This is a genomic window from Pontibacter pamirensis (genome assembly GCF_010015475.1).
GTDB lineage: Bacteria > Bacteroidota > Bacteroidia > Cytophagales > Hymenobacteraceae > Pontibacter > Pontibacter pamirensis.
The window spans coordinates 57,672-115,342 of the sequence record NZ_SSNI01000018.1; the positions used below are offsets into that span (position 1 = coordinate 57,672).

Below are 57,671 nucleotides of genomic sequence, written 5' to 3' on the forward strand. Positions count from 1 at the left end.
TTATTAGCCAAACTGCAGTCCGCTTTCAACCACGGAGAGGCTGTACGTTAATGCTGTTCTGCTCCAGGAACAGCATGCATATACTTCTATTCAAAGTTTAACAATACTAATTCTAACGGCAAAGGCTTCGCTGTAAAAGCGGGGCCTTTGCCGTTATGAACAAGATGTTATGCTTACTTTGTTTTCTGGCCATGCAGCACTAACAGGGGCACTTCTGCCTGGTATGTGAGCCGCTCCGCCAGACTCTGCGTGAACAGCTCCCGCAGAAACCCCTTTTTTCGTCTTACAATAGCCAGTACTTCACCGCCTGCTTTTTTGAAGTAGGCCTTCAGCCCCTCATCGCGGTGCTTGTTCGTGATTTCCTGAAAATTAAGCGGCACATTCGGAAACAGTTTCTGAAGCTCAGCCCAAAAATGCTCCGCCTCTTCGCTATGGGTCGCCTCCTGCGACTTCACTACGTGCACCACATCTATCTGAGATCCGAAAAAGCTGCCAAGATTCACAACCTGCTTTAAGGCGTTTCTGTCTTCTTCGCTATAGTCAGAGGCATATACTATTTTCTCGAAGCTGGGTGTCGGCGCCGTGGCAGGTATAGAGAGCACCGGGCTTTTCACTTCCTCAATCACCGCTTCGGTGTTACTTCCAATCAACAACTCCTCCATCGTATTGTCTAAACCGGTTGTGCCCATCACAATCAGTTCATAGCCCCCGGAGGCTGTTAGTTCGTTTGCTATGTCTGTTAGCAGCGCCTCTTTAAGAATATAGTCGCACGTGAACCCCCCATCACGGTTTGCGCCATATTTATTTTCCACTTCAAGAACCAAGGCGTCCAACTTTACAGCAGCATCGCGCTTCTGCTCCCCCAGCAGTTCGCTCGCTACCAAAGCTGTTTCAGATGTATCCACAATTGGCAGGTGCAGCACGTGTAGCAGCGACAAGTGCGCCCCCGCATGCTGCGCTATGTAAACAGCATATTCAATTGCCCTCCCTGAGGTTTCCGAGAAGTCAACGGGGCATAGAATTCTTTCCATATTGTACGTTGTGTTGTTAGGTTTAGCTTGTGAATATATCACTATTTTACGATGTATACGAAAAGAACTACAAGAGATAGCAGTTTTAAAATCAATCCTTTATGTACTGCCTTTAAACCCACATTTTTAGCTGAGTCCATGCACTTAGCAGGGCTTACCTGATGTAAAAATGCCTTTTAACCGGAAGCATTCTGGCTTCCGGTTAAAAGGCATGGGAGCAGGAACTATGGCAACCATGTATCTAAAATGAATAGGTGCTTGAGATGGGGCAGCTACAGACTATGCCTGCTTGTTCAGGTCCTTTACTTCTTTCCAGGTCCAGTTATACCGGGGCTGGATACTTTTGTAGTTTTCCTGATAGTAGCTTACAACTTCGTTCTTTAGCTGCGCTACAGGTATGGATGAAGTATAGATTTCACGTTCTGTCGGATTATCGTAGGATTCCGCACGGGTTAGCTTATCGCTACCCAGGCGCAACAAGGGGCCGGTTTCTGTGATGGCGTCGTGGGTCCAGCGACGGCCGGAAGTTTCCAATTGGTTCAGGCGCTCTGCCAGTAGCGCCATGTTCAGGCGGGGCAGCGTAGGCCGGGAGGTGATGTCAACCCAGGTGGTATATTTGTACTCCAGTTCATATTTATTCTGATCGTAGCAAGCCAAAACCATGTCAAAGCCCTGTGTGCGGCTGAAGAGGGCGTAGTAATGCACGGGGTGCGGCGTTTGGATGATGATCAGACCAATCTCAGGATGGCGCGTTATTTTGGTGTCTGGTTTATACATGTCGCGGTAACCCAGCAATACACTTCCCACTTCATCTTCCCAGGCGCCTCTCTCCCAGTCCGGGTCCTGCAGCACGCTGCCGAATTCCCGTAGAAAGTACGTGAACTTTTGCACACACTGTGCCGCTTCCTTTTCTTCTGCTTCGTCGGCGGCAAAAGGTTTGTAAAACAGCTCCCGCTCTTTGGCATTGATCCAGCACACCAGTTTCAGGGCCTCTCCTGCCAGTGGGTGGTTCAAGTCAAATTCCCTAAAATCCCCGATTACAGCCATTTGCCGCAGCAGTTCCTCGTGCTCCAATGCTTGCTCCGGGTTAAGCAGCGCCCACACCCCCACAAAACCATCTATATCGAAATGATTCGCTGACACAAAGGGCAAATCCAATGCGGGCATGTTCTGCCGCAGGGCATGCAAAACAATGGCAGCGCTGGTATCGTCCTGTACAGCAGCAGGTGTTGGCGCACCCTTCCAGTGCGACAGCATCACGCCGTTGGCATGGGTGCTGTCTACCACGATGGCTTTTTTATTTTTAACCTTTGAAAAAGGAATGAATTGTTTTTTCTGCATGACCTAAAATTGCATCCGTCAGCATTCAGACGCAAATTGTTGATTTGTTTAATTGCTGAATCACTAAATTGCCGGTCTGTAGAACAGAAATAAGCACTAAACTAATTCAAGCTGCTAAAGTAATGGCAGCAACTGCTTCTTCATCACTAATTCCCCGACATGTCTTTAAAAGATATTTACGCAACCTCCCTCACCCTGCTCACTGACTTTTACCAGCTTACCATGGCGTACGGCTACTGGAAAAAAGGTATGGCAGAGCAGGAAGCAGTTTTCCATTTATACTTCCGGAAGAACCCGTTCAAAGGAGGATATACCATTGCCGCTGGTTTAGAGCATGCGGTGCAGTATTTACAGGAGCTACAGTTTCGGGAGGAGGATTTGAAGTATTTATCCGGCCTGAAGGGAAACCAGGGGCAGCCGCTTTTTGAGCAGGATTTTATACAGTACCTGCAGGATCTCAAGTTCACCTGTAGTGTAGATGCCATTCCGGAAGGCACTGCCGTGTTTCCGAATGAGCCCCTGGTGCGGGTAAGAGGGCCGTTGCTGCAGGCGCAGCTCATCGAAACACCGCTGCTCACCCTCATCAACTTCGAAACCCTGATAGCGACCAAGGCTGCCCGCATTGCCGATGCCGCCAAAGGAGACGCAGTCATTGAGTTCGGCATGCGCCGCGCGCAGGGCATCGACGGCTCCCTATCCGCCTCAAGAGCAGCTTATATAGGCGGCACCAGCGCCACCTCTAACTTGCTGGCGGGCCAGCTATACGGTATACCCGTAAGGGGTACACATGCCCACAGCTGGGTGCAGGCTTTCGACTCGGAGGAGGAGGCTTTTGCCGCTTACGGAGAAGCGTTTCCGCAGGATTCTGTTTTCCTGGTGGATACTTACAATACCCTGCAAGGTGTAAAGAATGCCATTGAAACAGCCAGGAAGCTTCAGCCGAAAGGCTTCAAGTTTGGCGGCATCCGCCTTGACTCCGGCGACCTGACTTACCTGAGTATAGAAGCCCGTAAACTGCTGGACAGAGCTGGCTTCACAGACACCAACATTGTGGCCAGCAACGACCTGGATGAGCACATCATCACGAGCCTGAAGCACGAGGGCTCCAAAGTGAATGTATGGGGCATAGGCACCAAAATGGTAACCGCTTACGACCAGCCTGCCCTTGGTGGTGTGTACAAACTGGCAGCCCTAAAGCAACCGGACGGCAACTGGGAATATAAAGTGAAGCTGTCGGAGCAGCGGGCGAAAACGTCAAACCCGGGTATACTGCAGGTGCGCCGGTTTTATGATAAAAGCGGCAATATGGCAGATATGATTTACAACGAACTGCAGCCGCTGCCGGAGCAACTCCAGATTGTGGACCCGCTGGACAGCACCCGCCGCAAAACCATTTCACCGGGAACAGCTTCTGAAGTATTGCTAATACCCGTATTTAAAGAAGGGCAACTGATTTATACGCTGCCAGACCTGGCCACCATCAAAGCCCGGACAAAAGCACAACTGGACAGGCTGCACGAAAGTATACGCCGTTACCTGAACCCGCACAACTACCCGGCTGGTTTAGAGGAAAGCCTGCACCAATACAAAACAGATCTCATTTTAAAGCTGAGAAGCTAACTCACCGCCGCTTCTTGCCTCTCCTGTTAGAGATGCGCTGGATGCGTTTTCCCCGCACCCACTTCAGGTATTTCTGCAGCGGCTCCGCCTTTTGCAGGGCAGGTATACTATTGTATGCAGTTGCTAAGTCGCGGTTGGTGAAGGTAAGGTGAATGGTGCTGTGGCAGGGCTGGCAAAGCTCAGCGGTGGCACCATAACGGCCTCCCTCTTCCCGCGGAACGAGGTGGTGCCGAGACAGGTTTTGCACCTCTCTCTCACAAAGTTCACAAACCGTCTCATCCTGCTTCTTCGCCATAGTTTTGATTACGTGTACCAGATGTTTCTCTTTCAGAAAACAATCAAGCCACGATGATAGTTTAAAGAGGTTCTTCCTAAAAGAGCAGGTTTATGCTTACTTTTACGCTCTTCTATTGACTGTCAGAAATATGAAAGCCTCTCCACAAGAGCCTGCAGGTACAGATATTGCCGAATCCGATGCCGTTGTTCCGAAGAAGGTCATCCGGGAGGGGCTGTTAATCTTTTTACTGGCTGCCATCCAGTTCACGCACATGATCGACTTCGTGATCATGATGCCGCTGGGCCCGCAGTTGATGCGCGTGTTTGGTATCTCACCTCAGGAATTTGGCCTGCTGGTATCATCCTATACCTTTAGTGCGGCAGTGGCTGGGTTTATTAGCGCTCTTATCATTGATCGCTTTGATAGGAAGCATGCGCTGCTTGGTTTGTACCTAGGCTTTACATTAGGTACACTGGCCTGTGCCATGGCGCCGACCTATGGGCTGCTGCTGGCGGCGAGAATACTATCCGGGGCTTTTGGCGGTGTGCTGGGTGCTGTGTTGTTAGCCATCATCGGGGATGCTATACCGGAGCAGCGACGTGGTGCTGCCACGGGTAAGGTCATGGCTGCCTTTTCGGTAGCCTCTATTGCCGGTATTCCGATAGGTCTGTACCTGGCAAGCCAGACAAGCTGGCACGCCCCTTTTTACCTCGTGGCGGCTCTAAGCTTAGTGATTCTTCTGGTAGGTTTTTTCTTTCTGCCAACTATGCGGGGCCACCTGACAAATGCCATTAAAGAAAGCCCCTTCCTGGTAATCCGGAACATTCTGGGCAAGCGAAACTTGCAGTGGTCTATGGCCTTGACGGTAGCGCTTACAATGGCTGGCTTTTTTGTAGTGCCCTTCATTAGTCCGTATATGGTGGCTAATGTTGGATTTGAAGAGGCTGAGCTGAGCTATATCTATTTATTTGGTGGCCTGGCAACCGTTTTCACCTCGCAATGGGCCGGCCGCCTGGCTGACAAACACGGCAAGAAGCGTGTTTTCGCTATTTCTGCGCTACTTTCCATCCTGCCTATCCTGGTGATTACGAATCTGCCACCAGTGCCACACTATATCGCCCTGATCATCACAACGTTTTTCTTTGTCTTCTTTGGCGCCCGCTTTGTGCCTGCCATGGCCCTAATTACTTCCACTGTAGAGCCGAAGCTGAGAGGAAGCTTTATGAGCATCAATTCCTCTGTGCAGCAGCTAAGCGCCGGTTTGGGTTCGTTTGCAGCTGGCTATATCGTAAAAGAATCTGCTACAGGTACTTTGCTCCACTATTCCTGGGTTGGTTTTATAGCCTGTGCTATTACGCTGGTGTCCGTTTGGATAGTGCGGCACCTGAAGCCAATCTCTTAAAGAATGATACCCTGCTGTATACAGCCTTAAATTGTGTCATAAAAGGAAGTGTGTCTTTAAGTATTCCACTTTTGGTGGCGTTCATTTTGATATCTGTGAACAAAATGCACAGACCTATGCCTTTTTGTATCAAAACCGGAATATATAATTCTTCTGCCAGATAAGCTGTAAGACTTACTCATAGAGAGTTCAATTTCTTTATTTCAGGAGAAAAAAAATGAAATAAGTATTTTAACATATAGCTAGCTGCGAGTTGTTATCGCACCAGTTAACCCATCTTTCATAGATTGCATCATCTGGTGTTATCAGCCCTTCCTCATGTATCTTCAGCTTATCTTTGGTGATTTTTCCGGCTTTCTTATGTATAGACCATGACGGAAATATCCTTTTTAACGCTGCCACAAAGGCCGTATAAAAGCACTATTATAAAATTTAATAATAATTTTCTTAAAACTTATAACATTCCTATACCTCTTATGGTATAAACGGAAAGGAATATATATATTATGCCTGTATTGGAGCATCCGATTATTCCATTTTTAATATCATATTTTTTTCACCTAAATTTTTTCACCTAAATATTAACAGTTATGAGAAAACTTAAACTCATTTTAGCAGCAGCTTTAGTCACGCCAACACTTTGTATGGCCCAGAACGAGCTAACGATTGAACAGGTCGGAACTCAACTCGAGGCAGAAGTTAATCAGGTTGGCAATCGTAACCTGACTGAAATTTCACAGCGAGGTACCACACAAATGGTGCAGGTGATGCAATCGGGCCGTGACAACGGAAACTATCTGGACCAGGAAGGTGCTGCGAATGTAATTAATTTAGAACAGGCCGGTTCCGGCAACTACTCCATGCAGTTTCAAGGTGGTGAGTCCAACACCGCATCTATAGAGCAGGTAGGAAGAGATGGTTACGTTTATACCGAGCAATTCGGAACTTCCAACACTGCAGAAGCTTATCAACTTGGAGATACAAGGGCTGGTTCTCTTGAACAGTTTCAATGGGGTGATTTTAACGTGGCCAGAGTCGATCAGGTATCCGGCAGGAACAATGTTGCCTGGCAAGGCCAGTATGGCGACTTGAACGCTGCTGTGGCATATCAGATGGGTGACAGAATGTACGCTGTTTCATACCAAGAAGGTAGCTTGAACGCATCTGCCATCGTGCAGTATGGCGCAGATAACTATGCTGAAATGGAACAGTATGGTAGCTTGAACATAGGCGCTATATATCAGGCAGGCTCAGGTAATTTAGGTTATATTGGCCAGTGGGGTACCGGCAACGTTGCAGCAATCATTCAGAACGGCAACAACAGAAATGCCGTTGTTACCCAGGTAGGTAATTTCAATTCTATCATCGTAAATCAGTAATCACAAATTATCTATAAAAGAAAAGCGGCTGCCTCTTATGGCAGCCGCTTTTCTTTTATAGTCAGTTTTTAAAAACTTTCTGATTTTGTTCTCGCGCAAACTGTAAAGCAGGAATTTAAATCAGTACCGAAAACGATGTCCCCCTTTCGCCGCTACAAGTGTTGTGTCCATCTATTCACCTATTCCCAGTCAGGCATGGTGGCGTTGGAGAAGAGTTTTACTCTGTTTCTGCCATCAGAGGCATCCATTATGTAGATGTCGTGCGGACCGAGGTTATCATTCGGTGTGTTCACGAAAATAATTTTTGAGCCGTCTGGAGAATATCTCGGGTAAAGGTCGTTTGTTCCTTCGGGCTTGAATCGTGAAAGATCAATTAAACCCGAGCCATCTGTATTAATGCGGTAGATGTGTGCATTCAGCTGTCGCCCTTCCAGGTTTTCAAAACCGGAAGCATCGTGCGTATATAAAATGTTGTTGCCATCAATAGAAAAAGCAGGGCTTTCTACCCGGCCGGGGAGGTTGCCCACCAGCAATTCCATACCGGATCCATCGGCGTTCATGATGTATATTTCAGAGTCGTTGATGTTAGCGCCTATTGTTTGTGCTGCTATTTTATCTCCGCTTCCTGTCCAGTCCATCATCCGGAAATGCCGGTTGGCAGGCGCGGTGGCTATCAATGTGAGGCCAGAGCCATCACGCTCTATGCGGTAGAGGTTATTGTAGTTGGGGTAGAGCAGTTGCCCCCCGTCTGGCGACCAGACAAAGCCAATGCCTTGGTTATGGTATCCAGCAACGGGCACACTGGTGATTTGCCGTTTGTTGGATCCATCCCTGTTCATCGAGAAAATCTGTGGCTCTATACCAATATTGGAAGAGTAGGCAATTACATCGCGCTGCGGATTTAAAACTGGCCACCACTCACGGCTAAATTCAGAGGTCAGGCGAAAGGTATTTGCCTCTGTCCCGTCTGAGCTGTAAACATTATAGTCACCGTCCGTTGCACGGGCAAAAAGATACCGGGCTTCTGGTAACGCAACAGTCGTAAAGCTCCAAACTTCTCCATTGGTCAGCCTGCCGTTATTGTCTTTCACAACCACCTGCCAAAAATAAGTTGTGTTATACATCAGGTCGCGCACCGCCACACTTGTGTCTGAAACTGCTTCTGCAATTTTTCTCTTATCTGTGCTACCGGACTCATACAGGAACACATCATAGGTCAACGAATCGCTGTTAACAGTGTCCGGTGCCTGCCAACTAAGCGTAATGTCTATTGGCTGCCCGGTTGCATTTGCCTCAGGATCAGGATTACCCGGCAGCGCCGGAACAGAACCGCCAGCCTGGGTCTCCTCCAGCACCAGCGTTACATCACTCTGTTCTGCGTTTCTTACAGCAATGGTTGCCGTCTTGGTTTTATAGCCAAGCTTCTGGGCTGAGATGGTGTAATTCCCTCTTGCAATATTCGTGATAGAGAAAACGCCTTCTGCATCTGTGATAACGGCTGAAGTGGCAGGATTCGTTGTGATGCTCACTGCCTCAACCGGACGATTCGTTTCAGCGTCGATAACTACACCTCTGATGGATCCTTGTCCATTTGGCTCTATGGTGTCTTCGTTACACGCCACAATTCCTGTTAGGAGCAGTAAAAAGAGAATGAACTTAAGGGCAGATTTTTTTAAGTATATGTACACTTTCATGGAAAAAATTGATAGAAATTTACTGGGTTACTACCGCTAACAACCTTCAGAACATGGCATGAAGCGCCAGATCCGCACGTAGTGCTAAAAGGTAATAACTTATATGGTTCATCTACAAAGCTATCGCTTCAATCACTATAAGCTACTATATATAATTCTGATAAACAAGATGATACAGCACTTTCAAAGGAACAAATCTGTACCTGCTGCTTATCACCTGTACAAGCCAAAGTAAAAGTTGATTCCTGCTTTCGCGGTCCAGAAGTAGTCATTAAACCTACCTTGCTCCACAGCGTCGAAGGTGTCGTTCAGCAGGTAAGAACTGGAGGCGTTTATATCTAGGCCGATGCGATTGGTTAAGAAGTATTCATAACCTACTCCCGCTTTTATGTAAGGATTAAGGCCCTCTGCCCCAAAATCAGTAAAAATATCGTCCGTTGTCAAAGCTCCTCCTCCTACCTGCAGATAAGGAGTATGTTTGAGTTTGGGAAAGAAATTGTAGTTCAGGTTCAGTTCAGCATAATTCACCGGAAGGTCAAATACTTCACGTGTTGCCAATCCTCCTCTACCAAACTTCAGGTCAATCCCCAGGTTGTTTCTGGTACTGATTTTTAAGCCTAGTTCCCCCATCGGTCTCACCACCGGGTTTGAGTAGTCGCCGCGATAGAGCATACCTCCGCCAGCAATACTTGCCCCTATGAGTCCCCGCCTCTCCTCCTGCAGTTGCCCCTGAATGTCAGAATGCTGTATATCCTCTTTTTCCTGAATATAATCCCGGATGATAGCCGATTCCATGGCAGCAGGGTTTTCCAGATCCCAGTATCCAGCCTGAATACCTTCAACAATTAAACTTTGAACGGCTTTGTTTATCGCTTCTTTTACAGCTATCTCGGTCGGTTCATTGTAAGTGAAACCGGTTTCAGCCTCTAAGAGACGCTTAAAGGTAACATACCGGAAAAGGCCAAAATCAACAGATTGTGAAAGGATGGTTTTTGAAGTGTAGACGGTCTTCAGGATTTCACCTGTACTCGATGATACGGCCCTTAAATAAATGGTGACCTTGTCTTCTCGGTACTGCCCTGATCCTCCTGCCCCAAAATAGCGAAGCCCGGCACCACCGGTTACGACGTTGGCGTCATAAGAGATAATACCGCCTTCCAATATAACCCCGGCAAAGAGAAGGCCGGGTAGAGCAGGTTGTTTCTTGCCTGTAATTGCTTCCGCTTCGGCACGGGTAGAACGGATAATCTTGCGCTCGTTTAGCAGGTTACCCAGGTTCTCCCGCTCAATCGGGATGAACCAGCCAGACTCTTCCAGTGCGTTTATCAAAATAGTGGTAGCCCCCTGCGTAACAGCCGTAGACCAGTTGGCACCGGTAACAGATGGCTTGTACTGCCCGGTCTGGTCTCTGAACTTGTAAACTGCTGCCACCACTTTTTGCTCTGGAGGCGGCAAGTTCACCATATCCCCGCTTTCAGGGGCCGGAACCCCTAGCATAGCTCTTGAAGTCTGAAATGGCTGATTGAAATAAGGCGCGCAGGCAGGTAAATAGAACAGTAGCAACAGTACGGTAAGGGCGCGTACGCGCCGAAACATATTAAGCAGCATAAGAAAGGGGGACGTAGGCATAAGGGCGTAAAGGTGTGGCAAGGAGCAGTTCGAAAGCAAAGGCTGGCACAGGCAAATTTAATTACAACCTATCAGAAATAAGGTATAGTAACTGTCGTCCTGTCTCCTGTACCAATGTCAACAATAACGATGTTGACGCCACTGCCTCCTTCTGTAACATCAATCTCATAACTACCTACTGTATAACTGCCTGGTTCTAGTCCATCTTCTCCAAACTGTGAGGCGACCAGTTGCCTGGATAGTTGGTTTAGAATTTGTCTGTTCAGGTTTTGCTCAAAATCATCTAGTGGGCTCCTGTTCAGCAAACTATTTACCTGGGCATTCGGGTCTGTTGTCTTGTCCTGTGCCTGTGCTGAACTTTGCAGCCACTGATAATTAAACGTTTCTCCTCCGAATGCAGGATTTTTAGGCTGATATATCAGGTCCTGCGCATGCAGGTTACTTGCTGCTAACAAACAAAGTAAGAATAATGGGTAAAACAGTTTTTTCATAGGGTTTTTTAATTGTGATGGTTGTATCGCTGCTAAAATCTGTACTAAAATACCTCGCGTTCCTTTTTACCCTCTGCTTCCAGTTGCTTGTTCAGCTGGTCTTTTACCAGGTACTCATAAACGACTCCCACCATGTACGTTGCCACCTCTTCTATAATGTCGTAGCGGGGTTGCAGGGGTTGTTCAAATAGTCTATCCTCATTCACAGACAAGGAAACAACCGTTATATTCCCACGGGCTGGCAACTCTTCTATCTCAATGGTGAAGTTCCGGGCCATAGGAGGAGCCTCCCACTGCCTTTGAAACACCTCATAAAAATCACGCCCTGCTTTTGTGATGGTATTGTCTACTATAAGCCCATCAATTTCAAGATCAGCAGAGCTCCGGATGTTCTGCTCGTATTGATGAAGCTGTTCTGAAGTGAGTGGCAGGCCTGTTGTGTCCTGCTTTAAGGAGTCCTGCAATACTGGCTGCTGTGGCTGTGTCTGGTATTGCTGCTGCGCATAGGCTTCCCCGGCTACTGCCGTAAGCAGAAGCAGGCAAATGAATTTTAGCACATATGTAACTATGTTACGCAAGTAGAATTCCGAAGATAAAACGGGTAATATTATAAAAACTTTATGTTTTAGCTTATACCTTAACTTTTCTCAAAAGTTTACCTAGTCGTATATAATGTATGCATTTTCTACCAATGAAGGAAGATACGCAAATTTTGCTGTGCGGCAAATGCCAATAATGACTTCCTGCATCCCCAAATTCGTTGTATGGTAGTCGAAGCTTATACCATTAGCTTAGCTGCGTGAGGTTTGATGCTGTCAATTGCTCCTGCTGCGGTAATTTGTGCGCGTTTTCTCTTTCTCTCGAAAAAGTGAGGCACTACTGCTACTGAAGTTATTAATTTTCCATAATTTACTGTTCAGGCGACAGCTATTACCCACTTGACAGCTTTGCCATCAGGTCCATCCTACTTGCCAATAGTTATATATTAGATTTTTCCCATAAGAATCAATGGACAACTACGAGAACTACTTCGAAAGCAACCGCCAGCTTTGGAACAAACGAACCCCGCTGCACCGGCAGTCAGACTTTTACAACGTGCCGGCTTTTTTAGAAGGCAGGACATCGCTAAACAAAATCGAGTTGGATGAACTCGGCGACGTAAGCGGCAAATCGCTGCTGCACCTGCAGTGTCACTTTGGGCAGGACACGCTGTCGTGGGCGAGGCTGGGCGCTAAAGCGACCGGTATCGACCTTTCTGATGCTTCTATTGAGGAGGCCAGCAGGTTAAACCAGCAACTGGGGCTGGATGTCACCTTTGTGCAGTCTAATGTATATGACCTGAAGGAAAACCTGCAGGGGCAGTTTGATGTGGTATTTACCTCCTACGGCACCATTGGCTGGTTACCGGACCTTGAGAAGTGGGCCGAAACCATACATCATTTCCTGAAGCCGGGCGGTATATTTTACATGGTGGAGTTTCATCCGGTGGCGTGGATGTTCGATGATGATTTCCAGCAGATTGTATACCCGTACCACAACACATTCGAACCCATAGTTACAGAAACAGAACAAAGCTACACCGACGGCAGCAACCATGAAAGGCTCAAAGAGTATGGCTGGAACCATGGATTAGGTGAGGTCATCTCATCCCTCACTACCAAAGGGCTCCGCCTTGAATTCCTGCACGAATTCCCGTATTCGCCTTACAATATCTTCCGGCATATGGTGCAGGGCGAAGACGGCTACTGGCGCATCCGGCACCTGGAAAACAAGATTCCCTTGCTTTACTCCATTAAAGCAACCAAGCCATAGTAGTAAATTTTAGATTACAGTAAGCAACTCTCTGCATTTAAACCACTGTATACTTGCTGGAATGATCAAAACTACACACCTGCAGTAGCCGTATTCTGGTTATATCTAACTGCTAAAGCCATGGCTAAAAAATCATTTCAGGAATTGATTAACAGCCCGGACACACCGGTGCTGGTCGATTTTCATGCCGAGTGGTGCGGCCCGTGCAAAACCATGTCGCCGGTTGTGAAGCAGGTAGCTAGCCAGTTTGAAGGAAAGCTGAAAGTAATTAAAGTGGACATAGACAAAAACCAGGCTACGGCGGCACAATACCGGGTGCAGGGCGTGCCTACGTTTATTCTCTTCAATAAAGGCCAGCAGGTATGGCGGCAGTCTGGTGCCATGCCAGCCCATGTGCTGTCGCAGGCAGTGCAGCAGGCGATATCTTAATGTTAAACTGGAAACCAGGCAACACGCCTTTGATGTGGCTTTTGAACAGCAAAATCAAGCAACTGCCGGATGCTCCGCTACAGTCCCGGCTGGACGATCTGTTGATAGTCTAATTTTTAAAAGCGATTTAGCTCCAGCGGAGCGGCCTGTTTAGGACAGGTTAACAGGCCGCTCCGCTGGAGCTAAAGAACAATAAGACTCTTTTTCTATTAACAGGTCGTCCCGCTGGGACTTAAAACTGAATATAATGAGATCCGTGTAACAGCGTTTACTATTTTGAAAATATGCTCATTCAACCATTGCTTTAAACTGCAGACTGAAAACTGTAGGGCCACCGGGTTGAGAATTCACACGGATGCTGCCGCCGTGCTGCCGGATAATTTGCTTTGATAAACTTAGCCCGATGCCGGAACCCTGCTTTTTGGTTGTATAAAATGGAATAAAGATTTTATCCCGCACATCCTCCGGTATGCCAGCGCCATTATCTGTTACATTAATCCGGACCCTGTTCTTTTCCTGTTCCGGAATATAAGCCAGCACTTCCACGCAGGGTTTTTCTACTGCCTCACAGGCCTCCATTCCATTTTTAATAAGGTTAATCAGCACCTGCTCCAACTGCTCTGCATCTGCCTGTACCGTCATGTTCTCATCGGGCAGGAACAACCTCAGGCTGATATGCTGAGTCTGCATGGTAGGCTGAAGCAGCCGACGCACATTCTGTAGCAGTTCCCTCACCTTAACCGGGCGAAGTTCTGAGGTGGGCAGGCGCATCAGGCGGCGGTAATCCTTTACAAAGTGCAGCATGCCGGCACTGCGGCGCTCTATTGTCTGTAGCCCAGCCTGCATATCTTCCAGCACTTCCTCCTCAATGGCCTCGCCTGCAGCCTGCTTTGCGATGACCTCGCTTTCCAGCAAACCAGCGACAGTAGAAGTGAGCGAAATAATGGGCGTCACGGAGTTCATGATTTCGTGCGTCAGCACCCGGATTACTTTCTGCCATGTCTGCAGTTCCTGTTCCTCCAGTTCTGATTGAATGTTCTGTAAAGTTACAATTCTGAGCAGCTGCCCCTGGGAGTAGAGCTCAGTTGCGTGCACATTGAGCAGCAGTTGGTCCTGTTCCTGCGTTACTGTTACCAATGATTTCTCATTATGCTTTGTGTGCCACAGCGCATGTACCAGCTCCGGACTTAGCCGCTCGAGGGCATGGATGTTTCGCAGGTGCGGCACGCGCAGCAGTTCTTTTACCACATGGTTTACCAGCTGCACCTCTCCTTTTTCATTAAACGTAAGTATACCAGTACCCACCTGATCAATAATGGTTTGCAGGTAGTGGTAATGGGCTTGCTTCTCCGTTTTCACCCGCTGAAAGGATTCCGAAATCTCATTAAAGCTACTGTAGAGGTCACGAAAAGAAGAATTAGCGCCCTCTGCGGCAAAACGTTGTGTAAAATCAGAGTGTTTTATTGCCTCTAAAAAGCTGCTAATGTCGCGATTGGTGCGCTCTACAAAGTAAAGCATGTCATAGAGTTGGAACAGCACCAGCAGAAAAAGGCAGAAAGCCGTCATGTACCAATCCGTGCGGTAGAGGACAAAGACGGTCACCACGATAATTGCCACTAAGAGCAATAACCGGAACAGCAGCTTTGCCTTAAAGCCGTTAAAGACCATGCTTCTCTATTCTTCGGTAGAGGGCGGTGCGGGTAATGCCCAGTTCTTTTGCCGCATGCGTTATGTTGCCTGAGTGTTTTACCAGCGCCTTCTGCACCATCATTTTCTCCAGTGTATCCAGCGTATAGTCGTTGTCGGCCAGGCTTTCTACCATCTGCCGCTGCTCCCGGGCAGCCGCGCCAGGGGCAAAGTAAAAGTCGTCGGCCTGCAGCTCGTCTCCGTCGCAGAGTATAACAGCGCGCTCCATGGCATGGTCCAGTTCGCGTATGTTGCCGGGCCAGTGGTACTCGTTCAGGCGGCGCAAGGTGTTCTGGTTCATGCGCAGGTTGGGGCGCTCGTATTTCTGGCTGTATATTCTCAGGAAATGCTCCGCCAGCAGTTTAATGTCTTCGCGGCGCTCCCGAAGCGGGGGCAGGTGTATTTCTACGGTATTGATGCGGTACAGTAAATCCTGCCGAAAGCTGCCTTCCCGCACCATCTCGTAAAGTGGCATGTTAGTAGCGCAAATCAACCTGATATTGATGGGCCGGGGCTTGTTAGTACCCAGCCGGATGACTTGGTGGCTTTGAAGCACCGTCAGCAGTTTGGCCTGCAGTGCCAGCGACAGATTGCCTATTTCATCCAGGAAAAGCGTTCCATCGGTGGCTGCCTCAAAACGGCCGGCGCGGTCTTCTTTGGCATCTGTAAAAGAACCTTTGGCGTGCCCAAAAAGCTCGCTCTCAAAAAGTGTGGTGCTCACGGCGCCTAAATCAACTTTTTCAAAAGCCTTGTTTGCCCGCTTGGATTTGCGGTGCAGCGCCCGGGCGGCTACTTCTTTACCTGTACCATTTTCGCCCAGTATCAGCACATTGGCATCTGTGCCTGCTACTTTGTCTATTGTCTGGTACACCCGCTGCATAGCAGGCGACACCCCGATAAACTCACCGTAGTGATATACCGTGTTATTTTGCTCCGCAGCCTCTGCCGTACGGTTTTCCTTGCTGCTGTTCTTCTGGGAGGCAGATTTCAGAATAGCTACCAGCTTCTCGTTCTGCCAGGGCTTCAGCACAAAGTCTGCCGCTCCCTCTTTTAAGGCACGCACTGCCAGCTCAATGTCGCCATAAGCGGTCATCAGAATCACAGAAGTGTTCGGGGACATCTGGCGGATCTGCTTCAGCCAATACAAGCCTTCTTTGCTGGAGGTGGCCCCGGTACTGTAATTCATATCCAGCAACACGACATCTACAGGCTGCTCCTGCAGCATAGAAGGGATTTTATAAGGATCCGAGGTAGTTTGTACGGATGTAAAATGCTGCTTTAAAAGCAGTCTGCCTGCCATTAGGATATCATCTTCGTCATCAACTATCAGTATGTTGCAGGCGATTTTACTCATGGTTCAGGTGTGGGTTTGCAGGATACAAGTATGTAAATTACGTTTATTTCATGCAATATGCCAAGTCAGCCGCTAAGTATACAAGGCTTGTCGCAATTCTACTCATCAAAAAATGACCTGACTTGCAACAGCTGTTCGGATGCAGACACCCGGGTGTTCGGAACCGGACACTCTAATCATAGCACAAAGGCTATACACAAGTTTAAAATACTAAAAATCAGAGCATTATGTTTTATGGCACATTTATTGGCAAATGCAAAACAGACTGGACGATAAGAACACAAGATCTAATATATAGCCTCGAAATGGACCGCGTAATTGAAAAGAAAACGAACACGCCAAAAAGGATAGCAATCGCAGCAGGTGCTGTAGTACTGCTTGTGCTTCTGATTTATAATCTGCTCTTCGCAGAACACACTTCTAAACTGAATGTAGACAGCGAACGTGTGACTCTGGGCAGCGTGCAGAACGGTGTGTTCCAGGAATTCATTGCGATTGATGGTTCTGTGGAGCCTCTTAAAACTTTTTACCTCGATATAGCAGAAGGTGGACGTGTAGAGCAGGTGTATGTGGAAGACGGACAGACGGTGCAGGAAGGTGATACCATTCTGAAGCTTTCAAACACGACGCTGCAGATTGACTTCATGACCCGCGAGTCGCAGTTGTATGACCTGATGAACGAGCGCCAGAATTCGGAGATTACCATGAAGCAGGACCTGATCCGCAAAGAAAACGACCTGGCGGAAATTGACTACAGCCTGGCACTGGCGCAACGCAAGTATGAGCGCAACAAGATGCTGATAGAGGAAAAAGTTATTCCACAGGAGGAATTTCAGGCATCGCAGGATGAATACAACTACCTGAACAAACGCAAAACCCTGGCCGAGCGCTCCGTAAAACAGGACGCCAAACTGATGGATGACCGCCTGCGCCAGTTGGACCTCTCCATCTCCCGCATGAGCGCCAACATTGACATGGCCCGCAAAACCCTGAACAACTTATATGTAGTTGCCCCTATCACTGGCCAGCTTTCCACGCTTAAGGCAGAGGTAGGAGAATCGAAGGGTGCAGGCGAGAACATAGGCCAGATAGATAACATGAGCGGTTATAAAGTATCAGCTAACATCGACCAGCATTACATATCGCGGGTATACGATGGCCTCACCGGCACCTTCGACTTTAACGGAAAAACACACCAAGTAGAAGTAGCCAAGGTGTTCCCGGATGTGCAGAACAACACCTTTAAAGTAGACATGCAGTTTACGAGCAACGCACCGGAAGGTATCCGCCGCGGCCAGACCCTGCAAATGAAGCTTAACCTGAACGATGGCGGCAGTGCCGTACTGGTGCCACGTGGCGGCTTCTACCAGAGCACAGGCGGCAACTGGATTTTTGTGGTAGACGAGTCAGGAGACTATGCTACGAAGCGCAACATCAAGTTAGGCCGGCAGAACCCGAACCACTACGAAGTGTTGGACGGACTGCAACCAGGCGACAAAGTAGTGCTCTCCTCCTACGACAGCTACGGCGAAATTGACAGATTAGAGCTTAAATAATAAACACTGCCACTAGTACAAAATAAAACTATAAAGAAAAGAAAACCTCAATCTAAGACATCGAAATATGAACAAGGAAGATTTGATTATCGAAACAAAAAACCTGCAGAAAAAATACGTGACGGACACAGTGGAGACCACTGCCCTCGCAGGTGTTGATTTGAAAATTGCAAAGGGCGAGTTTGTGGCTATCATGGGGCCTTCTGGTTGCGGTAAGTCTACGCTGCTCAACATCCTGGGTATGCTTGACAGCCCATCTTCCGGCACATTTACCTTCCTGGGTCAGGAAATCAGCAACGCTACGGAGCGCCAGCGCGCCAAGCTACGCAAAGAGAATCTTGGCTTTGTGTTCCAGAGCTTTAACCTGATTGACGAACTGACTGTGTCTGAAAACATCGGACTGCCACTCGCTTACCTGGGTGTGTCGAAAGACGAGACAAACAAACGTGTGCAGGCTGCCATGGAGCGCATGGGTATTGCCCACCGCCGCAACCATTTCCCGCAGCAGTTGTCTGGTGGTCAGCAGCAGCGTGTGGCTATTGCCCGCGCTACGGTATCTAATCCAAGCCTGATACTGGCGGATGAGCCGACCGGTAACCTCGACTCGGTGCATGGCCGCGAGGTGATGGCACTGCTTTCTGAGTTAAACGAGGCAGGCACGACGGTAGTAATGGTAACGCACTCCCCTTCTGACGCGGAGTACGCTCACCGCATCGTGAACCTGTTCGATGGCCAGATAGTAACCGAAAACCTGAACGTGAAGCGCCACGCGGCAGAGCTGCTTTAGGTGCTGCTTAAAGAAGAAAAGCTGTTTGTTAGATAAATTGTTTGTTTCAAATGAGACGGCGCGGATATTCCGCGCCTGCCTCTTCTAAATAGCTTCAGCAGGGCTTCTGTTTCTCTGATACTCCTGCAGCTCCCGGTAAAGTGCTATTATACTGAAACGCCACCTGGTTTCTGCTTCCATGTAGCCCTGTTCAAATGGTAGTATGGCGAGATTGAAATCAAAATTTCATGCTTCCCTATACCTGCGGCATAAGCTGAATTATTCATTGATTTTGCTATTGCCTTCAATAATGTTAGCTAGTATGTTAACGGGACGAGGTGCATACCGGCCCTTGAATTAAATACTATAGAACCATTCTAGAAGCTTAAATAGATTCAGATGCTGCACAACTACTTTAAAATAGCGTTTCGAAACATTGCCCGGAACAAAGTATACGCTGCCATAAACATCGGTGGTCTGGCAATAGGTATAGCCGCTTGCGTTCTGATATTTCTGTTTGTAAAAGATGAACTCAGCTACGACCGTTACCATTCCAAGGCCGACCGTGTGTACAGGGTTACCCGGGACTTCTTATCTAATGATGGTTCTGTAAGCTTGCACCTGGCCCGTGTGGCACCTCCCGTTGGACCTCTCCTAGAGCAGGATTTCCCCCAGATAGAAGCCGTGGCAAGAATGGTGACTTTCGGTGTTATGCTGGAAGACAAAGAAGCCCAGAAGACCTTCCGGGAAGATGACATGTTCTTTGCGGAGCCTGGAGTACTTGATATTTTCGACATTAACCTGGTGAGGGGAAATCCGGAGAAGGCGCTGAGCGAACCGTTTACCTTACTACTAAGTGAAAAAACAGCTGAAAAATACTTCCCCGGTGAAGATCCGATAGGCAAGGTGCTGCATTTTGGGGAAAACTCCAGTTTGCGGGTGGAGGGTGTTTACGAGTCTTTCCCTACCAACTCTCACTTTCACCCTGAATTTCTGGGTTCTTTTATTACCCTGAATGACTCTTCTGTTTATGGTGCCGAACAACTAAAAACAGAGTGGGGCAACAACTCCTTCCCTACTTACTTGCTGATGCCATCAGAGGAGGAAGCCAAAAAGGTACAGGCCCAGCTGCCTGCTTTCCTGGACAGGCATCTGGCAGGCACAGACGACGCCGACGGAGAGAAGCCGAGCGATTACACCAACCTATACCTGCAGAAGCTTACAGACATTCACCTGCGCTCCAACCTGGACTCAGAACTGGAAGCGAACAGTGACATAGACAGCATCACCATACTTTCAATCGTCGCCATCTTCATTCTCCTTGTTGCCTGTATCAACTATATCAACTTAAGCACCGCCCGCTCTACAAGCCGCGCAAAAGAAGTAGGCGTGCGTAAGGTGATCGGCGCAGCAAGGCATAACCTGGTTTTCCAGTTCTTGCTGGAATCAATACTGCTGGTGACCATTGCCACCATCCTTTCTTTAGGAATAGTTGAGATTTGCCTTCCTTGGCTGAACAACTTTACCGGTAAAGAAATTGATTCTAATCTGTTTACAGACCAATGGCTACTGCTACTCCTATTTTTATTGCCTGTGTTAGTGGGTGTTCTGGCTGGTTTATACCCTGCTTTATACTTATCTCATTTCCAGGCCGCCACCGTATTGAAAGGCACGTTAAGCAGTTCTTCCAAGAACCCGCTGCTTCGTAAGTCACTAGTGATTGTGCAGTTCTCTATATCTATTATTCTCATCATTGCCACTGGTATCATCTTTCAGCAGCTGATGTACATCCAGAACAAAGATCTGGGCTTTGATAAAGAACGGATAGTGATTCTGCCGGAGTTTACAACACTCACCCCGCAAATAGACGCTTTTAAAGCTGAGTTGACTAAGTCTTCTGCGATAGAGGGAGTAGGCAGATCTCAGCTAATTCCGACGGAGCAGCTTCTTAATTCTGCGGGTGCGCAGGTCGCCAAAGGAGACAGCCTGGCACCAACCGCTGCTACCATCAAATTTGTCACGGTTGATCATGATCTGCTAGATGTATATGACATGAAGATGGTGGCAGGCAGGAATTTCAGCCGCGAGTTCAAAAGCGATGACACAGCAGCTTACATTCTCAACGAGGCAGCCGTTCGCATGATAGGCTGGCAAGATCCACAGCAGGCCATTGACCAAGCCTTTACCTATGGCGGTAATAATGGGCGTATTGTGGGCGTGGTAAAAGACATCAACTTTGAGTCGCTGCATAAAGAGATTTCGCCGATGGTATTTATGATCACAGGATGGGGCAGGTACCAGAACATCTCTATTAAGATTAGCGGGGATACACAGCAGGCGCTGGCGCATATAGAGGATACGTGGAACAAATTCCTGCCCACCTATCCGTTCGAGTATGAATTTATGGACCAGCTGTATAAGAGGACGTATGAAGCGGAGCAAAAGAAAGCGCAGATTTTCAGCATCTTCTCCTGTATCGCCATTCTGATAGCGTGCCTTGGCTTATTTGGGCTTGCCTCATACACCACAGTGCAACGCAAGAAAGAAATTGGTATTCGGAAGGTGTTCGGCGCCCCGGTTGCCAGCATCGTTGCCCTTATCTCCAAAGACTTTATGAAACTGGTACTGATAGCCAACCTGCTTGCTTGGCCCATTGCCTGGTATGCCATGCATCAGTGGCTTAATGACTTTGCATATCGCATTGACATCAGCACTGACATTTTTATACTGGCTGCTACAGTGGCTTTTATTATCGCCATGGCTACCATCAGCTACCAGGCTATCAGGGCAGCCACATCAGACCCTGTAAAGTCACTTAGAACAGAGTAAAAGCCTATAAGGTAGCATGTATTCCTATGTTAGAGAAAATGGTATCGCGTCTGATTCTGCCCTAAGATAAACAGGTAAAACTATGTTCAGTAACTATTTTAAAATAGCCTTCCGTAACCTTTTCCGCAATAAGGTCTACTCCACCATCAACATTGCTGGTCTGGCTATTGGGGTAGCCTCCTGTGTGCTGATTTTTCTGTATGTGCAGGATGAGTTGAGTTACGAAAGCCACTTCTCAAAGGCAGACCGTATCGTGCGGCTGGCCGGCGAGATAAAATTTGACAGCCAGGAGCCAAATAAGTTCGCACTTACGCCCCCGCCTATATACCAAGCCCTTCGCCAGGATTTCCCGGAGGTGGAGCAAGTGATACAACTTCTGCCTACCAGCAACCAAACGGTATGGTACAAAGACAAAAGCTTCAATGAAGACGACATGTTTTTTACTGACAGTACTTTGTTCGAGGTGCTTGACTACAACCTTATTGCCGGTGACCCAAATACAGCCCTTGATGAGCCAAAGACCATTGTGATAAGTGAAGGCATGGCCGAAAAATATTTTGGAGATGCCGAAAGTGCCGTGGGTGAACTGCTGAAGTTCAGCAGAAACTCTTACAAAGTAACAGGTGTTTTCCGCGACCGGAAGCACTCCCACATAGTAGCCAACGCCTTCTTATCCCGAAGCACTATTGCTAACGAAGAGGCAATCACCGCAAACCAGTGGTTTAACATGAACCGCTATACCTACGTCCTCCTGCAAAACGAAGATCAGATACCTGCCTTCCAGGAAAAGCTGGATGCCTTTGCAGTGAACACCATCGTTCCCTGGATAAAGGAAAACGAGTTGAACGCCAGCCTAAGGTTTGTGCTGCAGCCGCTTAAGACAATTCATTTTGACACTGAATTCGGAGCCGACATTTCACCTGCCGGTAACATTTCATACGTGTACATCTTTGCGGCAGTAGCTATTTTTATTCTGCTGATTGCCTGCATCAACTATATGAACCTGGCCACCGCCCGCTCCTCCAAGCGCGCCAAAGAAGTTGGTTTACGCAAAGTGGTGGGAGCTTACCGCAGCCAGATCATCAGCCAGTTTATAGGCGAGTCGGTGCTGATGACTTTGATTGCGGTAATCTTGGCACTAGGCATCGTCCAGATGCTCATCCCGCTATTCAACGATCTCACAGATAAAAGCTTTTCCTCTAACTTCATTTTCCAGTGGGAGTTTTTGCTGATGGTACTGGCTATTGTTCTATTTGTGGGCGTGGTGGCAGGCAGCTACCCGGCCTTCTTCCTCTCCAATTTTAAGCCTGTGGATGTTCTGAAATCAGACAAAGTGCCGGGAGGAAGCAGCGCCTCGCTTAGAAAGGTACTGGTGGTGACACAATTCACGATTTCGCTTATCCTGATTATCGGCACCATTGTGGTGTTTACGCAGATGCACTTTTTGCGCAGCCGGGACCTGGGCTTTATCAAAGACCAGGTAATGGTTATCGATATCCCGAACGGCGACTCTACCCTGGTGCAGCGCCTGCCAACACTAAAGCAGCAACTGCTGCGCAACCCGAACGTGGAAATGGTTTCCAACTCCAACGATATACCGGCAGAAACAATGTCGAAGCTGATGACGCTGTCTGAAGTAGACGGTAAAATGGTGGAGCGAACACTGAATGTGATGTTCGTGGATTACGAGTTTATGGATGTGCTCGGTATCCAGCTGAAAGAAGGCCGCAACTACAGCCGTGACATGAAAACGGACCTGAAAGGGGGACTCATCATCAACGAGGCGGCAGCAAAATGGCTGGGCTGGTCCGACCCGGTTGGAAAGCGCATGCAGATGATAGATTGGGATGCTAAAATAATTGGCGTGGTAAAAGACTTCCACGTAAAGTCGCTGCACACCAACGTAGAGCCGCTGATACTGGCGCTCCGGCCTGAATCACCGGGGTACCTGCTGGCCCGCATCAAGGCACAGGACGTGGTGGCTACCATCGGCTTTGTGGAGAGCACATGGCGAAATTATGACTCTAGGTACCCGATGCAGTATTTTTTTATGGATGAGCATTTCGACGCGCAATACCGCGCCGAGGAAAAGATGTTGACGGTGTTCGGCTACTTCGCTGGCCTCACTATCCTGATTGCCTGCCTGGGCCTGTTTGGCCTGGCCTCTTTCACAGCAGAGCAGCGCACAAAGGAAATCGGCATTCGCAAAGTGCTCGGCTCCTCCACCGGCGGTATCGTGCTGCTACTATCAAAAGACTTTGCCCTACTGGTGCTTATAGCCATTGTGCTGGCAAGTCCGCTTGCCTGGTACGGCATGCACACCTGGCTGCAGGACTTTGCCTACCGTATGGAGCTGCACTGGTGGATATTTGCTCTCTCTGGTGCCGTAGCCATGCTTATTGCTTTGCTTACCGTGAGCCTGCAGGCTATGAAAGCGGCACTCAATGACCCTGTTCAGTCGCTGCGGGCGCATTAAGCCATCAGACACACTAATCTCACATAAAGACAACATATATGAAAAAGGCATTCCTCATTACAGCACTTCTTTTGCTCCCCATACAGGTACTGCTGGCGCAACAGGAATTCGAGTATAAGAAGACAGCCACTGCAAGCGGCGCAAGAAAAGGTACGGTAACACTGGAGGTGCCAGCCGGCGTTTTACAGGTAACCGCCAACGCTGCAACGCTGGTTGAAACGCAGGTGAAATACTCAAAAGCTGAGTGGCTGCCGGTGTTTACCAGCAACGACAGCAAAACAGCCCCTGAATACAGTTTCCGGCAAAAAGAGATGTCTGACAACAACAGCAAGAACACCAAGAACGAGTGGAATGTGAACCTCAGCAAAATAACGCCCCTCGACCTGCACATAAAATTGGGCGCAGGCGAAACGAAGCTGGACCTGCAGAACAGTAACATTAACAAGCTCACCCTGAATGCCGGTGCCGCCAGTTGTGACATTAATTTGCGTGGCAGCAAAATAAACGATTTGAACGTGAACGTTGGGGTGGGCGAACTCAACCTGGACCTGCGGGGCAACTGGGACCATGATGTGGACGTGGATGTTGCCGGAGGTATAGGTGATGTAACAATCAGAATCCCCAAAGGCACTGGCGCGCGCATAAAAAGCAGTGGCCTCGGAAGCAGAGAGATGGCTGGTCTGCAAAAAGAAGGCAATTCCTATGTTAATGCCGCGCTGGGCAAGAGCAGCCATACCATTAACATCTCTGTTGCCGGCGGTCTTGGGAGTGTTACCGTGCTGCAGGATTAGTAGCAACGGGGGCTTGAAGACAGCTGCTGCCATACAAGATAATAAGTACCTATAAGTTTAGATTTAGCATTATGCTCAAGAATTACTTTCTCATTTTCTTCCGGAACATGGCCCGCAACAAGCTGTATTCCGCCATCAATGTTATTGGTCTGGCTGTTGGCATTGCATCCTGTATCCTGATATACCTGTATGTGCAGCATGAGCTGAGTTACGATAAGTATTTCTCACAACATGACAGGATATTCCGCGTCGTCAACGACCTAATTGTGGAGGATGAAGTAGAGAAAGCCTCCGTAACACACGCGGCACTTGCCCCGGCGCTGGCAGCCGATTATCCTGATATAAAAGCCGCCACGCGCCTTATCAGCCGAGATAAGCAAGTGCTGCGGCTGGAAGAAAAAGCCATTGCCGTGGAGAATACCTTTTGGGCAGACAGTAACTACTTCTCTATCTTCGATTATAAAATGCTGGAGGGAGACCCTAAGACAGCTTTAATGGAGCCCAACACGATGGTGCTGTCAGAAAAAGCAGCGGCAATGATTTTCAGCGATCCGAAGAACGCTATGTTCAGCACCCTCCGCATCGGCAGCCAGTCTTATAAAGTAACCGGTATTTTCGAACCGGTGGAAGCTGCCCACATGCGGCCAAATGTACTTACCTCTTTCAGCACCATACCTGCAGCCATACGGCAGAACATGGCCTCCAACTGGGGGAATACCAACAGCTACACCTACGTGCTGCTCGGAAAACCTGAAGATGCCAAAGGGCTGCAAGCACAAATGCCTGATTTTGTGAAAAGGCGCGTGGCACCAGCCCGAGGAAACACGACCGAGCGGGTAAAACTGCATCTGCAGGCCTTACCTGATATACATTTAAACTCAGATTACCTGTGGGAGGCTTTTCCGGTGGGCAACAAGTCCTATATCTATATATTCTCTATTGTAGGCATCTTTATACTTCTGATTGCCTCCATCAATTATATGAACTTGGCCACAGCGCGCTCGGCCAAACGCGCCAAAGAGGTAGGCTTGCGCAAAGTAGTGGGTGCCAACCGCTCGCAGCTGGTGCTGCAGTTCCTGAGCGAGTCGGTGATGCTCACGCTCCTGGCTGTGGTGATATCCCTGGTGCTGGTGGAACTGATGCTGCCGACTTTTAACAGCCTTGCCGAAAAGAACATACCATCCACCTACTTCGCAGATCCTGCTTTTATGGGTATGCTGCTAGCTATCGGTATCTTCATTGGCCTGCTAGCAGGCAGCTACCCTGCTTTTGTGTTGTCTCATTTCAGGCCGGTTGACATCATCAAGTCAGGTAAAACACCTAAGGGAGGTGGTGCCGTTTTGCGTAAAAGCCTGGTGGTTGTTCAGTTCACCATTTCACTGGTTCTCATCATCGGAACAGTAGTTGTGTACAGCCAGATGCATTTCCTTAAAAACCAGGACCTCGGCTTTACAAAGGACCAGGTGTTGGTAATAGACATTCCGAGTGGCGACACCGCTATCGTAAACAAAATGCCGGTCATGAAGGCGGAGCTGCTGCAAAACCCACAAATTACCGGCGCTACCACTACCGTCATGATACCAGGTGAGTCAACAGGTGTGATCATCTTTGCGGTAGAGCGCAACAACGAAATGGCTGAGAAAACAATGAACAGCATCTGGGTTGATTATGAGTTCTTGGAGTTAATGGACATACAGCTTAAAGAAGGAAGAAACTTCTCGGAAGATATGCGCACGGACCTCGACAATGGCTTTATCTTAAATGAAGCGGCGGTGCAGGCGCTTGGCTGGACAGACCCGATTGGTAAAAGAATAGGGTTCAGTGACACTACATCTGGCAAAGTAGTGGGCGTTGTAAAAGATTTCAACTATAAGTCCCTACATAGCGAGATAGAGCCCCTTGTAATTATGCTGGCGCCACAGAATAACGGTTACCTGCTGGCACGCATGTCACCCGGTAACATTAGAGAGACATTGTCGCACATAGAGGGTACCTGGCAGCGCCTGGCCCCATCTCATCCGCTGGAGTACTTCTTTCTGGATGAAAGCTTTAATGAGCAGTACCGGGCTGAGGAGAAAATGCTGGCCATCTTTGGGTATTTTGCACTGCTCACTATCATCATCGCCTGCATGGGACTTTTTGGCCTTGCCTCTTTTATGGCAGAGCAGCGCACGCGAGAAATCGGTATCAGGAAAGTGCTGGGTTCATCTATTTCGCAAATAGTGGTGCTACTGACAAAGGATTTTGCCTTGCTGGTGCTGCTGTCTATTTTGCTGGCCTGCCCCATTGCCTGGTATGCGATGCAACAGTGGCTGCAGGACTTTGCCTACCGCACCCCCATCAGCATCTGGATTTTTGTTTTTTCCGGCTTGATCGCCCTGGCGCTGGCTATTTGTACAGTTAGTTTCAAGGCTGCCCGCGCCGCAATGTCAGACCCGGTACTGGCCCTGCGAACAGAATAGATGTCAGTTTTAATTGTTAGTTCTTTTTTAATTTGCCAATGTATTTTTTTGTTCTCCTGAAGCAACCTTCTCACCCTAGAGTACATCTTTAAAATAAAAAAGCTATGAAAAATACACCTGCCGTTTTCTTAACCTCGCTGGCTGTCAGTGCTATCAGCCTGACTGTTCCGATACCAGCGGCAAGTACTGTGATCAATCTTTTTGTAGGAGAAGAAATTGCAGTGCAGGACCAGACTCCAAGCAACTGCGAAACCCGCCAGCATACCATATCTGAAACTAAATTTGAGAGAAGCCAGCAGGAGCATAAGAGCTCATCGGAACGGGAGAGCGTCAAACTGCTGCGCAGGCTATCAGAGCAAACTAAGCTTATAAAAGCTGACTCTGAAGCCCCTTTCCCGCTTATCAGCAAATTTTCATTTTATTATGCAGATATCAAAAGGATGATGCACATGCCAGAAGGGAATCAACTCGCTATGAACCAGCACAAGAGCTTATCACATCTATAACAACCTGGTACTGATCATAAGAAGCAGCGTGCACTGATACGCTGTGGCAATCTTCATCTATAAAAACCGCCTGATAGTCGAAAAAAAGATTTATTGCTTTTTCGTTAAGCTATATTCACAGTAAAGCTAAACATGCAGCTGCAACAGCCATGGATACAGCTCTGAGATAAATACGACAAACATATTTATACCCGCGCCTATGGATGCAAGCGTTTTCTACTTCTTCCGACGCCACAGCGCCTATGGTGTGCTTTTCCTTCGGTTCGCGATCGGTGTGTTTATTATATATGGCGTGCAGGACAATGTTTTCAGTTGGGCCAGGATGCTGGAATTCAGGGATTTTCTGCAGCTGCGCGGCGTGCCTTACCCGCTGTTGGCTGCCCACCTCTCTGTTTATGTGCAGTTTAACTGTGGTATTTTGTTGCTGATAGGAGGCGCTGTCCGGCTTGTAGGTCTGTTCTTAGTCATCAATTTTACAGCAGCTATCTTTATTGCCCATCTAGGGCAGTCTTTCCCGCAGTACTACCCGGCGGCACAACTCATAGCCCTAGGCTTTTTCTTTTTGTTTAATGGGGCGGGCCCACTGTCACTGGATGCGTATATAGCACGTACAAGGAAAGAGCATCATACGAAGCTGCCTGTAAACGAATCATCTGTTTTTCGAAATTCTAACACATGACCCTAAAAACACCACTACTCTTCCTATTCATTTTAGGCCTTTTTTGTTCAGGATATGCCCAGCAGCAAGACACCATTACAAACAGGTACACTGTCAGAATAGATCTGACAGAAGTAAGAGACGACAAGGTGCCGGTGAGCCTGCAGGCCCCTCCCATCACCCAGAGCGAAATCACTTATATTATGCCGAAGATTGTACCGGGCACTTACTCTGTTTCGGACTTTGGCAGGTTTGTAACAGATTTTAAAGCTTATACTATAACCGGAGACACACTTGCTGTAACGCAACTGGACACAAACCGCTGGCAGATCAGCAATGCCTCATCCCTGGATCGCATCACTTATTGGGTAGACGATACTTTTGATGCACAGAGGCGCGAAGAAGTGCTTTTTGAGCCGGGCGGCACCAATATTGAAGAGAACCTGAATTTCCTGCTGAACCCGTTTGGGTTTATAGGCTATTTTGATGGCATGAAGCAGGTGCCTTACCAACTGAATATCACAAAGCCGGAAGGCTTCTATGGCTCTACCTCGCTGCAGGCAGTGGTCTCTACCGACACCTCTGATCATTACCTTTTGCCAAACTACATGGAACTGGCAGATTCGCCGCTGATGTATAACCGCCCGGATACGACGGTGCTGGAACTTGGTGATACAGAAGTACTGGTATCTGTCTATTCCCCTTCCGGCAGGGTAACATCCGGGCCCATCGCAGCCAATGTAAAGAGCATTCTGGAGGCACAGCGAAGCTATTTAGGGGGCACCCTGCCGGTAGAGAAATATGCTTTCCTGATTTACGTGCCCGAGCGTGTCGGGAAGTCCGGATCATATGGTGCACTGGAGCATTCTTATTCTTCAGTATATTTTCTGCCGGAGATGCCGGAGGAGCAGTTCAGCAGCACCATCCGGGATGTGGCCGCACATGAGTTCTTCCATATCGTGACACCCTTGAGCATCCATTCAGAGGAAATCGGCAATTTCGACTTCATCAACCCGCAAATGTCGAAGCACCTGTGGCTGTATGAGGGGGTAACAGAATACTTTGCCTCACATGTTCAGGTCTACGAAGACCTCATCGACCTAAACGAATACCTCCAGAAAGTGCGCGAGAACATTGTTACTTCCAGAGCTTATTATAACGACACCCTGCCTTTTACGGAGATGAGTGCAAACGTACTGGAGGAGTACGAGGACCAATATGGCAACGTATACCAGAAAGGAGCCCTGATTGGCCTGGTGCTGGATGTAAGACTGCGGGAACTGTCAGGAGGCACGTATGGCCTGCGCAACCTGATGCTGGACCTGGCCAAGACATATGGTAAAGAAAACGCCTTTAAAGATGAGGAGCTGTTTGACAAAATTGCAGCGCTCACATATCCGGAAATCAGGGCATTCTTCAGCAAGTATGTAGAAGGCGCTGAGTCCCTCCCCCTGGATGAAACGTTCCGTAAAGTAGGCATCCGGTATGAGCCAACAGCTACACAGCAGATCATCTCATACGGTGATTTCACCCCCGGCTTTGACGAGGAGGCAAATATAATAATAATAGCTGAGACAGATGAAATGGATGCTTTCGGAAAGGAAATGGGCTTCCGGGAAGGTGATCAGCTACTGGCACTGAACGGTACCGAAATAACCCCTCTTAACATACGGGAGGTAATAGGAGAGCAACTACAGCAGGTACAGCCCGGCGAAAGAATAACGATAACCGTTGGTCGTGAAAACGCCAGCGGTAAGATTAGGAAAAAGAAGCTGAGAGGCAGGGCTATTTCCCGCGAGCGCCAGTCGCTGCACGTGCTGGAGCCAGACCCCAACGCGACGCCGGAGCAAAAAGCACTGCTGGCAGCCTGGTTGAATAATGAAGCTTGAATCTGTTTGCTGCACAACAAACTATGCCATTAGTATAAAGTAAACCTATGAAAAAATTTGCTCCCAATGTACTCCTTGACAAGCCGGGCGGGTTGACCTAACTTTAGTATAGTGGCAGCCGCACATTACCAGTGTAAAAGATAAATTTCATCATTTCCCTGGGTTTTAAATACCCTACTGGTTTGTTATATTTCCAAAAGCCGCACCAATAGTGCGGCTTCTTTTATTTACCTTCAAAGTAATTGATTACTTAATCAAACCATTTGTAACTTTTATGAGTTAATCCTGTACTTAAATTAAAATTATTTATTCCGAATGCCGTTACTTAATATTACTGCTACATAAGTATAACCATCGCTTCCTGATGCGCTTTTATCACCTTTATAGTTTATTTTTCTTACTGCTTTTTACAGTACCGGCCCTCGCCCAGAACTTTCAGGTGCGTGGCTCTGTACGTGACGCCAACAACGGCGAGCCATTAATAGGCGCCACCGTTGCCGTCCCCGAAATTGGTCTCGGAACCAGCACAAACGAAGAGGGCTTCTATACCCTCAGTCTGCCTGAGGGCGAGTATACCTTACAGGCGAGTTATATTGGCTATAGCAGCTTTTCCCGTAGCACACGTGTTACAGGTGGGGCGCAACAACGCATAAACTTTACCTTAGACCCTGCTGAGACTGAACTGAAAGAAGTACAGATAGAAGCAAACAGCCTGCGCCAGAAGCTGAATGATACCCGCATGAGCGTAGAGTCTCTTTCCTCGCGCGAGGCTAAACTGCTGCCCGCACTTTTCGGGGAGGTAGACCTTGTAAAGACACTGCAACTGAAACCAGGCGTGCAATCCGGTGGTGAGGGCACTTCCGGCATGTATGTACGTGGCGGGGGACCAGACCAGAACCTGGTGCTGGTAGATGATGCCGTCATTTATAACCCTTCTCACCTTTTTGGCTTCTTCAGCGTGTTCAATCCTGATGCTGTAAAGAGTGTGGACCTTTACAAAGGCGGATTTCCCGCCCAATATGGAGGCCGGTTATCTTCTGTGCTCGATGTAAAGCTAAATGAGGGTAACAATGAACGTATTGGAGCAACAGGAGGCATTGGCTTGATCGCCTCGCGCCTAACAGTAGACGGGCCTATCGTAAAAGATAAGGTTAACTTTATAGTGTCAGCCCGGCGGACGTATGTGGATGTATTTACGCGGCAGATAAACCGATTGAGCGAAGGCAAACCGGATTACGACCCCATTCCAGACTACTATTTCTACGACCTGAACGGAAAATTAACCTATAAAGTAGGCAAAAACGATGAACTGACCCTGAGCGGCTACCTCGGCCGCGACATCTTCGGCTTTAACGACGACAGATTCAAATTTGACTTTAACTGGGGCAACACGATGGGCACCCTTCGCTGGAGGCATAAATTCAACAACAGCTTATATGCCACCACCTCCCTCTACACCACCGGTTACCGGTACAGCATTAACAATGCTATTGATGTTTTCAGCGCGAAACTAACTTCTGCTGTACAGGACTATACCTTTAAAACAGATTTTGACCTCTTTGTGAAGGGCGGGCACAGCATTAAATTCGGTGCAATGGCTACCCGCCACCATTTTACCATCGGCCGCCTTAACTTTGAGACAGGCGACAGCACCCAGTCTATCAGTACAGGCACTAACCTTGCAGGCACAGAATTCGGGGTATATGCCTCTGATGACTACCAGGTAAGCGCGCAGCTGTCGCTGAATTATGGGTTACGGTTTTCAGGCTTTAACAGCGGCGGCAAAACCTATACAGCCCTGGAGCCGCGTGCTGCCGCCAAATACAACTTAAGCGAAAGCACCTCCCTGAAAGCCAGCTTTGCCAGCATGAAGCAGTACGTACACCTTGTTTCCAACTCAGGAGCCTCTTTGCCTACAGACATCTGGTATCCGTCTACGGAGGGTGTAGAACCACAACGCTCCCAGCAGGTAGCGGTTGGCTTTAACAAGCTGTTCGGCAGGGGCAAGTATATGTTCACCAACGAGGTATACTACAAATGGATGACGAACCAGCTGGACTTCCGGGATGGTGCGAACCTTTTTGTGAACGATAACCTGCAGGATGAATTCCTTTTTGGGATAGGCAAGAGCTACGGCAACGAGATATACCTGGAGAAAATCAAAGGCAAAACAACCGGCTGGCTGGGATACACCCTCTCCTGGACCTACAGGAAGTTTGACAGCGAAAACGATTTGGATGACATCAATGAGGGCCGTTGGTTTCCAACCCGTTACGACCGCCGCCACGATATCAGCCTGGTGGTACTACACCAGCTCAACAAGCGCTTGAGCGTGACAGGAGCCTTTGTATTCGGCACAGGCAATGCCTATTCTATTCCGGTGGCACGTTTTGTTTTCCAGGATGTGGAAGGTGAAGATCCGAGTGTGATCCCAATTTACGAAGACCGGAATTCTTTCAGGCTGGCCCCTTACCACCGCCTGGATTTAAGCGCTGTATTAAAACTGAAACCGAAGCGTGGCGAATCAGACCTGACCTTTAGCGTGTACAATGTCTACAACCGCCGTAATCCATACTTTGTGTATTTTGAGCAGGTAAGAGACGAAGAAAGAAGAGAGACCTTAGGTTTCCAGGCAAAGCAGGTAGCGCTTTTCCCGCTTGTGCCGTCTATTACATATAATTTTAGATTTAAATGAAGTTAAAGCACACCCTGTTTTTCCTGCTGCCGTTCATCGCTGCTTTCTATGGCTGTGATATGGATAAAGATATAAGCATCGACCTGCCCTCTTATAACCCGCAACTGGTGGTGGAGGGATACCTGGAACCTGGAAAGCCTTTCCGCATAGCTGTGCAGGAGAGCGCCAGCTATTTCGATGCTCCAACTCCTCCCCTTGTACCAGACGCGGAGGTAGTTATCACCCACAATGGTCGTCGCATTGATCTCACCTATAAGCCGAGGCTGGATAATCGTACGGGGTTCCTGTACACGCATAGTTCAGAAGAAATTATGAATGGGAAACCAGGCGACATCTATGGCCTTGAAGTAACAGACGGAAAAGGTCGTAAAGTAACTGGTTTTACCACCATTTTACCGTCAGTGCCGATAGATACTGTAGAGTGGCGATTCAATGATGAAGATGAAGCACTGCTGCTGACATCTTTTCAGGATGACGCCAACACAGAAAACTATTACCGCTACATGACGCACCGCGACAGCCTGACCCATGACTCAGACAGAGAATTTTTCAGCTCTGACAAGTTGAATAATGGGAATGTGATAACATTTGGTTCTAATTATAGGTATGAGCGGGGCAGTAACCTTATTGTTACGCTGTTCAACATCGAAAAACAGTACTACGACTTCCTTTCTTCTTCGGACAACGCCAAAGATTCAAACGGCAATCCTTTTGCCCAGCCATCCAGAATCAGATCGTCGGTGCAGGGCGGCCTCGGCATCTTCACTAACCTGGCGTATGTACGCAAAACGATTGTCATAAAGTAAGACGTTAGAGAGTTAGAGAGTTAGAGAGTTAGAGAGTTAGAGAGTTAGAGAGTTAGAGAGTTAGAGAGTTAGAGAGTTAGAGAGTTAGAGAGTTAGAGAGTTAGAGAGTTAGAGAGTTAGAGAGTTAGAGAGTTAAGGGATACTGCTCTTGCCTGAAAGGGGGTTACAAAAATCCAGACTTTTTAACTGGCGCGGGAAGTCGTCCCGTGACGTACAGTGGGTAAGAGTCTCCAGACTCGCCGTTGCAATGATGCAAAAAGCCTAAAAGGGGTAGAAACAGCTGAACAACAGACTGCTTCTACCCCTTTTAACTTTCTAACTCCTAAACTTTTTAACTCCCAAACTCTCTAACTTCTTCTCACCAGTTCACGGATAAGCATAGTCATGCGGGGCTCGGCTATGGCAGCAGCCTCTAAAATATCGGCCAGCACCACCTTTTTTATTCTATCTGGTGTGCACATATCGGTGATTACGGAGAGAGCGAACACCGGCATGCCCATGTGGCGTGCCGCAATAACTTCGGGCACTGTAGACATTCCTACAGCATCAGCACCAATAATGCTCAGGTAACGGTATTCTGCTTTCGTCTCCAGCATAGGGCCCGGCGCACTTACGTATACCCCTTCGCTCAGGTCGAAGTCAGCATCTTCTGCAATCACCATGGCCTCACGTATCATATCTTCGTCATACACATCGCTCATGTCCGGGAAGCGGGGCCCAAGCTCATCTAAATTTTTGCCAATCAGTGGGTTACCTGGCAGTAGGTTAATGTGATCCGTAATCACCATCAGGTCGCTGGTGTTAAAGAGTGGGTTAAGGCCACCGGCGGCGTTAGACACTATTAGCTTCTTCACTCCCAGCAGCTTCATCACACGCACAGGAAAAACCAGCTGCTCCATAGTATACCCTTCATAGTAGTGAAAGCGCCCCTGCATCACCACCACCTTCTTTCCAGCCAGCAAACCTAAAATTAATTTACCTGAATGGCTCTCTACTGTAGACACCGGAAAATTAGGTATATCAGCATAAGATAAAGTATGGAATACCTCTACTTCGTTCACCAGTGCGCCTAAACCAGTGCCCAGTATAATCCCGAATTCAGGCACAAAGCCTTCTGATTTATTTTGTATATAAGAAGTTGATTCCTGTAAGAGCTGCATCATATAATTTTAATTTTGAAAGACTGAATAAAGAATAACTGAATCTGAGTAAATGTATGAACGGATTCAAAATCAATTTGCTGCACCCCAGTCAATAAAGGCGATTTGCGAAAGGCTGCTAATCGACAATAACTTTGCGGTAAAGTTGCGAAAAATAGGTGGCCTTTAAAACAAAAAGCCGCTACCAGCGGGAATCTGGCAGCGGCTTTTTGTTTTTGTAAAGGGTTTCTTCTGGTTATTGAATACTCAGGTCGTAAGGCATTCTGGCTTGTGCTCCCTGCATGTCACCTACTTTCTTGTAAAGTTTGTAGTACGGGTATAATTCGCCAAGCTCTGCTTTTATAGACTGCTCTTTTGTTTGCGCACCAAAGTCGCTGAAGAGGTTATTAAAGAAAGACTTACGCTCAGGCATTGCTTTGAGTCGGTAATCGTCTTCTATGTTTGCTTTTTTAGCAGCAATGGCAATGGCATCTTCCAGGCCGCCATACACATCTACAAGGTTGCGCTGCTCTGCCTCTACACCAGACCACACCCGACCAGAAGCATACTCTTTCAGCTGGTCCTGGCTCATGCCACGGCCTTCAGCGGCTTTGCTGGTAAAGGTCTCGTAAATCTGATCGATTTGGTTCTGCACAATCTCCTTCTCCTGCTCCGTCATCGGTCTTGTAATGGTTGGCTGTTCAGAGAACTTACCAGTACTCACATAGTCCACGGTAATACCTAGCTTCTCGTTCAGGAAGCCCTGTATGTTTGGTATCACACCAAATACGCCAATACTCCCTGTAATGGTGTTCGGGTGTGCCACAATGGTATCGCAACCCATGGCAAGGTAATAGCCACCTGAGGCAGCGTAATCAGACATAGAGGCTATCACCGGCTTCTCCTTTTTGGTAAGCTGTATCTCGCGCCAGATTACATCTGATGCCAGGGCACTACCACCCGGAGAACTGATGCGCAGCACAACTGCCTTCACGTTCTCATCCATCCGCGCCTTGCGCAGGGCATCAGTAAAGCGTCGGCTACCAATGTTGCCTTCATCTCCTTCGCCGTCCACAATGTCGCCTTCAGCATAGATAACTGCAATTCTGTTTTTGGAAGTACTTACCTCTATATTGTCTTTTACCTTTTTGTACTTAGACAGCTGCACCAGTTCCAGTTTGTCATCCTGCTCCATACCGATGCTTTCCTTCATATAGCCGATGGCCTCATCAAAGTAACCGATGTCGGTAATAAGCTTATATTGTTTGGCATCGGCAGGGTCACGCACCAGCAGGTTGTCCTGTACGTTCTTCAGCTCTGCTACCTCCACACTACGCGCCTCGGCTATGTTCTGAAGCTGATAATTGTTAATTGAGTTCAGGAAAGAGTTTAGCTGCTCCCGGTTGGCATCGCTGGCTTCCTCTAAAAAGAAAGGTTCTACAGCGCTTTTATAGGTACCTACCTTAAAAATCTGGGCCTCAATGTTCAGCTTGTCCAGCAGTCTTTTAAAGAAGAACATCTCCGAGCTCATGCCATTGAATTCAATCGTGCCCATTGGGTTCAGGTAGATTTTATCAGCCACGGAAGCTAAGTAGTATGCTTTCTCAGTTGAGATATCAGTATATGAGACCACAAATTTGCCGGACTCCTTGAAGTCAATCAACTCGTTTCGGATTTCCTCCACCTTTGCCAGGCCAGCATCCAAGAAAATCATGTTCAGGAAAATACCTTTCACATTATCGTCGGTTTTGGCACGGCGGATGGCGGCTTTAATCTGGTCCAGGCCATCTGAGCTGGAGAGAGAGCCGAAGGCGAAACCAAGTTCAGCAAATGGGTTCTCCGGGTCGCGCTCTGTTATAGGCTTGTCCAGCTTAAGCTCCAACACAGAATTTTCGGCTACCGTTACTTCATCAGAAGAGGCTGAAGCGGCGGCAATGGCAACCAGCAACAGAATGGAGACAAAAAAGAATACGAGCAAGCCAACAATGGTAGCCAGCACATATTTCAGGAAATTTAACATGTTGTATCTGAGTTAATAATAGTACGTATTCGATGGGCGGTTAAAGCCTCTCTATAGTTATATACAAAAATAGCGCAAATTGTTCATCTAGTGTTAACCTTCTCGACCAAACAGACATTTTTATAGACAAACGTTCTAAGTTAGAAAGTTAAAATTTCGATGAGGGAGAAAAGAATAATCAGACTTCATACATATCCTGTTATATAACAGTACAACTGCATACTTTCAACAAGTAAGTTAATCGATACCTTAACTCCAGATTTTCAATTTTCTAACCTTTTAACTTCAAAAATTTTCTAATTTTTTAACCCTCTAACTTTACAACTTTTTAACCCCCTAACTTTCTTACTCCCAATCTGTCTAACTCCCTAGTATCCATACTTCTTGCCCCACTGCGCCTGCAGTTGCTTGCGCATGTCATTTTCACGGCCGTTCTGGCCGGGTTGGTAGAAGGCGGTGCTGCTTAGCTCCTGCGGCATAAACTCCTGCTGCACAAAATTGCCTTCGTAATCATGCGCATACTTGTAGTTGTTGCCGTAGCCAATCTCCTTCATCAGTTTGGTAGGCGCGTTGCGGATGTGCAGCGGCACCGGCAAATTACCTGTTTGCTGTACCAGCGCCCGCGCATTCTTAATGGCCTTATACGATGCGTTACTCTTTGGGGAGGTAGCCAGGTAAACGGTGCACTGCGAAAGAATGATCTCTGCCTCCGGATAGCCAATCATCTGCACCGCCTGAAAACAGGAAGTAGCCATGAGCAGAGCGTTGGAGTTGGCCAGGCCAATGTCTTCAGAAGCGGCAATCAGCAGGCGGCGAGCGATGAACTTTGGGTCTTCGCCCCCTTCAATCATGCGGGCCAGCCAGTAAACAGCCGCGTTCGGGTCGGAGCCCCGGATAGATTTGATATAGGCTGAAACCAGGTCGTAGTGCATCTCCCCGGACTTGTCGTACATCACGATGTTCTGCTGCGCTACCTGCTTTACCAGTTCATTCCGCACCACCACTTCCTCGCCTTTCACTCCTTCAGCCACAATCTCCAGCAGGTTCAGCAGCTTTCGGGCATCACCGCCTGATATGGTCAGCAGGGCCTCGTACTCCTCTACCCGCACCATACGGTGGCGCAACCACTCGTCCTGCTCCAGTGCCTTGTCCACCAGTTCTATCAGCTCGTCCTTTGTCAGGTGCTTGAGGATGTATACCTGGCAGCGCGACAGCAAAGCCGAGATTACTTCGAAGGAAGGATTTTCGGTAGTAGCACCGACCAGGGTCACGGTGCCTTTCTCCACCGCTCCCAGCAACGCATCCTGCTGCGACTTATTGAAGCGGTGTATCTCGTCGATAAACAGCACGGTGCCCTGCCGCTTCTTGGCTTGTTCAATTACCTCCCGTATATCCTTCACTCCGGAGTTGATGGCACTGAGCGCCACAAACGGCACTTTCATCTGGTTGGCGATAATGTTGGCCAGGGTGGTTTTACCCACGCCGGGAGGTCCCCACAAAATTATGCTCGGAATAACGCCACCCTCTATATAGCGCCGCAGGATGCCATCAGGCCCTACCAGGTGCTTCTGCCCGTAGTACTGATCTAAATTGTGGGGCCGCATGCGTTCGGCCAAAGGTGTGTTCGGATGATTCATCTGCTCTGTTTCTATCTCCGGAATCGGTTAAAGACAAAACTACGAATTTGAGGGGAAAGAAGACACGGATTAGAGATTACCACCTCAGATGGTAGTCCCTCCTAAATCAGCGATCCAAACCAGTGACCATTGGTAAAATCCCAAAAAAGCAGTATGCAAGCATATAATATGGACTGAATTTTCTTAACTTACTCCTCAGATATAAATTTAAAACATCTATATGTTACACAAAACTACCTTTACATTTTTGCTTTACCTGTGCTTCAGCTTCACGTTTGCCCAGAAGTCTACGACAACTGTTCTACAGGAGGCTAAACCCGATAAAGCAGGAATGAGCGCTGAACGCCTGCAACGCCTGGATCGGGTACTACAAGAGTATGTAGACAAGAACTATATTCCGGGTGCTGTTGCTTTAATTGCCCGAAATGGAAAAGTTGTTTACTATAAAAGTGTGGGGCATAGCGACGTAGAGTCAAAAGACAACCTGAAGCGCGACGATATCTTCCGGATTGCATCACAGACTAAAGCGATAACCAGCGTAGGTGTTATGATGCTGTATGAAGAAGGGAAGTTCCTGCTCGACGACCCCATCTCCAAATACATTCCCGCCTTCCGGAACCCACAGGTATTTGACACCTTCAATAAGCAGGACACCACCTACACGACGGTACCGGCAAAACGGGAGGTTACCATCCGTGACCTGCTCACGCACACCTCCGGCATCAGCTACCCCTCCATCGGAGGGCCTGAGGCAACAGCCATTTATGCAAAATACAAGATACCGAGCGGCATAGGCACCCCTAACGACAAACTTGCAGACGCCATGACTGCACTTGCAAAGCAGCCACTTTTCCACCAGCCGGGAGAACGTTTCACCTATGGCTTAAATACCGACCTGCTGGGATATCTTATTGAAGTTGTTTCCGGGCAGCCACTGGATCAGTTCTTCAGAACACGTATTTTTGAGCCCTTGGATATGAAAGACACCTGGTTTTATTTGCCGGCAGCAAAACATGATCGCCTGGTAAAATTATACACCGAAGGAGAAAATAAAAAATTACAGCCTGTTGCTGCCAGAGGAGGACAAAACCCTGATTTTCCAAAAGTGGATGGCGCTTATTTCTCCGGGGGCGCTGGCCTGTCTTCTACCATTCATGATTATGCCGTGTTCTTACAGATGCTGTTAAATAATGGAGAGTACAACGGGCGCCGCCTGTTAAGCCCGGCTACCGTACGCCTGATGACTACCAACCAGATTGGAGAAGTAGATAGGGGAGACAATAAATTCGGGCTGGGATTTGGCATAGCCACCGAAAAAAGCGCCACCAGAATGCCTGTTTCCGAAGGCACTTATGATTGGGGAGGCATTTTCGGCACCACTTACTGGGTAGATCCGGAAGAAGGCATTGTAGCTTTGCTTTACACTAATAAGTTCCCGAACAGCTATGGCGACCTGGGCGATAAATTCCGGGTGCTGGTATATCAGGCTATTACAGACACACAGCTTTCGGAGAGGTAGTTTCCGCTGGAGTTCATTAAATAAGCGATGCTGGCATCTTATGTTACCAGCTTCGCTTTTTTAATGAACTTATCTTCCCCGCTTCCTCGTGGGTTCTATATCATTTTCCTCTTCCAGTTGCCGCTCCACACCCTCATTATCCTCGCGCAGCGCAGGTTCATGCATAGGACTTTCTGAAGGTCTTTCGTCGCCCAGCAATATTGCCCACTGCTTGAATTTACTTGTCCTGTCGAATATTACCTTAAGTACTGCGATGATTGGCAGCGAGAGGAACATACCGATGACGCCCGCAATCTCACCTCCCACTATTACGCCCACAATGGTTGCCAGTGCATTTATTTTGACTTTGGACCCTACAATGCGTGGCATCAGAATATTATTATCCAGGAACTGTACACCTGCTATCACACCCAACACCGTGAGAATGGGCCACAGTTCTGAGGAGGAAGCAAGCGTCAGTAGCACACCGATGATGTTACCGAGCAGCGCTCCTACGTAAGGAATCAGGTTCAGGAAAGCGAATATCACTCCAATCAGCAAGGCATGTTTGATGCCAATGATCATCAGAATACCGCCCAGCAGCACTGTCATATACGTTACCTGGATTAACAGGCCAAAGAGGTAGCTCTTAATAATAACTTCCATCTCCCGCATCGTCTCCTCCACGTTATCGTGTTGGTCTTCAGGGAACCAGAAAAACACAAAGCGCAGCAGGAGGTTCTTGTAGAAAAGCAACAGGAATATATAAATAGGCACTAAACCCAGGAAAACAAACATGCCTGTAATAGAAAGGGCAGCCCCGCTGAGCATATCGCCGAGATAGCCCAGAATCCTGCTACTTTGTTCGCTTATAAAGCTTGTCTGCTCTTCCGTTGACACCGGCGAGATTTCCTCTACCCAGGCACTGAGAGAAAGTAAGTGTTGCGTGACATTCGCCTGAATAACAGGGAAATCTGCTATCAAATTTCTGATTTGGAACGAGAAGAACCAGACTACAAGCCCCACCACCAGTACCAGTGCCAGCAGGGTGGTGCCGATTGCGACCGTCTCCGGAAACTTATTTTTCCTGAAAAACCGGTAGAGCGGCAGCAGCATGATACTCAGGAAAAATGCCATCAGCAGTGGGGCCAGCAAGTCTCTGCCCAGCACAATGATCCATCCCAGAAAAAACACACCCATGACTTCGATTGACCTCCTGACAGTAAGCGGCAAATCATTTTTATAATTCATAATTGGTAAGGTTAAGCGGTTGGTAATGCACCTATATACGGCACAAATGAAATAAGCACTTACCTTTGCGCTATGAGTAAGCAAGTGCAGGTGCATGCGGCGCTGTTTCTGGTGGCGCTTATCTATGGGAGCAACTACAGCATCGCCAAAGAAGTGATGCCTTTTTATGTTGGTCCTTTTGGGCTTATTGTCATCCGGGTAGTATCGGCAGCGCTTTTTTTCGGCATTTTCTCGAGGATGGTGGTGAAGGAGAAAATCGTGGGACGGGCCGATAACCTGCGTTCTGTTGCCTGTGGCGTAACGGGTATTGCCATAAACCAACTCTGCTTTTTTGCCGGTCTGAACTTAACAGTGCCTATAAATGCTGCCCTACTGATGGTAATAAGCCCGGTGGCGGTGCTCCTTTTTTCGGCCATACTACTGAGAGAGAGAGTAAGCTTCCGCAAAGTGAGCGGCATTGCACTGGCTTGCCTGGGCGCCCTGCTCCTCATTAACACCTCACGTGGCGAAAGCACTACCGGCAACATTTTCGGCGATTTACTGATCATCCTGAATGCTGTCTCTTTCGGTATGTACCTGGTGCTGGTAAAACCACTGATGCAGAAGTACAAGGCTGTTACCATTGTCAGCCGTATTTTTGCGGTGGGGGCTGTCATTGTGGTGCCTTTTGGCTGGCAACAGCTTCTTACACCGGACTATAGCTCTTTCCCCACCCCCATCTGGCTTGCTATTGCATTTATGGTGATAGCGGTTACCATACTCGCTTACCTCCTGAACACGTGGGCTCTGCGCTATGCTAACCCCTCACTGGTGGGTGCCTATATATACCTGCAGCCGGTGCTCGCTATTCTGATTGCCACAGGCTTTGGGAAAGATGAATTTACGCTACAGAAAGGCCTGTATGCGTTGCTTATTTTTGCTGGCGTATACCTTGTAAGCCGGACACGGCAGAACGTAGGTAAAAAAGAACCCATCCCTGAAACAAGTGAACAGCCATAGTATCCTGTAACTATTCGCCTGTCCCAGCAGCACACCAAAAGTCTATTGTCATGCTACGTGCTCTACCTCCCTTTCCACCAGACTCTGCTGATAAAGTTCTTCGTGTCGTTTACCCACTGCCCTACTTCCGGCACGAGAATGGGCACCCCCTGCAGCGCAGCCGCCTGGTGTAAGCGCTCTATCGGTTCTCCCCAACGGTGAATGGCCAGGTCGAAAGTGGCCCAGTGTACCGGCAACAGTCTTTTACCTTGCACCTGGTGGTGCGCCTGTACTGCCTCCTCAGAGTTCGTGTGGATGTCTGCCCAGTTAACATCATAGGCACCAATAGGCATAATGGCAAGGTCGAACGGGCCGTAAGCTGCCCCTATGGCTGTAAACTCCCGCATCGGTCCGGAGTCTCCGCTGTAAAACACACGCGCATTTTTACCGACAATGCACCACGATACCCACAGCGTACTGTTGCGGTCAAAGAGCCCCCTGCCGGAGAAGTGCCGGGCGGGTGTGGCGATCAATAAATTATCACCGTCCTGTACTTGCTGCCACCAGTCCAGTTCCACAACATTGAGCGGTGGCACTCCCCAATCTACCAACAATTTCTTCACTTTCAGCGGCACATAAAACAGCGGCACTTTGTCGCACAGCGCATGAATGGTGTGATAGTCGAGGTGGTCGTAATGGTCGTGGGAGATAATGACGGCGTCAACGTTGTGAATATCTCTTGCCTCTAAGGGTGCAGGATGGATGCGCTTCGGCCCGGCAAATGACACGGGAGAAGCTTTCTCGCTCAATACAGGGTCAATCAGGTAGCGGCGCTTGCCCAACTCCAGAATCAGAGAGGCGTGGCCCAGCCAGTTCACCCGCAGTTGTTCTGACGGCTCCTGCTCAAAATCAGCAGCCGAAAGATAATGTACAGGTACTTTAAAGGGAGGTTTAGCTGCACCTTTCGAGCGTTTGGCATACCGCTGCAGGGTATCCAGCATGTTTTCTTTCTGAAGTACTTTTGTGACGGAGGTATTCAGGAACTTGCCATTCTCATAGCGGGAGGCGGCTGCCTGTTGAGGTCTTCTCATGTTGTGTCCGGTTTTCTTATTTACCAGCACAATGTACTTGTTTTAGCTGCTTTCGGTTTTGCAACAAAAGTAACTTGGGTTGAGCGAATAGTAACTTCAGTTTCAACTAAGTTATGTAACAGTAAAGTTGCTTCCGCAAGACTTAATTAAACTACTGTAGCGACTACTGGTCTACTACCTTGTTCACCAAATGCAGCATATTAACCAGGTTATACCTGGAAATAACAACTCACCAATTTAGAAGTAAATGTATAATTTTATTTATGACAGGAAAACCATATTATACCATTTCTTTTCCATATATTTCTATCTATATTCAGGAGAACATATAGAAGCGTTTTGTTATTAGCCCTAACTAGTACTTTATGTCTTTATGTAAAAATAGTTTGATGACATGAGCTAGTTCAATAGTGCAGAACCCCTAAAAATTTACATTCGAACATATATGCCGATGCTATCCTTAGTCAGAAAGACGGAGTAGATAACTGCTGGTCAAACCAGGGAACAACAGAAGAGAACGGATCTTAAAATAATTAACCACACCAACCATCACCTAAACAGCGTGAAGCAATGAAAACAACACAACCTTCTTTAATTTCTATGAGCATGTTCGCCCTTGCGCTCCTGAGCTTTGGTTGTTCAAAATACGAAAAAGACGTTCCTGAACCTGAGATCAGTGTGATTTCAGAAAATACTACAGGTGGAGCGCCAACCATTGTTGGCAATATAATAGAAAACTACTACCCCTCAAGTTCTGCTGAAGGACACGAAGAATTTGATTGGGAAAATCTTGAAGGCGTACCTCTTCCTCCGGGTACTAAGTTTGTTCCTATGCCCTGGAGTGACAAAGCAAAGAGGCAGTTCAGCGATGACATACGCTTTGATTATAAGAAGTCAGATGGCTGGGAGTTATATTTTAGCACGTTTTCAACGCACTCCCACCCCGGAAACTTAATCTTCAACTTGTATAATAAATACAGAGGAATTTTAAGGTCCTATCATTTTGTAGGTTCAGGTACGGAAAATTTCCGTGACTATAAGATCCTGCAGAACTACGTGTTTTCTTCAGAAGGATCTCCCTTGTTGAACTTTACTAACCAATATATCATCGACGTAAATCAAAACACAACGTATTCTACTAGTTTTGAGCCACAAGCATTAGCTGATTCATCCTGGTACGCTGTTGAATATGAACTAGCCTTTGATAAGGACATTTACAATAAAAACGCTTATTTTCAGATGGGTTCTGATTTTTCAATGAAAAAGATAAACTCATTTATCATCAATGGAAAAGAAACAAATGAGCTCAATGCAAAAGTTCGTGTTACTGAATCACATGGAGACATAATTTCTGCTGATGCATATTACATATTATATGGTAAAAAAGACATCAGCCAAATGGCCAGTTCATTATCCGGGTCGGACTTAAATCATCTAACTAATCTGAATGAGGAGAATATTTTAAATGGTGTGTTACATACACCATCATCCATGCACATAAAATGGGGTACAAGATTGAATGTACAATTACCGCCTAACGGAGTTGGAATATTAAGATACTCACTCCCTATTAGCGGCTCTGACATTTCAAGCATCATGAGATCGACGCCTTTTTATGATAGAGCTTTAGGAATATTTTATTTAGACAGGAAACCTACTTACACAACTAGTACCAATACTGCACTGAGCCATCCCTACCAGTACACGCTGGATATAAGTTCAGTAGAATACCTGTTTAACCCTTCCGTGTTAGAAATAGCCGAGATAAAGAACCTGCGGCAAGAGTTAGTAGCTACCGAACAGGAGGCATTGATTCATGATAATAACAGAGCAAATCTCTTTACCGGGCATATTTTAAAAGCCAGTAAACCTTTACATATTCAAGGCGTGAGGGTAAGCTTTGATGTTGTCCCTAAAGATGGAGGAGAGAAAGTTCATATGATTAAAACGTTTAGGGCTGAAGAACAAAACTAAGCCAGAAACGGGTACATCACCTTATAAAAAGAAAAGCTGGCTTCTTAGGGCCAGCTTTTCTTTTTGCTTTATACTCTTTCTTTCGGCTTATTGCCCCAGCGTTTGTTACCGCCGCCATTGTTGCTGCCGGCTGGCCTTGGCGAACTAGCTCCGGCACTTCTGCCTGGGCTTGAGCTGCCAGTTCTTCTGCCTCCGTTACCACCACCACGCTTCTTCTGCGCTACTGTGCTGGCTGCCTCGGCAAAATCCTTCGCCGTCATCGGGTACGGGTGGTTATCAATCACCGGCACCGACTTAGAAATCAGCTTCTGGATGCTTACCAGGTAGGATGTTTCTTCGGCATCGCAGAACGACAGCGCCACACCACTTGCTCCAGCACGGCCTGTGCGGCCAATGCGGTGCACGTATGTTTCTGGTTCATTCGGCAATTCATAGTTAATTACGTGCGACAGATCGTCCACATCTATACCACGGGCTGCGATGTCTGTCGCCACCAATACACGTGTCTGGCTGCTCTTGAAATTATCCAGGGCACGAACACGCGCGTTCTGCGACTTATTTCCATGAATGGCCTCTGCCTGCACACCGGCTTTGCTCATGTCTTTGGCAACCCTGTCAGCACCATGCTTGGTGCGGGTAAACACAAGTGCACGGTCTATCTCACCATCCTTTAACAGGTGGAGTAATAAGTTTTTCTTGTCTGATTTCTTTACATAGTATACCGCCTGCTTAATAGTGTTGGCAGTAGACGACACCGGCGTTACCTCTACCTGCGCAGGGTTCACCAGAATAGTGTTCGCCAGCTTCAGGATTTCAGGCGCCATAGTAGCCGAGAAAAACAGCGACTGCTTTTTCTCCGGCAATACTTTCAGCACCTTCCTTACATCATTCACAAAGCCCATGTCGAGCATGCGGTCTGCCTCGTCGAGCACAAACATTTCAATGTTGTTCAGGTGCACGTACTTCTGCGCCATCAGGTCGAGTAACCGGCCTGGAGTAGCTACCAGTATATCAATACCGGCACGCAACGCATCTGTTTGCGAACGCTGCGACACACCACCGAAAACTACGGTATGCTTCAGGCCAGTATGTTTGCCATAAGAGGTCAGGCTGTCGGCAATCTGCAGGGCTAGTTCACGTGTTGGCGTCAAAATCATTGCTCTGATCTTGCGCGTGCCCCTGTCCTGCTGAGGTTTGTTCTCAGAAAGCAACTGCAAAATAGGTATAGAGAAGGCAGCCGTTTTACCGGTTCCTGTCTGGGCACATCCTAAAAGGTCTCTTTTCTGAAGTATAAGCGGAATTGCTTTTTCCTGAATGGGTGTTGGTTGGGTATATCCTTCTGTTTTAAGAGCTTTAAGGATAGGCTCTATCAAATTCAAATTCTCGAATGTCATTAATTGGTTTTTCAAAAGAAACCGCGCAGCACCATATGTGCTACCTTAGCGGTGAGATTGGCCGGAATCTGATTCATTTTGCGAGGCTGCTATAGCCTCTGGGCCATTCCCGACCTGTGTTGTTACCTCAACTCATAAAAGGACAATATAGTTCTAATATCGGCTGAAGATTTCAAAGGTACACCGATAAGGTGTCACTTCCTATATATCTTTTTCAGAGTGCATCCTAAACTGTGTCTTCCACTAATGAATGGCAGTATTAGCTCCAGTGGGGCCACCTGTGTGTAGCTAGATAGTTGTTAAAAAACTCAGCTCCAGCGGAGCGGCATGTTAATCTAATAAGGCCATTCCGCTGGAGCTTGTAAGGAAAGATTTTTATTCTATTAACATGTCGTCCCTCTGGGACTGTTAGCAATGTTTGTTTTTTTAGAAAACCTGCACTTGTACTGTTTCTGAGCAGCACCAAAACCTGCGGCAGTCCTAAAAGCAAATTTAATAGCCGATGGTGAAGCGTTGGCGGATAAACTGTGGGTCCTCCAGTTCATCTAACACGGCTACGGCAAAGTCCTGCCTCGAAATTCTGCTTTCGCCTTTTTCATTCACAACGGGATTTTCTGTATCGTACCGGAATTTACCAGTGCGCTCGCCAGGCTCAATTATAATGGCGGGGCTAAAGAAAGTCCAGTCCAGTTCCTGTTCTTCCTGGTATACTTTTAGGGAATCGCGCTGAGCCGATGCCCCTTCTTTCCAAGCCTCCGGAAAATCCGGCGTGTCTACCAGTTGTGTTCCACCCTCTGTGTTAAGGCTTCCTGCGCCACCTACGTTCAAAAGACGCTTCACGCCTGCCTTTTTTGCTGCCTCAAGCACCTTTCGGGCTATCTCCACATGTTTATGGTACTCGGTGTCCGGTCCCCACCCCGGGCTGTAGGAAACCACCACCGCATCATGGTCTTTTATCAGAGCAGCCGTCTGCTCTACATCCTCAACATCACCCCGCTGTACTTCGAGACTCACGCTTTCTTTGGACACCTTCTCCGGGTGTCTTACAATGGCTGTTACGTCATGGCCTCTAGTCAGTGCTTCCTGTGTAATCCTGGAGCCGATGTTGCCGCTGGCTCCTATGATGGCAATTTTCATATTGTACGCGTTATAAGGTAAATATCATAACTAAAATCACAGCATCGCCATAATTCTGCCTGCTGGTATTCTGGCAGATAGCATGCTATGCCGATGTCTATTTAAACTTATTACAGAGTACAAAGTTGCAACAGAAAGGAAGGTATTAAAACCTAATAGCTGTGAACCTCAACAAGCTATGCCTTCTCCACATCCTGCTCCCGGGCAATATGCTTCACAATTTTAATGGCATGCTCGCGCGAATTTTCAATAAACCATACGTGTGTATCCATTCCACCGCAAATTACACCGGCTAAATAAACGTTCGGCAGGTTCGTTTCCATTGTCTCGGTATCATACTGCGGGTAGCGCTTTTCATCTTCCGACAGCTTAATACCAATCTTTTGCAAAAAGCTGAAGTCTGGCTGATAGCCTGTCATGGCCAACACAAAATCATTTTCTATGGTGATATTTCCCTCCGGTGTCTGTATACCCACTTCCCGCTCTCTTATTTCGTTTAGACTGGAGGAAAAATAGCATTTAATAGAGCCTTCCTTTATACGGTTCTCCAGGTCGGGCTTTGTCCAGTATTTTATGCGTCCCAACTCCGACTGGCGTACCACCATCGTCACCTCAGCCCCCTTGCGCCAGGTTTCTAAAGCAGCATCTGCCGACGAATTGTTGGCTCCTACCACCACCACCTTCTGCCGGAAGTAATAGTGCGGGTCGAGGTAATAATGGCGTACCTTGGGCAGTTCTTCGCCCGGTATGTTCAACATATTCGGGATACCGTAAAAGCCCACCGCGATGATTACGTGCCGGGCCACATACTCCCCCTTGCTCGTCCTGACACGGTATACCTCCCCTTGCGGCTCCATATGTTCTACACCCTCGAAAAGGTGCACGTTCAGGTTTTGGGAGTCGGCTACACGGCGGTAATACTCCATCGCCTCCATCCGGTTGGGCTTCGGGTGAACAGAAACAAACGGAATTCCCCCAATCTCCAGCTTTTCAGAAGTGGAGAAAAAAGTCATGTTCAGCGGATAGTTGTAAAGCGAATTAACGAGGGTTCCCTTTTCGATTATCAGGTAGCTGAGCCCCGTCTCTTGCGCTTCCAGTCCGCAAGCCAGTCCAATTGGGCCGGCTCCGATAATTAATATGTCTAGTGTTGATGTGTCCAATGCTGCTTGTGCTTAATAAGCTTGTGTTATACGTAAAGTTTACAACAGGATTAGCCTTGCATAGGTTTAAAGGACTGGCAGTGCTGGTTAAAGCTCCCGCTTCATGATATACATACCGCGGTATTCCGGCTTCATTTGAGAAAAGTCCAGCGTATAGGTGCCACACTTTTCAAAGCCGTTCTGCTCATAAAAATCCACTGATTTGCTGCTGTCCATCGCTTTCAGCCAGATAAGGCGCTTGTTTCTTTCACGGGCAAAAGCTACCGTAAAGTCCACCACCTGCCGGCCTATACCTCTCCCCGATGCGGCTTTGGTGAGGTAGATTCTCTCCAGCTCCAGGCTTTCCTTATCGCTTTCATCCTCTAAGGCTTTATCTATGTTCAGTTTCAGGAAACCGATAAGTTCCTCCCCGGAATAAATCAGGAAAAGAGCGACGTTGGGGTCTTCAAATTCTTTTTTGAGCGCCGTTTCGCCAAAGCTTTTGTCAATGTACCACATGCCTCCGTCATACCACAGGTAGAGGTAATGGTCGCCGTAGGCGTTGATGGCAATGTCTTGAAGCGTATGTAAATCTTCTGCTGTGCAGGGTGTGATTTTGAGGTTGGGCATATCGTTCTGCTGCTTTTCACAAAAATACTCAAAAGCACCTCATTGTCAGAATCAGGATTTACCGGATTATTTGGATAAACAGGATTTTCTAATGCTATAAAAAAAGCTCTGCCGCGATAGCGACAAAGAGTTAACTTTTAAGATGAGCAGGATTAGTGAAGTACCCTGCTCCAAAGACCTCGCAGCGTGTGCAGCTCCCGCAAGCGGCTTATAGAGAATTCAAAGCCAATCCTGTTCATTCAAACAATCCGGTAAATCCTGATTCTGACAAACAAAAACGGCGGAAAGTTATCCTTCCGCCGTTTCAGATAAAATTGGTATAATATTATCGCTTATGCCATCACCTCGTTTAGGTTAGGCAACTTCAACCTGCCAAAGCGATGCAAGGTGTTTACATGGGAGCGTATTGCCTTCGCGAGTGTTTCACTTTCCAGGTAAGGGATGCCATATTCAGCGGTAGTTTCTTTAACGATTTTTGCAATGGCAGGGTAATGCACATGGCAGATACGGGGGAACAGGTGGTGCTCCACCTGAAAATTCAGGCCGCCCACGTACCAGGAGAGCAATTTGCTTTTACGGGCGAAATTAGCCGTTGTGTTTAGCTGATGGATAGCCCAGTCATTTTCGATGACACCACTTTCGTTCGGCAATGGATAACTTGTGCCTTCCACCGTATGCGCCAGTTGAAACACAGTAGAAAGGATAACGCCAGCCACAAAGTGCATCAGCAGAAAACCCAGCAGCACCTCCAGGAAAGGAATTCCAAACAAAAGCGTCGGAGCCACCAGAATAGAAAAGAAATACAGCACCTTAAATGCTACAATCTTTGTGAAAGCCACTCTGTTCTGTGCTTTAGAGTTCGCGTTCACACCACTCCTTATAAACTGGAAGAACTGTACAAAGTCTTTCAGCACTACCCAATACAGAGTGAGCAAGCCATAAAACATAAAGGCATACACCCACTGCAGCTTATGATAGAACCTCATGTTAGTGTGCGGTGAGAAACGCATGAACACCATGTCGTCTATGTCTTCGTCCATCTCCACCACATTGGTGTAAGTATGGTGCAGAATGTTATGCTGCAGCCTCCAGTTAAAGGCAGAGCCACCTAACAGGTTCACAGAATGTGCCATCAGGTAGTTTATCGTCTTGCTTTTAGAAAAAGCGCCATGGTTAGCGTCGTGCATTACGCTCATTGCCACACCTGCTACCCCTAGTCCCATAACAAACCACAGTCCTAAACTAATACCCAGACCGGGTGTAAAGGCGAGCAGCAGTGCAAACGGCACCAGATAGACTAAGAGCAGTATAATACTCTTTATTAGTATGTTGTAATTACCTGACTTGGGTAAGTTATTTTCTTTGAAATAAGCGTCTACACGTTTGCGCAGCGTAGGAAAAAACAGGCTTTTGTCTTTGTTGACGAATTTAACTTTGCCTTTTAACTTCATTTGATATACTTGAAAATTGTAAGACGGATGCACCCTTAGAGAAGCAGGTTCTCCGGAGGACATACCCGGTATGCTGGTAATAAAATGCAGATGAAAAACCAGAAGACTTAGACATGCAGACAGCTTCCAACTCCATTTGTTTAGTTAAACGTTAAACAACGAAAAGCGGCTTCCTCTGTTCCCAAATATTTCATATCAGCCAATCGCCTCGTTCAAGTCAGGCAGCCTGCCGAAGCGGTGAAGCGTGGCGATGTGTGAGCGCACGGCCTGCCCAAATGTTTCATTCTCGAGATAAGGTATACCGAACTCCGTTGCTGTTTCTTTAACGATTTCTGCAATGGCCGGATAATGCACATGGCAGACACGCGGGAAAAGATGATGCTCTACCTGAAAGTTCAGGCCGCCTACATACCAAGACAACAATTTGTTGTGGCGCGAAAAATTGACGGTTGTATTCATCTGGTGTATAGCCCAGTCGTTCTCGATGTTACCATTCTCATCCGGCCTCGGGTGGCTGGTGCCCTCTACGGTATGCGCCAGTTGAAACACCACCGTGAGTATGATCCCCGCAACAAAGTGCATCAGCAGGAAGCCCAGCAGCACATGCATGAAAGGAATTCCGAAGAACAGCGTGGGCACCGCTAACATGACAAAGAAGTATAGCACCTTCATGGTGATAAGCTTCAGGAGCCATTTCATGTTTTCAGAGGCGGTATTTGCGTTCACACCATTCTTAATAAAAAGGCCATACTGCACAAAGTCTTTCGCGATTACCCAGTAAAGCGTTAAAAGCCCATAAAACACGAACGCGTACACCCACTGCAGTTGATGAAAGAACTTCACTTTTGTGTGCGGTGAAAAACGCAACACCAGCCTGTCCTGTATATCCTCGTCCATCTCCACCACATTGGTATAGGTATGATGCAGGATATTATGCTGCAATTTCCAGTTAAAGGCAGATCCGCCTACCAGGTTCAGGGTGTGCCCCATCAGAAAGTTCACTCTTTTGCTGCCCGAAAATGCACCGTGGTTGGCATCATGCATTACACTCATACCGATGCCTGCCACTCCTAAGCCCATCACAAACCAAAGCAGCAAGCTTACAGATAGTTCTGGCTTGAAAACAAGAATGGCGATAAAAGGCACTATATAGCAAAGTAGCAGCACCACGCTCTTCACCACCATTTCGGTGTTAGCAGTTTTAGAAATGTTGTTTTGGATAAAGTAAGCATCTACTCTTTTGCGTAAAGTAGCGAAAAAGAGATTTTTATCTTTGGCCACGAATTTTATTTTGCCTTTAAGCTTCATACAGGGAAATTGTGTGATAGAAAATGCACTCACACAGAGCTGAAAGAGCAAGAGAGTGAATCGCGGGTATCATATTAAAAGGAATACATCTAGTTATAAGTTCATATGCCGCCTGATTAGGAGTACAAAATTAGTAACTAATACCGAAAAAACTTACATACAGTTATTGTATATATGTATGAGGTGCACAAAATCTGTATAATGCTGGCATCATATAAATATCAGGACAGAATTGCACTGAATTAAACAAAGACACCTGTTCTGGAGCAATCTTCTGGTTTCTATAGAAATCCCAAACCTGAGACCCGGGTAAGGCAAAGTTTTTTCTTTACAAAACCAGTATAGAAAGGATAGACTGGAGAAGAAGGCAAAAACAAACTTCCCTGCGTTTGTCCCCAGTTTCACTTTATAACGCTTTACCACATTGAATGTAAACAGGCAACTGAACACATACAGGAGTGACTTCTTCATAGTATTCAGAAGGTTTGGTTGTGTGTTGAGTTGCTAACATGCCCCGTTGACGGGAAGATTGGTTACATCAGACTTAAACTACTGTAACAAAAAAGAGGCTGGCCGAAATACCGACCAACCTCTTTTGATACCTAATATTAGCTTTTATAAGTGTATTACCTCATCATAAGCTGCTGCTGCCGCTTCCATAATGGCCTCGCTCATAGTTGGGTGTGGGTGCACTGACTTAATTATTTCGTGCCCAGTCGTCTCCAGCTTGCGCGAAACAACTACCTCTGCAATCATTTCCGTCACGTTCGCGCCAATCATGTGAGCTCCTAAGAATTCACCGTATTTAGCATCGAAAATAACTTTGACAAAGCCATCTTTCACACCAGCTGCACTAGCTTTACCAGAAGCAGAGAACGGGAACTTCCCAACTTTTATATCCAGGCCTTGCTCACGTGCTGCTTTCTCCGTTAAACCAACAGAGGCGATTTCAGGAGAGCAGTACGTACAGCCTGGGATGTTACCATAGTTCAATGGCTCCGGGTGATGGCCCGCTAGTTTCTCCACGCAGATGATACCTTCTGCAGAAGCAACGTGCGCCAGTGCCGGACCAGGAACGATGTCACCAATCGCGTAAATACCATCAACTGACGTTTTGTAAAAATCATCTACTATTACGCGGCCTTTGTCTACCTTGATACCGAGCTCCTCTATGCCAATGTTCTCCAGGTTTGTCTGGATACCCACCGCCGAAAGCACTATTTCTGCTTCCAGCGTTTGTTCGCCTTTGGCCGTCTTCACTTGTACCTTGCACAGCTTGCCACTGGTGTCAACAGACGTTACCTGAGAATCCGTCATAATGTCAATACCGGACTTTCTGAAAGATTTTGAAAGCTGTCGGGATACTTCTTCGTCCTCTATAGGCACAATGTTCGGCAGGTACTCCACCACAGTTACTTTCGTGCCCATGGAGTTATAGAAGTAAGCGAATTCTACCCCGATAGCACCAGAACCAACCACTACAATAGACTCCGGAAGCTTCTCCAGCGACATCGCCTCACGATAACCGATGATCTTCTTACCGTCGATTGGCAGGTTTGGCAGCTCACGGGAACGTGCGCCTGTTGCCAGGATGATGTTTGTTGCTTCTATCGTTTCTTTTTTGCCCTCGGCATTGGTTACCTCTACTTTTCCTTTGCCCGTTACTTTACCGGTACCCATTATCGCATCAATCTTGTTTTTGCGGAACAGGAACTGGATGCCTTTGCTCATACCGTCGGCTACGCCGCGGCTTCGCTTTATAACAGCACCGAAGTCTACAGAAGCATCCCCCACCGTAATGCCGTAGTCAGCAGCATGGTTAATATATTCAAAAACGCTTGCGCTCTTTAGCAGTGCCTTGGTCGGGATACAACCCCAGTTCAAGCAGATACCACCCAGCGACTCGCGCTCGATAACACCTACTTTCATACCCAGTTGCGAGGCACGAATTGCTGCCACATAACCGCCCGGGCCACTACCAACCACTACTAAATCGTATTTTGATGCCATAGTCTCTTTTTATATAAGTTGATGAACAAAAATAATCTTAAATCCCCATACTGCAAAACCTGATGTCTTACCTGCTCCTGTTATGACATAATAGGAAGAACAGGATGGAAAGATACAGCGAAAGCAATACATAAGTGAACACTGCTATCAAAACCTGTCTTCAGGCTTCTTTGCCGTGCATTAGCCTCATTTAAAACAAGACAGGCGCTGGTGAAGCGCCTGTCTTGTTTTAAATGCTTTTTTCTAAAGGTTTTTATGCATCCTCCAGCTTTTTGGCCTTATTAGTTGCCAGCATATCTTGCTTCGCATTGGATAGTTCTATCGCTTCCATTCTTTTCACCGTTTCGTCTTTTATCTCCTCAAATTCAGGAAGGTGTCTCTTAGCAATAGGGTTTGCCAATGGTAATTTGGCGCTAAGGGCATCTACCTGCTGGCCATTTTTCCAGAAACGGTAACACAGATGCGGCCCTGTAGCCAGGCCAGTACTGCCTACATAACCAATGGTTTGCCCCTGCTTCACACGCGTCCCGGCACGCATGCCCTTTGCAAACTTGGACATATGGAGGTACTGTGTGGTATAGGTCTTGTTGTGTTTGATTTTCACATAGTAACCATTGCCACGTGTATAACGCGCTTCCAGCACCACACCATCGCCCACCGTGCGTATAGGAGTACCACGTGGCGCGGCGAAGTCTGTGCCTAAATGTGCTTTGTAGCGCTTCTGTACCGGGTGGAACCGGCGCTTTGAGAAACGGGAACTGATACGGCTATACTCCAGAGGCTCTTTCAAAAAAGCCTTTTTCATACTCTGCCCCTTCTCGTCGTAGTAACTCAGGCCATCGCCCTGGTCGAAGCCAATGGCATAAAGCGGCTCTCCTCTGTGTTCAAAAAAGGCTGCCTTCAGGTTGCTGAAGCCAATGGTGGTGCCGTTCACTACCTTCTCATCATAAATCAGCTTAAACTTGTCGCCCGGCTGAATGCGGTTGAGGTTAAGGCGCCAGGCATAAATATCAGCAAACTTGTTCACCAACTGTGGCGAACCTCCTGCTGCTACAATAGACTCAAAAAGTGAGCTTTTTATTTCGCCGGCCAGCGTTCGCTCCAGCACCTCCATCTCCCGCTCCACTTTGGTAACGGTCATTTCGCAGCGCAGGTCGTAAACGATGTATTCTATATTGTTTGGCTCATAGATGAAGTACTGCGCCGTTTGCGCAGAATCTAATCCGTGAAGCAGGGTATAACTACGGTTGGCGGCAATGCCACGCACATTGAAAATGTCTTTTGATTTTTTGGCTAGCTGGTCTACCTGGGCCGGTGTGATGTTATATTGTGAGAGAATCTCTGATAGGCTTTCCCCCCTTTTGATTTCCGCCTCTACAATTTCAAGTGAATCGGTCGGGATATCATACACAATAGGGGCAGGTCCTTTTACTTCTTCTTCCACTTCTTCTATAGCTTCTGGCTCAGGAATAACCTCTTGTGGTTGAGCCATCAGGCTTTCAGTACTGAATTGCAGCGCGTATTCCGCCGTAAAAAAAATCAATACCAATAAAGCGATGAGGGTGGCAAGCCCCTTGTTGCTATTGAACATCATGTAACACCTTTGGTTGAAAAATCGACACGAAAATAGGCTTAAACCATCACAAATAAAAACATAGCAGGAGGCAATATTCAGATTCTAAATATGTTACGCTATATTTTAATAAACTAATATAGCACTTCAGTACATTTAAAGCAACAGGCACACTAGCTTATTCTCTTCTCTATTTTCAGTTAAGAGTTTTAAAATCAGTTGCTTTATACCCGAGTACCCAAGTTTTTCCCATCGCCATCAGAATAATATTTTTTTTCTAACTTTGGCCCCTATGAAAGTACTAGAAGGAAAAGTAGCTCTGGTAACCGGAGCATCCAAAGGAATAGGGCGCGCCATTGCGCAGAAATTTGTAGAAATGGGCGCACAGGTAGCATTCACTTACCTGTCGAGTGTAGAAAAAGGCCAGGCTTTAGAGCAGGAGCTGTCCGCGAACGGAGGAAAGGCGAAAGGCTACCGCTCCGATGCGGCCGACACAGCCCAGGCAGAGCAACTGGTAGAGGACGTGGTAAAGGAGTTCGGCAAGCTGGACATTGTGGTGAACAACGCCGGCATTACGCGCGATGGTTTGCTCATGCGCATGAACGAAGAGCAGTGGGATGCGGTGATGAACACCAACCTGAAGTCTGTTTTCAATGTTACCAAAGCGGCCACCAAACATATGATGCGCGCCAAGAGCGGCTCCCTTATCAATATTACGTCTGTGGTAGGTATAAAAGGTAATGCTGGCCAGGCGAACTATGCCGCCTCTAAGGCAGGCATTATCGGCTTCACGAAATCGGTGGCGCTCGAACTGGGTTCCCGCAACATCCGCAGCAACGCCATCGCTCCGGGCTTTATCGAAACAGAGATGACAGGTGAACTGGACCAGAAGGTGGTAGACGAGTGGCGTAAGGCTATTCCGCTAAAGCGTGGCGGCTCGCCGGAAGATGTAGCCCATGCGGCCGTATTCTTAGCTTCCGACCAGTCTTCTTACATCAGCGGACAGGTGCTGCAGGTGGATGGCGGTATGTTAACTTAATGACGTACTCTGAAATACAAATCATGCCGTTTATGTAATTCAGAATTAATAATTCGTAATTCATAATTATCGGAAAGACCAATGCTACAACTTTTGCGTTAGTAGCATTGGTCTTTTTGTTTTATCTTTAGTAGCAGAACTTACTAAAATCTGCCTTGCTGCATTCTTTACCAGCTTTTAAATGTTGGCAAAAACCACAACAATGGCAATGGTGTTGTTCTTTAGTTAGTTTGACTCTAAAAACCGTAAGTACCTGAAACACCCATATATTATTCTTAATTTATAATTCGTCGAATTGAATTCATTCAGACTTGTTACCACTTATTCTCCCTGGTTGATACTGGCCTGCATAGCAGTGGGGCTGTTGTACGCCTGGTTGCTATACAGCAAGCGGACACCGTGGCCGAAGTCCATCAACTATATGCTGGCAGGCCTGCGCTTTGTGGTGGTGAGCTTCCTGTGCTTTCTGCTGTTGGGGCCGCTGGTGCGCTATGTAGCTAACACTACGGTGCCTCCTACTATCGTTTTTGCGGTAGATAACTCCCAGTCCGTCTCGCTTTTCTCTGACTCTGTGCAGCTGCAACAGGCCACGCAGGGCCTGCAGGCTATACGCGAGAAACTTCAGGACGAAGGCTACAACACGGAGGTACGCACGCTGGCTGCGGCAGAGCAAAGCACACAAAACATAGCAGAGGTAGATTATGGTGCCGAGACAACTAACCTGAGTCAACTGCTATCGGGGGTGCAGGAGGAGTACACCGGGCAGAACCTGGCGGGTGTGGTGCTGCTATCGGACGGAATTGTAAACCAGGGCATCTCCCCA

General features: G+C 47.6%; 44 protein-coding genes (2 of these 44 cut by a window edge). 22 read left to right on the plus strand and 22 right to left on the minus strand.

Translation table 11 applies throughout. The features are described 5' to 3' along the window. Positions 1 to 51, plus strand: partial view of a hypothetical protein gene (locus tag E1919_RS15610; RefSeq protein ID WP_162054335.1) — the end only. The gene continues 129 nt to the left of window position 1, outside the view; 51 of the gene's 180 nt are visible here — the last part of the coding sequence; its start codon lies off the left edge, out of view; the stop codon is at positions 49 to 51. Positions 52 to 173: 122 nt separating this feature from the next. On the opposite strand, the gene E1919_RS15615 is transcribed toward E1919_RS15610, so the two are convergent. After that, positions 174 to 1,031: a universal stress protein gene (locus tag E1919_RS15615; RefSeq protein ID WP_162054336.1), complete on the minus strand. Its 858-nt coding sequence runs from the start codon at positions 1,029 to 1,031 to the stop codon at positions 174 to 176. Positions 1,032 to 1,310: 279 nt separating this feature from the next. Further along, entirely contained in the window at positions 1,311 to 2,372 is a 1,062-nt protein-coding gene (locus tag E1919_RS15620; protein WP_162054337.1) for a DUF6687 family protein, read from the minus strand. Positions 2,373 to 2,531: 159 nt separating this feature from the next. Here E1919_RS15620 and E1919_RS15625 point away from each other — a divergent pair, with 159 nt between their 5' ends. After that, on the plus strand, positions 2,532 to 3,992 hold the full coding sequence (locus E1919_RS15625) for a nicotinate phosphoribosyltransferase (RefSeq protein ID WP_162054338.1): 1,461 nt from the start codon (positions 2,532 to 2,534) through the stop codon (positions 3,990 to 3,992). A 1-nt stretch (position 3,993) separates the two neighbouring features. Here the strand turns inward: E1919_RS15625 and E1919_RS15630 are convergent, their stop codons facing one another. Further along, positions 3,994 to 4,287 carry an HNH endonuclease gene (locus E1919_RS15630; RefSeq protein ID WP_162054339.1) on the minus strand — a complete coding sequence of 98 codons (294 nt, stop codon included), beginning with the start codon at positions 4,285 to 4,287 and terminating at the stop codon, positions 3,994 to 3,996. Positions 4,288 to 4,417: 130 nt separating this feature from the next. Between E1919_RS15630 and E1919_RS15635 the strand changes: the two genes are divergently transcribed. After that, entirely contained in the window at positions 4,418 to 5,671 is a 1,254-nt protein-coding gene (locus E1919_RS15635; RefSeq protein ID WP_162054340.1) for an MFS transporter, read from the plus strand. A gap of 590 nt (positions 5,672 to 6,261) precedes the next feature. Beyond that, positions 6,262 to 7,050 carry a hypothetical protein gene (locus E1919_RS15640; RefSeq protein ID WP_162054341.1) on the plus strand — a complete coding sequence of 263 codons (789 nt, stop codon included), beginning with the start codon at positions 6,262 to 6,264 and terminating at the stop codon, positions 7,048 to 7,050. 179 nt (positions 7,051 to 7,229) lie between these two features. Here the strand turns inward: E1919_RS15640 and E1919_RS15645 are convergent, their stop codons facing one another. From E1919_RS15645 to E1919_RS15660, 4 genes are all read right to left on the minus strand, one after another. Further along, positions 7,230 to 8,744, minus strand: coding sequence for a carboxypeptidase-like regulatory domain-containing protein (locus E1919_RS15645; protein WP_162054342.1), 1,515 nt, complete (start codon positions 8,742 to 8,744; stop codon positions 7,230 to 7,232). Between the two features lie 213 nt (positions 8,745 to 8,957). Further along, positions 8,958 to 10,241 carry a CsgG/HfaB family protein gene (locus tag E1919_RS15650; RefSeq protein ID WP_237144466.1) on the minus strand — a complete coding sequence of 428 codons (1,284 nt, stop codon included), beginning with the start codon at positions 10,239 to 10,241 and terminating at the stop codon, positions 8,958 to 8,960. 203 nt (positions 10,242 to 10,444) lie between these two features. After that, positions 10,445 to 10,864, minus strand: coding sequence for a curli production assembly/transport component CsgF (locus tag E1919_RS15655; RefSeq protein ID WP_162054344.1), 420 nt, complete (start codon positions 10,862 to 10,864; stop codon positions 10,445 to 10,447). A gap of 44 nt (positions 10,865 to 10,908) precedes the next feature. Further along, positions 10,909 to 11,421: a CsgE family curli-type amyloid fiber assembly protein gene (locus E1919_RS15660; protein ID WP_162054345.1), complete on the minus strand. Its 513-nt coding sequence runs from the start codon at positions 11,419 to 11,421 to the stop codon at positions 10,909 to 10,911. A 451-nt stretch (positions 11,422 to 11,872) separates the two neighbouring features. On the opposite strand from E1919_RS15660, the gene E1919_RS15665 reads away from it, so the two are divergent. Together E1919_RS15665 and trxA are read left to right on the plus strand one after the other, a co-directional pair. Next, entirely contained in the window at positions 11,873 to 12,676 is an 804-nt protein-coding gene (locus E1919_RS15665; RefSeq protein ID WP_162054346.1) for a class I SAM-dependent methyltransferase, read from the plus strand. A gap of 120 nt (positions 12,677 to 12,796) precedes the next feature. Beyond that, entirely contained in the window at positions 12,797 to 13,105 is a 309-nt protein-coding gene (gene trxA / locus E1919_RS15670) for a thioredoxin (protein ID WP_162054347.1), read from the plus strand. A 288-nt stretch (positions 13,106 to 13,393) separates the two neighbouring features. Here trxA and E1919_RS15675 read toward each other — a convergent pair whose 3' ends face one another. Together E1919_RS15675 and E1919_RS15680 are read right to left on the minus strand one after the other, a co-directional pair. Beyond that, complete coding sequence (locus E1919_RS15675) at positions 13,394 to 14,773, minus strand: sensor histidine kinase (protein WP_162054348.1); 1,380 nt, start codon at positions 14,771 to 14,773, stop codon at positions 13,394 to 13,396. Continuing rightward, complete coding sequence (locus tag E1919_RS15680; RefSeq protein ID WP_162054349.1) at positions 14,763 to 16,145, minus strand: sigma-54-dependent transcriptional regulator; 1,383 nt, start codon at positions 16,143 to 16,145, stop codon at positions 14,763 to 14,765. Before E1919_RS15680 ends, E1919_RS15675 begins: the two co-directional genes overlap by 11 nt. 305 nt (positions 16,146 to 16,450) lie before the next feature. Between E1919_RS15680 and E1919_RS15685 the strand changes: the two genes are divergently transcribed. The 11 genes from E1919_RS15685 to E1919_RS15735 all read left to right on the plus strand — a co-directional run bounded on the left by E1919_RS15685 (position 16,451) and on the right by E1919_RS15735 (position 33,579). After that, positions 16,451 to 17,701 (plus strand): efflux RND transporter periplasmic adaptor subunit, encoded by a 1,251-nt coding sequence (locus tag E1919_RS15685; RefSeq protein WP_162054350.1) that lies wholly within the window; start codon positions 16,451 to 16,453, stop codon positions 17,699 to 17,701. 67 nt (positions 17,702 to 17,768) lie between these two features. Then, a complete protein-coding gene (locus E1919_RS15690) occupies positions 17,769 to 18,488 on the plus strand; it encodes an ABC transporter ATP-binding protein (RefSeq protein WP_162054351.1) in 720 nt (239 codons plus the stop codon). Between the two features lie 378 nt (positions 18,489 to 18,866). Next, the gene (locus E1919_RS15695) at positions 18,867 to 21,296 is read left to right on the plus strand and encodes an ABC transporter permease (protein WP_162054352.1); all 2,430 of its coding nucleotides are present in this window, start codon (positions 18,867 to 18,869) and stop codon (positions 21,294 to 21,296) included. An 82-nt stretch (positions 21,297 to 21,378) separates the two neighbouring features. Continuing rightward, positions 21,379 to 23,772 (plus strand): ABC transporter permease, encoded by a 2,394-nt coding sequence (locus E1919_RS15700; protein WP_162054353.1) that lies wholly within the window; start codon positions 21,379 to 21,381, stop codon positions 23,770 to 23,772. 38 nt (positions 23,773 to 23,810) lie between these two features. Further along, a complete protein-coding gene (locus E1919_RS15705) occupies positions 23,811 to 24,563 on the plus strand; it encodes a toast rack family protein (RefSeq protein WP_162054354.1) in 753 nt (250 codons plus the stop codon). A 71-nt stretch (positions 24,564 to 24,634) separates the two neighbouring features. Then, positions 24,635 to 27,025: an ABC transporter permease gene (locus E1919_RS15710; RefSeq protein WP_162054355.1), complete on the plus strand. Its 2,391-nt coding sequence runs from the start codon at positions 24,635 to 24,637 to the stop codon at positions 27,023 to 27,025. Positions 27,026 to 27,129: 104 nt separating this feature from the next. Next, the gene (locus E1919_RS15715) at positions 27,130 to 27,531 is read left to right on the plus strand and encodes a hypothetical protein (protein WP_162054356.1); all 402 of its coding nucleotides are present in this window, start codon (positions 27,130 to 27,132) and stop codon (positions 27,529 to 27,531) included. A 199-nt stretch (positions 27,532 to 27,730) separates the two neighbouring features. Next, a complete protein-coding gene (locus tag E1919_RS15720; RefSeq protein WP_162054357.1) occupies positions 27,731 to 28,210 on the plus strand; it encodes a DoxX family protein in 480 nt (159 codons plus the stop codon). Further along, positions 28,207 to 30,078: a M61 family metallopeptidase gene (locus E1919_RS15725; RefSeq protein ID WP_162054358.1), complete on the plus strand. Its 1,872-nt coding sequence runs from the start codon at positions 28,207 to 28,209 to the stop codon at positions 30,076 to 30,078. The genes E1919_RS15720 and E1919_RS15725 overlap by 4 nt, the downstream gene beginning before the upstream one ends. A 364-nt stretch (positions 30,079 to 30,442) precedes the next feature. Beyond that, entirely contained in the window at positions 30,443 to 32,773 is a 2,331-nt protein-coding gene (locus E1919_RS15730; protein ID WP_162054359.1) for a TonB-dependent receptor, read from the plus strand. Continuing rightward, positions 32,770 to 33,579, plus strand: coding sequence for a DUF4249 domain-containing protein (locus E1919_RS15735; protein ID WP_162054360.1), 810 nt, complete (start codon positions 32,770 to 32,772; stop codon positions 33,577 to 33,579). The genes E1919_RS15730 and E1919_RS15735 overlap by 4 nt, the downstream gene beginning before the upstream one ends. A 347-nt stretch (positions 33,580 to 33,926) precedes the next feature. Here the strand turns inward: E1919_RS15735 and E1919_RS15740 are convergent, their stop codons facing one another. The 3 genes from E1919_RS15740 to E1919_RS15750 all read right to left on the minus strand — a co-directional run bounded on the left by E1919_RS15740 (position 33,927) and on the right by E1919_RS15750 (position 38,375). Next, positions 33,927 to 34,742, minus strand: a complete 816-nt coding sequence (locus E1919_RS15740) for a purine-nucleoside phosphorylase (RefSeq protein ID WP_162054361.1) — start codon at positions 34,740 to 34,742, stop codon at positions 33,927 to 33,929. A gap of 232 nt (positions 34,743 to 34,974) precedes the next feature. Continuing rightward, a complete protein-coding gene (gene sppA / locus E1919_RS15745; RefSeq protein WP_162054362.1) occupies positions 34,975 to 36,738 on the minus strand; it encodes a signal peptide peptidase SppA in 1,764 nt (587 codons plus the stop codon). 368 nt (positions 36,739 to 37,106) lie between these two features. Continuing rightward, positions 37,107 to 38,375: a replication-associated recombination protein A gene (locus E1919_RS15750; protein WP_162054363.1), complete on the minus strand. Its 1,269-nt coding sequence runs from the start codon at positions 38,373 to 38,375 to the stop codon at positions 37,107 to 37,109. Positions 38,376 to 38,595: 220 nt separating this feature from the next. On the opposite strand from E1919_RS15750, the gene E1919_RS15755 reads away from it, so the two are divergent. Continuing rightward, positions 38,596 to 39,894, plus strand: a complete 1,299-nt coding sequence (locus E1919_RS15755) for a serine hydrolase domain-containing protein (protein WP_162054364.1) — start codon at positions 38,596 to 38,598, stop codon at positions 39,892 to 39,894. 69 nt (positions 39,895 to 39,963) lie between these two features. Here the strand turns inward: E1919_RS15755 and E1919_RS15760 are convergent, their stop codons facing one another. Then, on the minus strand, positions 39,964 to 41,124 hold the full coding sequence (locus tag E1919_RS15760) for an AI-2E family transporter (RefSeq protein ID WP_162054365.1): 1,161 nt from the start codon (positions 41,122 to 41,124) through the stop codon (positions 39,964 to 39,966). 72 nt (positions 41,125 to 41,196) lie between these two features. On the opposite strand from E1919_RS15760, the gene E1919_RS15765 reads away from it, so the two are divergent. Further along, positions 41,197 to 42,123, plus strand: a complete 927-nt coding sequence (locus tag E1919_RS15765) for a DMT family transporter (RefSeq protein WP_162054366.1) — start codon at positions 41,197 to 41,199, stop codon at positions 42,121 to 42,123. Between the two features lie 62 nt (positions 42,124 to 42,185). Here the strand turns inward: E1919_RS15765 and E1919_RS15770 are convergent, their stop codons facing one another. Continuing rightward, complete coding sequence (locus E1919_RS15770; RefSeq protein ID WP_162054367.1) at positions 42,186 to 43,193, minus strand: MBL fold metallo-hydrolase; 1,008 nt, start codon at positions 43,191 to 43,193, stop codon at positions 42,186 to 42,188. A gap of 570 nt (positions 43,194 to 43,763) precedes the next feature. Here E1919_RS15770 and E1919_RS15775 point away from each other — a divergent pair. Continuing rightward, positions 43,764 to 45,167: a hypothetical protein gene (locus E1919_RS15775; protein WP_162054368.1), complete on the plus strand. Its 1,404-nt coding sequence runs from the start codon at positions 43,764 to 43,766 to the stop codon at positions 45,165 to 45,167. A 68-nt stretch (positions 45,168 to 45,235) separates the two neighbouring features. Here the strand turns inward: E1919_RS15775 and E1919_RS15780 are convergent, their stop codons facing one another. The 8 genes from E1919_RS15780 to E1919_RS15815 form a co-directional block, all read right to left on the minus strand. Further along, a complete protein-coding gene (locus tag E1919_RS15780; RefSeq protein WP_162054369.1) occupies positions 45,236 to 46,561 on the minus strand; it encodes a DEAD/DEAH box helicase in 1,326 nt (441 codons plus the stop codon). 492 nt (positions 46,562 to 47,053) lie between these two features. Further along, entirely contained in the window at positions 47,054 to 47,698 is a 645-nt protein-coding gene (locus E1919_RS15785; protein WP_162054370.1) for an NAD(P)-dependent oxidoreductase, read from the minus strand. 176 nt (positions 47,699 to 47,874) lie between these two features. Continuing rightward, the gene (locus tag E1919_RS15790) at positions 47,875 to 48,858 is read right to left on the minus strand and encodes a YpdA family putative bacillithiol disulfide reductase (protein ID WP_162054371.1); all 984 of its coding nucleotides are present in this window, start codon (positions 48,856 to 48,858) and stop codon (positions 47,875 to 47,877) included. 87 nt (positions 48,859 to 48,945) lie between these two features. Beyond that, positions 48,946 to 49,467, minus strand: a complete 522-nt coding sequence (locus E1919_RS15795; RefSeq protein ID WP_162054372.1) for a GNAT family N-acetyltransferase — start codon at positions 49,465 to 49,467, stop codon at positions 48,946 to 48,948. Positions 49,468 to 49,799: 332 nt separating this feature from the next. Beyond that, positions 49,800 to 50,918, minus strand: a complete 1,119-nt coding sequence (locus E1919_RS15800) for a fatty acid desaturase family protein (RefSeq protein ID WP_162054373.1) — start codon at positions 50,916 to 50,918, stop codon at positions 49,800 to 49,802. Positions 50,919 to 51,113: 195 nt separating this feature from the next. After that, positions 51,114 to 52,226, minus strand: a complete 1,113-nt coding sequence (locus tag E1919_RS15805; RefSeq protein WP_162054374.1) for a fatty acid desaturase family protein — start codon at positions 52,224 to 52,226, stop codon at positions 51,114 to 51,116. A 615-nt stretch (positions 52,227 to 52,841) separates the two neighbouring features. Beyond that, positions 52,842 to 54,236 (minus strand): dihydrolipoyl dehydrogenase, encoded by a 1,395-nt coding sequence (lpdA, locus tag E1919_RS15810; protein WP_162054375.1) that lies wholly within the window; start codon positions 54,234 to 54,236, stop codon positions 52,842 to 52,844. 253 nt (positions 54,237 to 54,489) lie between these two features. Next, positions 54,490 to 55,830, minus strand: coding sequence for a peptidoglycan DD-metalloendopeptidase family protein (locus E1919_RS15815; protein WP_237144468.1), 1,341 nt, complete (start codon positions 55,828 to 55,830; stop codon positions 54,490 to 54,492). A gap of 271 nt (positions 55,831 to 56,101) precedes the next feature. Here E1919_RS15815 and fabG point away from each other — a divergent pair, with 271 nt between their 5' ends. Together fabG and E1919_RS15825 are read left to right on the plus strand one after the other, a co-directional pair. Continuing rightward, on the plus strand, positions 56,102 to 56,848 hold the full coding sequence (gene fabG, locus E1919_RS15820) for a 3-oxoacyl-[acyl-carrier-protein] reductase (RefSeq protein ID WP_162054376.1): 747 nt from the start codon (positions 56,102 to 56,104) through the stop codon (positions 56,846 to 56,848). A gap of 295 nt (positions 56,849 to 57,143) precedes the next feature. Next, a protein-coding gene (locus E1919_RS15825) for a vWA domain-containing protein (protein ID WP_162054377.1) crosses the window boundary here: on the plus strand, positions 57,144 to 57,671 show its start. The gene runs 1,557 nt beyond the window's last position; only the first 528 of its 2,085 coding nucleotides appear in the window; the start codon lies at positions 57,144 to 57,146; the stop codon falls past the right edge of the window.

Bases quoted from the DNA above. Each gene is read 5' to 3' on its own strand.
- E1919_RS15765 (WP_162054366.1), top strand. From the start codon at position 41,197: ATGAGTAAGCAAGTGCAGGTGCATGCGGCGCTGTTTCTGGTGGCGCTT.
- E1919_RS15815 (WP_237144468.1), bottom strand. From the start codon at position 55,830: ATGATGTTCAATAGCAACAAGGGGCTTGCCACCCTCATCGCTTTATTG.
- E1919_RS15775 (WP_162054368.1), top strand. From the start codon at position 43,764: ATGAAAACAACACAACCTTCTTTAATTTCTATGAGCATGTTCGCCCTT.
- E1919_RS15695 (WP_162054352.1), top strand. From the start codon at position 18,867: ATGCTGCACAACTACTTTAAAATAGCGTTTCGAAACATTGCCCGGAAC.
- E1919_RS15800 (WP_162054373.1), bottom strand. From the start codon at position 50,918: ATGAAGTTAAAAGGCAAAGTTAAATTCGTCAACAAAGACAAAAGCCTG.
- sppA (WP_162054362.1), bottom strand. From the start codon at position 36,738: ATGTTAAATTTCCTGAAATATGTGCTGGCTACCATTGTTGGCTTGCTC.
- trxA (WP_162054347.1), top strand. From the start codon at position 12,797: ATGGCTAAAAAATCATTTCAGGAATTGATTAACAGCCCGGACACACCG.
- E1919_RS15740 (WP_162054361.1), bottom strand. From the start codon at position 34,742: ATGATGCAGCTCTTACAGGAATCAACTTCTTATATACAAAATAAATCA.
- fabG (WP_162054376.1), top strand. From the start codon at position 56,102: ATGAAAGTACTAGAAGGAAAAGTAGCTCTGGTAACCGGAGCATCCAAA.
- E1919_RS15705 (WP_162054354.1), top strand. From the start codon at position 23,811: ATGAAAAAGGCATTCCTCATTACAGCACTTCTTTTGCTCCCCATACAG.
- E1919_RS15730 (WP_162054359.1), top strand. From the start codon at position 30,443: ATGCGCTTTTATCACCTTTATAGTTTATTTTTCTTACTGCTTTTTACA.
- E1919_RS15805 (WP_162054374.1), bottom strand. From the start codon at position 52,226: ATGAAGCTTAAAGGCAAAATAAAATTCGTGGCCAAAGATAAAAATCTC.
- E1919_RS15785 (WP_162054370.1), bottom strand. From the start codon at position 47,698: ATGAAAATTGCCATCATAGGAGCCAGCGGCAACATCGGCTCCAGGATT.
- E1919_RS15655 (WP_162054344.1), bottom strand. From the start codon at position 10,864: ATGAAAAAACTGTTTTACCCATTATTCTTACTTTGTTTGTTAGCAGCA.
- E1919_RS15650 (WP_237144466.1), bottom strand. From the start codon at position 10,241: ATGCTAGGGGTTCCGGCCCCTGAAAGCGGGGATATGGTGAACTTGCCG.
- E1919_RS15750 (WP_162054363.1), bottom strand. From the start codon at position 38,375: ATGAATCATCCGAACACACCTTTGGCCGAACGCATGCGGCCCCACAAT.
- E1919_RS15630 (WP_162054339.1), bottom strand. From the start codon at position 4,287: ATGGCGAAGAAGCAGGATGAGACGGTTTGTGAACTTTGTGAGAGAGAG.
- E1919_RS15735 (WP_162054360.1), top strand. From the start codon at position 32,770: ATGAAGTTAAAGCACACCCTGTTTTTCCTGCTGCCGTTCATCGCTGCT.
- E1919_RS15780 (WP_162054369.1), bottom strand. From the start codon at position 46,561: ATGACATTCGAGAATTTGAATTTGATAGAGCCTATCCTTAAAGCTCTT.
- E1919_RS15615 (WP_162054336.1), bottom strand. From the start codon at position 1,031: ATGGAAAGAATTCTATGCCCCGTTGACTTCTCGGAAACCTCAGGGAGG.
- E1919_RS15635 (WP_162054340.1), top strand. From the start codon at position 4,418: ATGAAAGCCTCTCCACAAGAGCCTGCAGGTACAGATATTGCCGAATCC.
- E1919_RS15725 (WP_162054358.1), top strand. From the start codon at position 28,207: ATGACCCTAAAAACACCACTACTCTTCCTATTCATTTTAGGCCTTTTT.
- E1919_RS15645 (WP_162054342.1), bottom strand. From the start codon at position 8,744: ATGAAAGTGTACATATACTTAAAAAAATCTGCCCTTAAGTTCATTCTC.
- E1919_RS15770 (WP_162054367.1), bottom strand. From the start codon at position 43,193: ATGAGAAGACCTCAACAGGCAGCCGCCTCCCGCTATGAGAATGGCAAG.
- E1919_RS15700 (WP_162054353.1), top strand. From the start codon at position 21,379: ATGTTCAGTAACTATTTTAAAATAGCCTTCCGTAACCTTTTCCGCAAT.
- E1919_RS15720 (WP_162054357.1), top strand. From the start codon at position 27,731: ATGGATGCAAGCGTTTTCTACTTCTTCCGACGCCACAGCGCCTATGGT.
- E1919_RS15715 (WP_162054356.1), top strand. From the start codon at position 27,130: ATGAAAAATACACCTGCCGTTTTCTTAACCTCGCTGGCTGTCAGTGCT.
- E1919_RS15620 (WP_162054337.1), bottom strand. From the start codon at position 2,372: ATGCAGAAAAAACAATTCATTCCTTTTTCAAAGGTTAAAAATAAAAAA.
- E1919_RS15760 (WP_162054365.1), bottom strand. From the start codon at position 41,124: ATGAATTATAAAAATGATTTGCCGCTTACTGTCAGGAGGTCAATCGAA.
- E1919_RS15665 (WP_162054346.1), top strand. From the start codon at position 11,873: ATGGACAACTACGAGAACTACTTCGAAAGCAACCGCCAGCTTTGGAAC.
- E1919_RS15675 (WP_162054348.1), bottom strand. From the start codon at position 14,773: ATGGTCTTTAACGGCTTTAAGGCAAAGCTGCTGTTCCGGTTATTGCTC.
- E1919_RS15625 (WP_162054338.1), top strand. From the start codon at position 2,532: ATGTCTTTAAAAGATATTTACGCAACCTCCCTCACCCTGCTCACTGAC.
- E1919_RS15690 (WP_162054351.1), top strand. From the start codon at position 17,769: ATGAACAAGGAAGATTTGATTATCGAAACAAAAAACCTGCAGAAAAAA.
- E1919_RS15680 (WP_162054349.1), bottom strand. From the start codon at position 16,145: ATGAGTAAAATCGCCTGCAACATACTGATAGTTGATGACGAAGATGAT.
- E1919_RS15755 (WP_162054364.1), top strand. From the start codon at position 38,596: ATGTTACACAAAACTACCTTTACATTTTTGCTTTACCTGTGCTTCAGC.
- E1919_RS15685 (WP_162054350.1), top strand. From the start codon at position 16,451: ATGGACCGCGTAATTGAAAAGAAAACGAACACGCCAAAAAGGATAGCA.
- E1919_RS15640 (WP_162054341.1), top strand. From the start codon at position 6,262: ATGAGAAAACTTAAACTCATTTTAGCAGCAGCTTTAGTCACGCCAACA.
- lpdA (WP_162054375.1), bottom strand. From the start codon at position 54,236: ATGGCATCAAAATACGATTTAGTAGTGGTTGGTAGTGGCCCGGGCGGT.
- E1919_RS15710 (WP_162054355.1), top strand. From the start codon at position 24,635: ATGCTCAAGAATTACTTTCTCATTTTCTTCCGGAACATGGCCCGCAAC.
- E1919_RS15795 (WP_162054372.1), bottom strand. From the start codon at position 49,467: ATGCCCAACCTCAAAATCACACCCTGCACAGCAGAAGATTTACATACG.